A 56,576-nucleotide genomic window follows, 5' to 3' on the forward strand; every position below is an offset into this window, starting at 1 on the left:
CCGTCATCGCCTTCCTGCGCGAGTACGAGGACGACCTGGTCCTGTGCGTGCACAACTTCTCCCGCTTCGCACAGCCCACGGAACTCGATCTGCGGGTCTACGACGGACGGCACCCCGTGGAGCTGATCGGTGGCGTGCGGTTCCCGGCCATCGGTGAACTGCCCTACCTGCTGACCCTGGCGGGGCACGGCTTCTACTGGTTCCGGCTCACCCGAGTCGCATCCCGCATCGGCCGCCGCTGAGCACCCGGCGCCGAGGAAAGGACGCGTCACCATGCCGAAGACCATCACGCTCCGGCCGAGAACCGCGGCCGGCACCGACCGGCCCCTCGCCTCGCTGGGCGGGCTGCTGCGCGACTGGCTGCCGAATCAGCGCTGGTTCGCGGGCAAGGACCGGCCCGTCACCGATCTGTCGGTGCTGTCCGTGACCGAGCTGTTCCCGGGGTGTCTGCACCTGCTGGTCCACGCCTCGCACGCGCCGGTGCCCACCCCTGGCGGCACTCCCCCGCCCGGCGACTGCTACCAGCTGCTGCTCGGTGTGCGCGAACATCTCGTCCCGCGTCTGGAGCGGGCGTTCATCGGGCGCGCCGAGGAGGGTCCGCTGGCCGGTCTGGCGGTCTACGACGCGCTGCAGGAACCGCGCTCCGCCCATCTGCTCCTGGAGCGGCTGCGGCAGCCCGGCACGGCAGGACCGCTCCGCTTCGAGGCGGACCCGGCCGTCAGCCTGCCCGGCGGGCTCCCGCCCCGGCTGCTGGACGCCGAGCAGTCCAACTCGTCGATCATCTACGGTGACGCGTACATCCTGAAGGTCTTCCGCCGTATCCAGCCGGGCGTCAACCCGGACCTGGAGGTGCCGGGCGCGCTGGCCGCGCAGGGGTGCGCCCGGGTGCCGGCGCCGGTCGCCTGGTTCACCACGAGCGCCCCGCGCCCGGCCACCCTGGGTGTTCTGCAGCCGTTCCTGCCCGACGCCACCGACGGCTGGACGCTCGCGCTGCGGGCGCTCGCCGCGGGCGACGACTTCACCGCCGAGGCCCGGGAGCTGGGCCGGGCCATGGCCGAGGTGCACCTGGCGCTGGCCGAGGCGTTCCCCTCGGCGGGACCGGGCGAGAACGGGCGCACCGCTCAGGCGATGTGCGCGCGGCTGGAGGCCGCCACGCATGCCGTGCCCGCGCTGCGGCCCTTCGTCCCCGGCCTTCGGGCCGCGTTCGCCGCGCTGGAGACCTGCGACACCGGGCCACCGGCCCAGCGCATCCACGGCGACCTGCACCTCGGGCAGGTGCTGCAGGCAGGACGCGACTGGTTCGTCATCGACTTCGAGGGCGAACCGTCCCGGCCGCTCGCCGAGCGGCGGTCCGCGCAGTCCCCGGTGCGGGACGTGGCCGGGATGCTGCGCTCCTTCGACTACGCGGCCCGGCAGCGCCGCCCCTGGCGGCCGGAGTGGGCCCGCCGGTGCCGGGAGGCGTTCTGCGCGGGCTATGCGGCCCGCGCCGGGTGGGATCCCCGCAAGAAGCACGCGCTGCTGCGCGCGCACGAAACGGACAGGGCGGTGTACGAGGTGCTGTACGAAGCGAGACACCGCCCGGACTGGCTTCCGGTGCCGATGGCCGCGATCAAGCGGCTCGCCGTGTGGGGAGGCTGACGTCATGGCACTGCGCGACACCGCACGTCCCGAGTCCGCGGGACCCGTACCGCCGACGGCCGTCCCGCTCGACCCGGGCGACCGTGACCGCCTGCTGGGCGGCGCCCACCACGATCCGCACGCCCTGCTGGGCGCCCACCCGGTGCCGGGCGGCACCCTGTTCCGGGCGCTGCGCCCGAACGCCCGGGCGGTCGGCGTGGTGGTGGACGGCAAGCTCGACGCCCTGGCGTCGGAGGGCGGCGGCCTCTTCGCCGCCGTGCTGCCGTACCCGCAGATCCCTGCGTACACGCTGCTGGTGGCCTACGACGACGCCGAGCAGGAGGTCGAGGACCCGTACCGCTTCCTGCCCGCTCTCGGCGAGCTGGACCTGCATCTCATCCGCGAGGGCCGGCACGAGCAGCTGTGGCAGGCGCTCGGCGCCGAGCCCATGACCCATCAGGGCGTGCCGGGCACCCGCTTCACCGTGTGGGCGCCCAACGCCCAAGGGGTCCGCGTCGCCGGTGACTTCACGTACTGGGACGGCACGCAGTACCCGATGCGGTCGCTCGGCGCGTCCGGTGTGTGGGAGCTGTTCCTGCCCGGGATCGGCGAGGGTGCCCGGTACAAGTTCGAGATCACCTCCCGCCACGGCGGCCGCTTTCTGAAGGCGGACCCGATGGCCCGCCGTACGGAGGTCCCGCCCGCGACCGCGTCCGTCGTCGCGGCCTCGCGCTACGAGTGGGGCGACACGGAGTGGATGGCGCACCGCGGCGACACCGCCGTGCACGAGGCGCCGTTCTCCGTGTACGAGGTCCACCTGCCCTCCTGGCGGCCCGGCCTGACCTACCGGCAGCTGGCCGAGGAGCTTCCGGCGTACGTGCAGGAGATGGGCTTCACGCATGTGGAGCTGATGCCGGTCGCCGGGCATCCCTTCAGCGGCTCCTGGGGCTACCAGGTCACCTCCTACTACGCGCCCACGCCCCGCCTCGGCTCCCCGGACGACTTCAAGTACCTGGTGGACGCGCTGCACCGGGCCGGCATCGGCGTGATCATGGACTGGGTTCCGGCCCACTTCCCCAAGGACGACTGGGCACTGGCCCGCTTCGACGGGGACCCGCTGTACGAACCCGGGGACGACCGGCGGGCCGAGCATCCGGACTGGGGCACCTACGAGTTCGACTTCGGGCGCATCGAGGTGCGCAACTTCCTCGTCGCCAACGCCGTCTACTGGTGCCAGGAGTTCCACATCGACGGTCTGCGCGTGGACGCCGTCGCCTCGATGCTCTACCTCGACTACTCGCGCGACTCCGGGCAGTGGACGCCGAACGTCTTCGGCGGCCGGGAGGACCTGGACGCGGTGGCCTTCCTGCAGGAGATGAACGCCACCGTCTACCGGCGCTGCCCGGGCGTGGTGACCATCGCCGAGGAGTCCACCGCCTGGGACGGGGTGACCCGGCCGACGGACAGCGGCGGGCTCGGCTTCGGGCTGAAGTGGAACATGGGCTGGATGCACGACTCGCTGGAGTACATCCAGCACGAGCCGGTCCACCGCAGGTACCACCACCACGAGATGACCTTCTCGATGGTGTACGCGTACAGCGAGAACTACGTCCTGCCCATCTCCCACGACGAGGTCGTGCACGGCAAGCAGGCCCTGGTGTCCAAGATGCCGGGCGACTGGTGGCAGCGGCGGGCGAACCACCGGGCCTACCTCGGCTTCATGTGGGCCCACCCGGGCAAGCAGCTCCTCTTCATGGGGCAGGAGTTCGCCCAGGGAGCCGAGTGGTCCGAGGCGCACGGACCCGAGTGGTGGCTGCTGGACGCGGACTACTGCTCGGCCGGCGACCACCGGGGTGTACAGGACCTGGTCCGGGATCTGAACACGCTGTACCGGGGCGCTCCGGCGCTGTGGCAGCGGGACACCGATCCGGGCGGTTTCCAGTGGGTGCTGTGTGACGCGGCGGACGACAACGTGTTCGCGTTTCTGCGGTTCGGCACCGACGGCTCCCCCCTGCTGGCGGTCTCGAACTTCTCCCCCGTCGTCCGTGAGGGCTACCGCCTCTGGGTACCCGAGGAGATTCCCGCCTGGCAGGAGGCGCTGAACACGGACGATGCGCGCTACGGCGGCAGCGGTGCCGGCGTCGGAGCTCCGGGCGTACTGGAGCCCGAGGCCGGTTTCCTGCGGATCACGCTGCCGCCGCTCGCGACTGTCTGGTTGACGCCCGTGCGCTGAAGCCGCAGGTGTCGGCTGCCCTCTCGGAGGGGCAGTCAGGGTCGTACAGACCTACGACTGCTCCTCGTCATATGAACAGAAGGGCGGCCCACGTGCGCACTGTCGGAGTGGAGGAGGAACTGCTTCTGGTCGACCCGGACAGCGGGGAGCCGCGGGCCCAGCAGGCCGCCGTCCTCGCCCGGGCCGTCCAGGACGATCCCGGACAGGACCTGTTCCAGAAGGAGCTGTTCGGGGAGATGCTGGAGTTCGCCACGCATCCGCAGGCGGACATGGCGGACCTCGGCGCCGAGATCGTGCACTGCCGCAAGGAGGCGGCCCGGCTCGCCGGAGAGATCGGCTGCGCGGTCGCCGCGCTCGCCACCTCCCCGCTGCCGGTCACCCCCTCGATCACCGGCGGGCAAGAGCGCTACCGGTGGATGGCCGGACAGTACGCGATCACCACCCAGGAGCAACTGGTGTGCGGCTGCCACGCCCATGTGTCGGTGGAGTCCGACGAGGAGGGCGTCGCCGTCCTCGACCGGATCCGGCCGTGGCTTCCGGTGCTCAGCGCGCTGAGCGCCAACTCACCGTTCTGGCAGGGCCGGGACACCGGCTACGTCAGCTACCGCAGCCGGGTGTGGCGGCGCTGGCCGTCGGCGGGGCCGACCGAGCTGTTCGGTTCGGCCGAGCAGTACCACCACCGGGTGAAGGACATGGTGGCCACCGGGGTCATACGCGACGCGGGGATGGCGTACTTCGACGCACGCCTGTCGGCGACCTACCCGACGGTGGAGATCCGGGCGGCCGACGTGTGCCTGCGCGCGGACACCACCGTCCTCGTCGCGACGCTGGCCCGGGCGCTGGTGGAGACGGCCGCGCGCGACTGGCGGGCCGGCCTGCCGCCGGCCGGCCACAGCGTGAGCCTGCTCAGGCTGGCCGCCTGGCAGGCCGCCCGCTCCGGCCTGGACGAGGACCTGCTCGACCCCGTGACCATGCGGCCCCGGCCCGCCACGGAGGTGCTCTGCTCACTGCTGGAGCACACCGGGACCGCCCTCGCCGAGAGCGGTGACGCCGGCTGTGTGGAGCAGGCGGTGGCACGGCTGCTGCGCCGGGGCACCGGCGCCCGTGAGCAGCGGCAGCTCATGGAGCGGACCGGCAGTCTGCAGCGTGTCGTCACCGAATGTGTGCGCCGCACCCAGGACTGACGGGCCGTCCGGCCGCACGGACGTGCGGAATCCCGGTACGGCGAGCCTTCTGGACACGCACAGATCATCAGCCGATCACGACTTGCCTGTTCCTGGCACCAAAGCCGGTTCCCTGGGCTAGATTCGAGCACCGCCGGGCACAGTGCCGACCGGCGGAGTCACCCTCCGTACACTCCGGGAGCAGCGCATGCGCGACGTCGCCCTCGCTCCACCAGCCCTGCCGCCGCTGACCGGCGGGCTGGCCGACAGCATCTTCGAGACCGCGGACCGCGCTCCGGCCCTGCCCGTCCTCGCGCGCCGCACGGATGCGGCGCCGGGCCGGTGGGAGGAGGTGACGGCGGTCGAACTGCGGGACGAAGTGGTCGACGTGGCCAAGGGCCTGATCGCCGCGGGGATCTCCCCGGGCCACCGGGTGGCCGTGATGGCCCGGACCCGCTACGAGTGGACGGTGTTCGCCCACGCGCTGTGGACGGTCGGCGCGGAGGTCGTCCCGGTCCATCCGTCGTCGTCGCGGGACCAGGTGGAGTGGATCCTGCGGGACGCCGACTGCGTCGCCGTGGTGGTGGAGGACGAACAGGGTGTCATGACCGTGGGCACGGTGTGTGCGGGGCTGCCGCGGCTCAAGCACGTCTGGCAGCTGGACGCGGGTGCGCCGGCCCTGCTGGCCGAGCAGGGTGCGGTCGTCCCGCTGACCACGGTGGAGTCGCTGCGCCGGATCGTGCTGCCGGACTCGACGGCGGTCATCGCCTACACCTCGGGCACCTCGGGCCGCCCGCTGGGCTGCGCACTGAGCCACCGGGGCCTGGCGTACCCGTGCGACATCCTGCTCGCCGGCTGGAGACACGCCGCGGCGCCCCCGGGTGAGCAGCCGTCCGTGCTGGCCTGCCTGCCCTTCTCGCACGTGTACGGGATCATGATCCAGGTGCTGTGCCTGCGTGGCGGGGTGCTGATGGCCCACGAGCCGGAGATGACGCAGGCGGCCCTGTCCTCGGCGCTGCGCACGTTCCGCCCGACCTACCTGTACGGCGTGCCGTCGGTGTTCGAGAAGCTGTACAAGACGTTCCTGCGGACCGCCCGGGAGGCGGGCCGGGGCGCCCTGTTCGAGCGGGCGGCGCTGACCGCGCGGGAGTTCGCCGAGGCCGAGGAGCGCAGGCGGCTGGGCCTCGGGCCGGGTCCCGGGTTCGATCTGCGGCTGCAGCACGCCCTGTACGAGCGGACGGTGTACCGCAGGCTGCGGGCCGCGCTCGGCGGGCGCGTCGTACGGGGCACCTCGGGCGGCTCCTCGCTCAGCCGGGAGCTGTCCCTGTTCTACGAGGGCATCGGTCTGTACATCAACGACGGCTACGGGCTGACCGAGGCCTCCGGCGGGATCACCGTGCAGCCGCTGGGGAGGGAGAAGTCGGGGACCGTGGGCCGGCCGCTGCCGGGCACCGAGGTCCAGGTGGCCGACGACGGGGAGATCCTGCTGCGCGGCCCCTCGGTGTTCCAGGGCTACATCGGCGACGAGGCCCGTACGCGGGCCGTGCTGCGCGGCGGCTGGCTGGCCACCGGGGACGTCGGGCGGCTGGACTCCGAGGGCTATCTGACCATCACGGGCCGCAAGAAGGACGTGATCGTCACCAGCAGCGGCAAGAGCGTGGCACCGGCCCCGCTGGAGCAGCGGCTGCGCATGCATCCGCTGGTGCACCAGGCGGTGGTCGTGGGCGACGACCGGCCCTGCGTCGGTGCGCTGATCACGCTGGACCCGGAGTTCCTCGCGCACTGGCGGGCCGCCCTGGCGTTGCAGGGCGAGTCGCCGGGCCGGGAGGCGCGCGAGGAGAACGCGCTCAGGGACGAGATGGCGCGGGCCGTCGCCACGGCCAACAGCGCGGTGTCCCGCGCGGAGTCGATCAGGGTCTACCGTGTCCTGAACGCGCCGTTCGCTCCGGACAACGGTCTGCTGACGCCGTCCCTGAAGCTGCGCCGGGACGCCATAGCCCGGCACTACGCCGCCGAGATCGACGCCATGTACGAAGCCCGTACCCGTGCGGTGCGGCGACCGGGCTCGCAGGAGCCGGCCGACTGGGACGAGCCGGACGATGTCTTCCGCTAGGAGGCGCGGGTACGGATACCCGGCCCGGCTTGGGGAACCCGCAGCAGTGGAGTGATCAGCAACGACGACCACCCTGGTCGGAAGGGGCCGAGCCGGCCCCGGCCGGGCGGGGCCGGGGAATGCGAGATGGTGACGGAGCCGCGTTGGGACGACACACCGCCCTCGGAGGAGAAGCACGAGCTTTCGTTCTCCTTCCCGGGTGAGCTGCGCAACGTGACGGGTGCGCGGCTCGCGGCGGAGGAATTCCTCTGCGCCCTGGCCGAGGACACGCCGCCCGGCGCGCCGGAGTACTGGGACGACATCCTGCTGGTCGTCACGGAGCTGGCCGCCAACGCCATCCAGTACGCTCCCGGGCCCTTCGGCCTGCGGCTGCGCCGCACCTTCGACGGGGTGCACGTGACGATGCACGACACCAGTACGACGCGCCCCGAGCCACGGCCCTTCGACCCGAGTGCGGGCGGCGGCGGCATCGGCTGGCATCTCGTGCACACGCTGTGCAGTCAGGTGAGCGTCGTCGTGGACGACCGGGGCAAGGACATCCACGTGTTCCTGCCCTGGTGACCGGAGCCGGACGGATCGGGGCGAGTGCCGGTCACCGCGGCCGCCGCGGGGGCATGCTGGTCCCCACGCATTCGTCTGCCTGCCGCACCCAGCTGGCGGAACGGCTCGGGGCACGGTGGGATCGTTGTGGCCGCAGCGATCCGGGGCATACGAACGGCGTCCAGTCGCAACCGCCTGGAGCCGCAGAAAGGGATGGACACCGTGACACGACCCAGGATCCTGGTGGTAGGCGCGGGCTTCGCCGGAGTCGAGTGCGTCCGCCGCCTGGAGCGGAAGCTCGCCCCCGACGAGGCCGACGTCACCCTGGTGACGCCGTACGCCTACCAGCTCTATCTCCCGCTGCTGCCCCAGGTCGCCTCCGGGGTGCTGACGCCGCAGTCGATCGCCGTCTCGCTGCGCCGCAGCAAGAAGTACCGCACCCGGATCATTCCGGGCGGTGCGATCGGCGTGGACCTGAAGTCCAAGGTCTGCGTCATCCGCACCATCACCGACAAGGTCGTCGACGAGCGGTACGACTACATCGTGCTGGCGCCGGGCAGCGTGACCCGCACCTTCGACATCCCGGGGCTCACCGAGAACGCCTTCGGGATGAAGACGCTCGCCGAGGCCGCCTACGTCCGCGACCACGTCATCTCGCAGCTGGACCTCGCCGACGCCAGCGACAACCCGGCCGAGCGGGCCGCGCGGCTGCAGTTCGTGGTCGTCGGCGGCGGATATGCGGGCACCGAGACCGCGGCCTGTCTGCAGCGGCTCACGCACGCGGCCGTGCAGCGCTATCCACGCCTCGACCCGGGCCTGATCAAGTGGCATCTGATCGACATCGCGCCGAAGCTCATGCCGGAGCTGGGCGACAAGCTCGGCCGCAGTGCGCAGGAGATCCTGCGCCGGCGCGGCATCGACGTCTCCCTGGGCGTGTCGATCGACAAGGCGGGCCCCGAGGAGGTCACCTTCACCGACGGCCGGGTGGTGCCGACCCACACCCTGATCTGGACGGCCGGCGTGGTGGCGAGCCCACTGATCGCCACGCTCGGCGCGGAGACGGTCCGCGGCCGGCTCGCGGTCACCACCGAGATGACCCTGCCGGGTCACGACGGGGTGTTCGCGCTCGGCGACTCGGCCGCGGTGCCCGACAAGGCCAAGAAGGAGGAGGGCGCGGTCTGCCCGCCCACGGCCCAGCACGCGATGCGCCAGGGCAGGAAGGTGGCGGACAACGTCATCGCGACGCTGCGCAACCAGCCGCTGCAGCCGTACGTGCACCCCGATCTCGGCCTGGTCGTCGACCTCGGCGGCAAGGACGCGGTCTCCAAGCCGGTGGGCATCGAACTGCGCGGCGTGGCCGCCCAGGCGGTGGCCCGCGGCTATCACTGGTCGGCGCTGCGCACCAATGTCGCCAAGACCCGGGTGATGACCAACTGGCTGCTGAACGCGGTCGCGGGCGACGATTTCGTCCGTACCGGCTTCCAGGCGCGCAAGCCAGCCCGGCTGAAGGACTTCGAGTTCACGGACTCCTACATGACGCCGGAGCAGGTGCGCGCCCGCGTGGAGGGCAGGTCCGCCGAGCATCCCTGACGTGACGTGGATCACTGGGGACCGTCGATCACTTTCCAGCCGGCCGGCGGTCTTCTCCGGTGGACTGCACGCCGTACGAAGGGGGCACACCGGCATGACCGAGAAGACCGTGAAGGGACCCGCGAGCTACTTCCCCTCGATCGAGAAGCAGTACGGCCGCCCGGTCGCCGACTGGCTGGAGCTGATCCGTTCCTCGCCGCTGACCAGGCACATGGAACTGGTGGCCTGGCTCAAGTCCGAGCACGGCCTGGGCCATGGGCACGCCAACGCGCTCGTCGCGCACACACTGGCCGAGGGCAGGTAGTCCCGGCCGTCGTGCCATGCTGGGTCGGAGATCAAGTTCTGGCACGGGAGAGAGCGCGGCGGCGTGAGGGCAGTGGTTCGGTCGGGGTGGGCACGGATGTGGGACCGGCTTGCGGCGTCGGATCCAGGGCTGCTCAGGCTCACCGCGGGGCTGCGCACGGTGACGGCCATCGCCCTCGCCCTGGCCGTGCTGTCCCTGCTGCGGGTTCCGGTACCGCAGCTGGTGGCGGGCGCCATGGCGGCCATGGTCTCGACCTTCGCCATCCAGGAGAAGCAGCGCTCCCAGCAGGCCGTGACCCTCGCGCTCGGCCTGCCGCTCGCGCTCGCCGCGGTGTCACTGGGCGCGTTGCTGAACCAGCGGGTCGTGGCGGGCGACCTGTTCTTCGTCGCCCTCATCTTCTGTGCCGTCTACGGACGCCGGTTCGGCGACCGGGGCACCGCGCTGGGCCTGATCGGCTTCCAGATCTACTTCCTCTCGCTGTTCGTGCACGCGACCCCGTCCACGCTGCCCGCCCTGTACGGCGTGATCACCGCGGCGTTCGCCTGCAGCGCCGCCGCCCGCTTCGTCCTGCTGCCGCAGACCCCGGCGGGCACCCTGGACCGGCTGCGCAGGGCCTTCCGCGCCCGGCTCGGTCAGCTGATCGACGCCCAGACGGAGCTGCTGGACGCGGGTCCCGAGCAGGTCGAGAAGGTCCTGGAGCACCTGCGCACCGGCACCGCGCGGCTGCACGAGACGGCGCTGATGATCCAGGGCCGGCTGGAGGACGGCCCCTTGGACGAGGCGACGGCGCGGCTGCTGCAGCGCCGGATCGCCGACGCCGAGATCGCCGCCGAGCGGCTCGGGCTGCTGCTGCTCACCGCGCGCAGCGCCGAGCGGACGGACACCCTCACCCTGCACCTGCCCGGTGCTCCCCTGCCGCCGGGCGGCGAACTGCCGTTCCAGGACGAGGCGTCGGCCGCCCTGCGCCGGGACCTCGGGGCACTGCGGCTGCTCGTGCTACGGCCGGTCGGCGAGGCCTCGGGGACCGCACTGGCGCACCTGCGCAACCGGCTGCTCGGGTACCGGGAGGAGGACGAGCTGCCGAAGGCCTCCCCGGCCGTGCAGGACGTCTTCCGGGGCCTGGGCGAGACCGCACGTGCCGTACTCGGGCTGCGTATCGCCCTGGACGAACCGCAGGACGAGTCCGACGACACCCCGGCGACGGCCCGCTCCCGCGAGGAGCTGGACGCCGAGGACGCGGCCATCGAGAGCAGCGAGGAGGACGAGCCCGAGGAGCCGGCGCCGACCGGGCTCAGGCGGCCCACCACGCGGGCCGCCCTACAGGTGGCGGTCGGCTCGTCGCTCGCCATCGTGGGCGGTGAACTGCTGTCCAGCCAGCGCTGGTACTGGGCGGTGCTGACCTGCTGGATCGTGTTCATCAACACCGCCTCGACCGGCGAGATCCTGGTGAAGGGCTATCGGCGGCTGCTCGGCACGGTCCTGGGTGTGGTCGCCGGCATCGGGCTCGCCGGGCTGGTCGGACAGCACACGTGGACGGCGTTCGGGCTGGTTCTGCTGTTCGTGTTCGCGATGTTCTACACCGCGCCGCTGTCCTACACGCTGATGTCGTTCTTCGTGACGGCGATGCTGGGGCTGCTGTACACGCTGCTCAACACCTACAGCACGTCGGTGCTGGTGCTGCGCGTGGCGGAGACGGCTCTGGGCGCGGCCTGCGGAGTGATCGCGGCCGCCGTGGTGCTGCCGATCCGCACCGACCGGCGCACCAACGAGCTGCTCGTCGACGTCCTGGACGAGCTGGCGGAGGTCGCCCGGGGCGCCATGGAGCAGCTGAGCGGCGCGCCGCCGACCGACCTGGTGGACAAGGCGCGCGCGCTCGACCAAGCACTTGCCGATCTGCGCGCCGCCACCCAGCCGCTCACCCACCCGATCAGCCCGCTGCGCGCCCGCCGGGACACGGCCCGGTACGTCGTGGCACTGCTGGAGACCTGTGCCTATCACGCGCGGTCGCTGGCGGCCACGGCCGAACTGCTGCCGACGCACCCGTCGATCGCGGCGGACCCCCGGCTGCGCGGTGCGGGGCGGCGGATCGTGCACAACATCGAGGCGATCGCCGCGCACGTCGCGGACCCCGGATCGCCGCGGACGATCGAGACGGGCGCCAGCATCGCGTCGATGCTGGCGCCCGGCACCATGCGAACCCCGCGCTACGGACGTGTGACCGACCGGGTGCTGCGGCATCTGCAGCGCCTGGACGAGTCGGTGTCGGGTCTGGCCCGCCCGCTCGGCATCACATGGGAGCCGTCGGCGAAGTGACGGTTCGGCGGGGCTGCGGACGGCCCAGTGCCTCGTCGCGTACGCGGGCGCAGCTGCGGTTGATGAGCCGGGAGACGTGCATCTGGGAGATGCCGAGCCGGTCGGCGATGCGGCTTTGCGTCATGTCCTCGAAGAAGCGCATGTAGAGGATGGCCCGCTCCCGTTCGGGCAGCCGGCGCAGGCTCTCCTTGGCCGCCTCGCGGTCGACGACGACGTCGTACGAGGAGTCCGTGGCGCCGAGGGTGTCGGCGAGGCTGAAGCCGTCGTCGCCGGTGGCCGACTCGGCGTCCAGCGAGAGGGTGCTGAAGCTCTCCAGCGCCTCCATGCCCGCGGCGACCTCCTCCTCGGTGAGACCGGTGCGGGCGGCGATGTCGGCGGCGGTGGGTTCGGCGGCGCCGGGGTGCTGGGTCAGTTCGCGTCGGGCCACGCGTACGCGGTTGCGCAGCTCCTGGACCCGGCGGGGCACCCGCAGTGCCCACATCCGGTCCCGGAAGTGCCGCTTGACCTCGCCGGTGATGGTCGGCACGGCGTAGCTCTCGAAGGCCCCCCGTGCCGGGTCGAACCGGTCGACGGCCTTGACCAGCCCGAGCGCGGCAACCTGGCGCAGGTCCTCCACGGACTCCCCGCGGTCGCGGAAGCGGCCGGCGATCCGGTGGGCCATGGGCAGCCAGGCGGTGACCAGTTCGTCGCGCACGGCGTCCCGCTCGGGGCCGTCCGCCAGTTCCGCCAGCCGGGCGAAGAGGGTTGCGGTGTCGGGTGCGTCGTCATGGGTCCGCCGCAGGGACGCGGCGGGGGCGGTGTCGTGCGTGCCGGGACGGCTTGTCGACATGTCGGTCAGCATGCGGAATCGCTCCTGAACGAGGGTGTCGGGGCAAGGGCCGGAACCGCGGTTCCGGCCCTTGCCCGAACGGTGGTGTCAGGGTTCGCCGCGGGTGAGTCGCCGGCCCCGCCAGGAGAGGGCCCGCGGCAGCCGTACTGTTCCCGCTGGGCACGCGCCTCCGGTCCGAAGCACGAATGTCCGTCTGCCCCTGAGCCCGGGCGGCAAACGCCGTTTCCGGAATTTCGGCTCCGCCTCGGCGCACCGGCTCGGCGGCCGTGCCGCCGGGAGGGCCGGAAACGGCGAACACCCTTCAGGACGGCGGGCCATGACCGGGCGTGGACCGGGTACCCGAACCGTATGAGCGATGTGGTGGACGCGGACGAGTTGCTGCGGCGCATCCGGCGGGCCAGGGACCACGCCGCCGAGCAGGAGCGGGCCTGGCGGGAGCGGGCGCGGAGTCTGACGGCGGCCGATACGGACGCGGCGCGGGAGGCGTCGGTCCGGGCGGGGGCCTACGAGGCGGTGCTGAGAGTGCTGCAGGAGATCGTCGATCCGGGCGGAGCACCCATGGACGACACCGGAGTGAAACAGGTCACCTGACCTGATCACGGTTGCGGCCGGCGATGCCAGATGGTTTATCGTTCATACATACGTGGTGACGGAGTCGACCGGATCCGTCCTCCTTCACCCCTGATACGGCCCTGGCTGGCCTCCCCCGTCCAGCCAGGGCTTTTTTCTGCCTCCGGACAGGCCCTACGGCACCGATCCGCGTCCTTCGAGGTGCCCGGGGCGGCGGCAGCGGCTGAAATGGGCTTGGGGAAAACACCCGAACCGCTGCCGGCGAGGAGTCCCGCGCCATGACCAAAGCGATAAAACTGCTGACCGCCCTCCCACAGGCACAGCGGGAGCGGCTGATGGAGCTGGCCAAGGAGACCTCCTTCGCGGAGGACACCCGGATCTTCGAGGCGGGCGGCATCGCCGACCGCTTCTGGGTGATCCGCTCCGGCGCGGTCCACCTGGACACCCAGGTCACCCCACGGCAGCGGGTCACCGTGGCCACGCTCGGCGCGGGCGACATGCTCGGCTGGTCGTGGCTGTTCCCGCCGTACGAGTGGGACTTCGGCGCGACGGCCTTCAGCAACGTACGGGCCTACGAATTCGACGGGCCGTCGGTGCTCGCGCTCTGCGTGGAGGACCCGCTGCTCGGGCTGTCGCTGGTGCGGACGGTCGCCGAGATCCTCGCCAGCCGCCTGGAGACCACCCGCGGCAAGCTGATGGACCAGTACGCCATCCGGCGGCACAGCGGCCCCCTCTAGGCCATCCGGCTCCGAGGCGTCAGATCCGGTAGCGGCGCAGCGCCGGGACCGCGGCGGCCAGGGCCAGCATCACCACGACGACCAGGGCACCGCCGCCCGCCACGGCGGCCCGGGGGCCGAACGCCGAGCCGGCCGTGCCGTGCAGCACGTCGGCCAGGCGCGGACCGCCCGCGACGACCACGGTGAACACGCCCTGCATCCGGCCGCGCATCTCGTCGGTCGCGGCGGAGAGCAGGATGGCCCCGCGGAACACCATGGAGACCATGTCGGCGACTCCGGCGGCGGCGAGGAAGACCAGGGACACCCAGAGGTTGCCGCTCAGCCCGAACCCGGCGATGGCCACGCCCCAGCCGACCACCGCGCCGATGACCATCCAGCCGTGCCGCCGGGCCCGGGAGAAGACACCGGAGAACAGTCCGCCGAGCACCGCGCCGACCGGGATGCCGGCGAACAGCACGCCGAGCGCGAGGCCTTCGCCGTAGGAGCCGTACGTCTCTGCGGCCAGCTGCGGGAACAGCGCGCGGGGCATGCCGAGGACCATGGCGACGATGTCGGCGAGGAAGGACAGCAGCAGCACCTTGTGCCCGGATATGTAGCGGAAACCGGCCACCACCTCGCGCATCCCGGCCCGGCGGGCGGGCCCTGCGCCCAGCGGCGGCAGCGCGGGCAGCCGGAACACCGCCCACACGGTGACGCACAGGGCCAGCGCGTCGATCAGGTACAGCTCGGGCAGCCCGATCACCGGGATCAGCACACCGGCCAGCAGCGGGCCCGCGACCAGGCCGGTCTGCATCACGGTCGAGCCGAGCGCGTTGGCCGCGGGCAGCTCCTCGGCCGGGACGAGCCGGGCGATGGAGGCGGTGCGGGCCGGGGAGTTGAGGCCGAAGAACGCCTGCTGCAGCGCGAGCAGCACCACCAGGACCAGCACCGAGTCCAGGCCGGTGACGGCCTGCGCCCAGAACAGCAGCGAGGTCACGGCGATCCCGATGTTGGTGACCAGCAGCAGCTTGCGCCGGTCCACCGTGTCGGCGACCGCCCCGCCCCAGAGCGCGAACACCACCATGGGCACCAGACCGGCGAGGCTCGCGTAGCCGACCCAGGCCGAGGAGTGGGTGATGTCGTAGATCTGCTTGGGTACGGCGACGGCGGTGAGCTGGCTGCCCACGGCGGTGACGATGGTCGACGACCACAGCCGCCGGTAGGCGGGGATGCGCAGGGGCCGGGTGTCCATCGCCCAGCGGCGCCAGCCGTGCCGGGGCGGGGCCGCCACGTCCGTCGCGCAGCCGGGTTCGGTGGTGCTGCTCTCGCTCGTGTCCACGGGTGTCCTGTTGCCGATAGAGGTTGCTCGTTACATCTTTTCGATTCGAGAGCCTAACTATCTCAGCGACCCCTGCGCATGCCGAACGAGTTTGCTCACGATCCGGCCACGAGCACCCCTCCCAGCGCCAGCATGGTGACGGCGACCAGACCGTCCAGGACCCGCCAGGCGGCGGGACGGGCGAGGAAGCGCCCCAGCAGCCGGGCGCCGAGGCCGAGGGCGGCGAACCAGCACAGGCTGGCGAGGGCGGCGCCCAGCCCGAAGGTCCAGCGCAGCGGCCCGCGGTCGGCGGCCAGCGAACCGAGCAGGAACACGGTGTCCAGGTAGACGTGCGGATTGAGCCAGGTCATCGCGAGGCACGTCAGCACCGCCCGCCGCCGCGAGCCCGCCGCCTCGCCCTCCGCGTGCAGGCCGGCGCCGGGCCTGAGCACCCGCCGGGCGGCGAGGGCGCCGTAGCACAGCAGGAAGGCGCCGCCGGCGAGCCCGACCGCCCGCACCGCACCCGGCCAGGCCATCACCACGGCGCCGACCCCGCCGACGCCCAGCGCGATGAGCACCGCGTCGGACAGGGCGCAGATGCCGACCACGGCGAGGACGGCGTCGCGGCGCACCCCCTGACGCAGGACGAAGGCGTTCTGGGCACCGATGGCGACGATCAGGGAGAGTCCGGTGCCGAATCCGGCGGCCGCGGCGGTCAGGGCGTGATTCATGCCCTCGACGTTAGGAGAGCGATCACCGTAGGTACAGCTAAAGATTCTTACGTATCCTTAGAAATCGTGATGACGGAACTTCCCCTGGAGCAGGTGCGGACGCTGCTCGCCGTGGTGGACGAGGGCACCTTCGACGCGGCGGCTGCGGCCCTGCACGTGACGCCGTCCGCGGTCAGCCAGCGGGTCAAGGCGCTGGAGCAGCGCACGGGCCGGGTGCTGCTCCAGCGCACCAAGCCGGTGCGCCCGACGGACTCGGGTGCGGTGCTGGTGCGGTTCGCCCGGCAGCTGGCCCGGCTGGAGCGGGACGCGCGCGGCGAACTGGGGCTGAGCGGGTCCGGCGAGCCCACCCGGGTGTCGGTCGCGGTGAACGCGGACACCCTGGCGACCTGGTTCCTGGGGGCGCTGACCCGCGTACCGGGGCTCTGCTTCGAACTGCACCGGGAGGACGAGCACCACACGGCGGCGCTGCTGCGCGAGGGCCTGGTGATGGCGGCCGTCACCTCCTCCCCCGACCCGGTGCCGGGCTGCTCCGTCCGGGTGCTCGGCCGGATGCGCTACCTGCCGGTGGCCGCACCGGAGTTCGCTGAGCGGTACCTGGCCGGACCGCTGCCCCAGGTGCTGCCCGAGGCCCCGGTCGTGGTCTTCGACCGCAAGGACGACTTCCAGGACCGCTTCGTACGACGGCTGGGCCGCGGGGCCGCGAGCCCCCTCAGGCACTACGTGCCCACCTCCGAGGGCTTCGCCGACGCGGTCGCCGCCGGCCTCGGCTGGGGCATGGTCCCGGAGGCCCAGGCCGAACCGCTGATGCGCGACGGTCGCCTCGTTCTGCTCGCGCCGGAGGAACGGTCGGACGTCACGCTGTACTGGCAGCAGTGGAAACTCGACTCCCCCGCGCTGGCGAGTCTGGCGGAAGCGGTGTCGGCCACGGCGGCCGAGACGCTGCGCCAGTGAGGCGTTCCGGCGCCGGGCCTCCAGCCGCCCTCGCCCCTCCCCCGCCTCCCGACCTCCTGTCGCCTTCCCCCCGTCTCCCGGCCTCCAGCCGCCTTCATCCCTCCCCCGCCGCCAGCCTCCCCGCCGCGCTGTCGAGGAGCATCTCCAGAGCCGTGGGATAGGCGCTGGTGACCATGCGGCCGGCCAGCAGCGGGGCCGCCTCGGCGATCCGGGGGTGGCTGGCGCGGGGCAGGCGGGCGTAGGTCGAGTGCCACTTGTCCTCGTCGGCCCGCTGGGAGGCGGAGGGCAGGGCCAGGGACGCGGAGTCGAGGGCGGCGAAGGCCAGCGTCTGGTCGATGAAGGCGTGGTAGACGCGGACCGTCTCCCGCAGCGAGAACCCGGCCGTGCGCAGCACGTCCAGGACCGCCTCGTCGGCGGCCAGCTCCTGGGAGCGGCCCGTGACCCGGTTGGCGGTCAGCAGCGCCGCCTGCGGGTGGGCGACGTACGCGGCGTGGATGCGCAGCCCGATCGTCCTGAGGTCCGCCCGCCACCGTCCCGTCGGCTCCCAGCCCGTCAGCGCCTGTCCGATGAGCGCGTCCCCGATGGCCAGGGTCAGGTCGTCCATGCCACGGAAGTACCGGTACAGCGTGCTGGGATCGCAGTCCAGGGCGAGGCCCAGGCGGCGCGCGCTGAGCCCGGCGCTGCCGTGCTCGCGCAGCAGGCGCAGCGCGGCCTCCACGATCAGCCGCTCCGACAGCACGGTGCCGCTCCGGGTCGGGCGGCGCCTGCGGCGCTTCTCCTCGGGCACCACGGGCTTGGGCACGGCGGCTCCTCTCCGTCGCAGGGCTTATGCCAACACCATTGACCTTATGCCATGCCCCGGCGTTGGATTCCGGCCAAGGCGCGCCTGCCCAAGTCCTCGTCCCGTTCGCTTCAGGCAGGGAGTATTTCCGTCATGCGTGTACTGCTCGTGGGTGCCGGTGGTGTCGGCACCGCCGTCACCCGGATCGCCGCCCGGCGTCCGTTCTTCGACCTGATGGTGGTCGCCGACTACGACCCCGCCCGGGCCGAGTCGGCCGTCGCCGCGCTCGGCGAGGCCGGGACCCGGTTCCGCGCCGAGCGCGTCGACGCGGGCGACGAGGCCGGCGTGGCCCGGCTGCTCGCCCGCCACGACTGCGACGTCCTGCTCAACGCCACCGACCCCCGCTTCGTCATGCCCCTGTTCCGGGCGGCACGCGCGGCGGGTGCAACATACGTGGACATGGCGATGTCGCTGTCCCGGCCGCACCCCGAGCGGCCTCACGAGGAGTGCGGCACCAAGCTGGGCGACGAGCAGTTCGCGCTGGCCGACGAGTGGGCGAAGGCGGGTGCGCTGGCCCTGGTGGGCATGGGCGTCGAGCCGGGTCTGTCGGACGTGTTCGCGCGGTACGCGGCCGACGAACTCTTCGACACCATCGAGGAGATCGGCATCCGCGACGGTGCGAACCTCACCGTCGACGGCTACGACTTCGCGCCGTCCTTCAGCATCTGGACCACCATCGAGGAGTGCCTGAACCCGCCGGTCGTGTACGAGGAGGGGCGCGGCTGGTTCACCACGGCTCCGTTCAGCGAGCCCGAGGTGTTCGACTTCCCCGAGGGCATCGGCCCGGTGGAGTGCGTGAACGTCGAGCACGAGGAGGTGCTGCTGGTGCCGCGCTGGGTCGGCGCACGGCGCGTCACCTTCAAGTACGGCCTGGGTGAGGAGTTCATCGAGACGCTGAAGACGCTGCACCGGCTGGGACTTGACCGCACCGCGCCGGTGACCGTGGCCGGCCCGGACGGGCCCGTCGCGGTCTCACCGCGGGACGTGGTCGCCGCGTGCCTGCCGGATCCGGCCACGCTGGGCGAACGGATGCACGGCAAGACGTGCGCGGGCACCTGGGTGCGCGGCACCAGGGACGGGGCGCCGCGGGAGGTGTACCTGTACCACGTGGTCGACAACCAGTGGTCGATGGCCGAGTACGGCTGTCAGGCAGTGGTGTGGCAGACGGCGGTCAACCCGGTCGTCGCGCTCGAACTCCTCGCCACCGGTGCCTGGTCGGGCACGGGCGTCCTGGGACCGGAGGCCTTCCCCGCCCGTGCCTACCTCGATCTGCTGACCGCGTACGGCTCCCCGTGGGGCCTGCGCGAGCAGTGACCGGAAGCCGGTGTTTGGCGGTCGGCTCGACGGTGACCCGAACTCGCGTTACACAGGTGCAAGGGCGCGGACGACATCGATCGCAGGTGACTTCCATGGGCAACTGGCGACAGCAGGCCGCGTGCCGCCACACGGACCCCGACCTCTTCTTCCCGATCGGCACCACCGGGCCCGCGACGGTCCAGACGGAGCGGGCCAAGGCCGTGTGCGAGCGCTGCCGGGTCCGGGAGCAGTGTCTTCAGTGGGCGCTGGGAACAGGGCAGCCGGTCGGGATCTGGGGCGGCACGACGGAGACGGAACGGCGCGCACTGCGCCGGCGTCCGGGGGTGCGGCAGCGCCCCTGATCCCGCACCCGGCTGTGCGGCAGCACGCCTGATCCCGCAGCCGGGTGTTCGGCAGCGGCCCCGGTCCCGCACCGGCACCGCCCTCATGCCTCCGCCGGCGGCGCCACCGCGGCCAACCGCAGGGTGAACACCGCGCCTTGGCCGGGCTCGCTCGCCGCTTCGGCGGTGCCGCCGTGGGCCGCGACCAGGTGGCGGACGATCGGCAGGCCGAGACCGCTGCCGCCGGTGCGGCGGCTGCGGGACTTCTCGGCGCGCCAGAACCGGTCGAAGACATGGGGCAGGTCCTCGGGCGCGATGCCCGTGCCGGTGTCGGCGACGGTGAGCACGACGTCCTCGCCGTCCCGGTGGGCGGTCAGTGTGACCGTGCCGTCGGCGGGCGTGTGGCGCAGCGCGTTGGAGACCAGGTTCCCGAGGGCCTGCCGCATCCGTACCGGGTCGGCCTGCAGCCAGGCCGTGTCGTCGGCCTCGGTGTGCAGGGCGACCCCGGCGGCGTCGGCGGCCACCCGGTGGGCGGCGGCGACCTGGCCGAGCAGGTCGCCCACCGGGACCGGCTCGCGGTGCAGGCGCAGGGTGCCCGCGTCGGCCGCGGCGAGGTCCTGCAGGTCGTCGATGATCCGCTGGAGCACCAGCGACTCCTCGTGCAGGGAGGCGAGCAGGGCGGCATCGGGGGCGACGACGCCGTCGCGCACGACCTCCAGCCAGCCGCGGATGTTGGTGAGCGGGCTGCGCAGTTCATGGGCGATGTCGCTGACCATCGCCTTGCGCTGGGCCTCCAGGCGCGCGCGGCGTTCGGTCAGGTCGTTGAACGCCTCGGCGAGGATGCCGGTCTCGTCCCGGGTGGTCACCGGCACCCGCACATGCAGTTCGGGCGGTTGCTGTGCGGCCGCGGTCAGTGCGCGCAGGGGCCGGACCAGCCGGACCGCGACGAGGGCGGTCACGGCGACGGTGACGGCGAGGACCAGTCCGGCCGCGCCGACCACCTTGGCCTTGTTGGCCGGGGACATGTCGAAGCGGGAGGGGTTCTGGTCCCCGATGCCGAGGAACAGCTCGGCGACCGGGGCGACATAGGGCTCCAGCTGGGTGCGGCGGGCGTTCAGCACACAGCGCTGCTCGGCCTGTGTGGCGGCCTTGATGTTGCGCGTCTTGACGTACTTGGCGATCAGGTAGCCGGCGCCCAGGGGGTCCTTCCCGCTGGGGTCGAAGGTGAGGTACAGCGGCCCGGGGAGTTCTATGCCCGCCTGTTTCAGGCAGGGGCGGGCCAGCTCCGCGAGACCGGTCAGGGCCCGCTCCTCGGTCGCGGTGGGGACGTCCAGCTGTCCGTCCGCGCAGCTCTGCTCGGCGTACGAGGTGTCGGCGCCCTCCGGACTGCTGAGCACCGGGCGCCCGCTCGGGGTCCGCACGACGGCGGCGTCGATGCCGAAACGCTCGTAGCACTGTCTGCGCTTGGCGGCGAGCGCGTCCAGCCGGTCCCGCTCCTTGGCGGTGACCCGGTACGGGCCCACCACCCGCGGGTCGATGCCGCTGAGCTGGGCCCCGGTCTCGGTGTAGGTGTCGGCGCGCAGGGGGTCGACGGTGGCGGCGGGCCGGGGTGGCAGCGGGGTGCCGTGCGGTGCGGAATCGGCGACCAGGGAGCGGTCGGCGCTGGTGAGGGCGATCCGCCGGCCGGTCTCGCGGGCCAGGTCACGGACGGTGCGCTGGACGTCCACCCAGTCGGGGTGGGTGGCCGCGTACCCGCTGAGCCGGGCCAGGATGCTGTTGTCGGCGGCCAGGTCCTGGCCCTGCTCCTCCTTCAGGGCGCTGGTGGTGGTGGTCACCGCGAGCCAGGCGGTGGCCGCGACCGAGCAGACCGCGATGAGCGCCGAGACCGACAGCAGCCGGACGAGCAGCCGTTTGCGCAGCGGTATCCGGCGCTTCACGGCCGTGCGCCGCTCAGCTTGTAGCCGACGCCGAACACGGTCACCAGACGGACCGGCCGCCGCGGATCGGCCTCGATCTTGCGGCGCAGGTTCATGATGTGCACGTCGACGGCCCGTTCGGTGGAGGCCCGGTCGAAGCCGCGGGTGCACTGGAGCAGCTGCCGCCGGGAGAAGACGCGGTCCGGCTCCGCGGCCATGGCGAGCAGGATCTGGAACTCGGCCGGTGTGCAGTCGACGGGCACCCCGTCGCAGCGCACCTCGTGCCGTACGGGATCGACGCTGATCCCCGCGGCCCGTACGGCGGGATCGTCGTCCCGGACGCTTCCGGCACGTCCGCTGCGCCTGAGGACCGTGCGGATCCGGGCCATCAGCTCGCGCGGGCTGTACGGCTTGGTCATGTAGTCGTCGGCGCCCAGTTCCAGGCCGAGCAGCACATCGTCCTCGGCGGCGCGGGCGGTGAGCATGACCACGGGGACGTCGGGGTCCTCGGCGTCCCTGCGCAGCACCCGGCACACGCCGAAGCCGTCGATCACCGGGAGCATCAGGTCGAGCACGACGAGGTCGGGTCTCAGCCGCCGGGCCGCGTCGAGCGCGGCGGCACCGTCGTGCACCACCGTGGCGATGTGTCCCTCGGCCAGCAGGGAGCGGCGGATGAGTTCGGCCTGCTTCTCGTCGTCCTCGGCGACCAGTACATGTGCGCACACAGGTTCGGATCCTAGGCCGCTCAGCGGGCGAGCCGGTCGGCGTACCCCATGGCGACGACCGGGTGCCGGTCCGGGTCGAGGGTGCGCAGGAGTTCCTTCATGTGGGCCTTGGCGACGCTGACACAGGCATGGGTGGGGCCCCCGTGGTCGACGTGCAGCCAGACTCCGCCGCCCCGCTTCGGGCCGAGGGGGCGGGCCCGGTCCAGGGGCGAGGTACCGGGCTCGCGGTTGTAGTCGATGGCGATGACGTAGTCGAAGGATCCGGCGAGCCGTTCGCCCTCGAAGCCGGTGCCGGGCGAGACGAACCCCGCCGAGTGGTGGTACGGAAGCCTGCTCCCCGGGTCTGGCAGCAGGCCGCCGGCGTCGCTGAGGGTGTAGACGCCGAGCGGGGAGCGCAGGTCTCCGGCCGTGTGGTGATCGCTCCAGCCGTGCAGTGCGTTGTGGGCGGTCCATGCGGCGCCCGGCTGCCGGCCGGTGGCGGTGCGCTCGTGCAGAACGACCGTGCAGTGCGGCGAGTTCCTGCCGCGTCCGGTGACGACGACGGCCTGCCGGCAGCGGGCCGGTATCGCGGCGGCCGTCCGCGGGCCGAGGCCGGGTATGCCCTCCGGGGTCGTCTCCGCGCCCGTCGCCGGTGCGGGGGTGGCGGTCGGCGCCGGACGGGCGGCGGGGATGCGGCGCTCGGTCGCCTCGGCTCCGCCGCCGCAACCGGTGAGCAGCAGCGGGGAGGCGAGGAGAGCGACGGCGGTTCTGCGATGGATCACGGGTCGACCATGGCCGACACTTGTTTGGAACTCGTCAGGTCAGGAGGTCTTCGGCTTGCCCTTGGTGTAGAGCCAGGTGTGGAACAGCCCGTTCAGGTCCTTGCCGGACTCGTGCTGTGCGAGCTGCACGAACTGGGCCGTCGTGCCGTGCCCGCCGCGGTGCCCGGTGGCCCAGGCGCGCAGGATCCGGAAGAAGTCCCGGTCCCCGACGGCCTTGCGCAGTTCGTGCAGTGCCATGGCGCCGCGGGCGTAGACGGGCGTGCCGAAGATGTTCTTGCCGCTGCCCGGGTCGCCGGGCGGGTAGGCCCACAGACCGTTGTCCGCCGGGCGGGCGTAGAGGGCGTCGAAGGTCTTCTGGGCGCTGTCCCCGCCGTGCTGCTCGCTGTAGAGCCACTCGGTGTAGGTCGCGAAGCCCTCGTTGAGCCAGATGTCCTTCCAGGCGGTCAGCGTGACGGAGTCTCCGAACCACTGGTGGGCGCTCTCGTGGACCAGGGTGCTCACGTCGGGCGCCGAGTCGTAGACGGGCCGGGTCTGGGTCTCCAGGGCGTAACCGACGTCCGGGGCGTGGTCGACGATGGCGCCGGCGGCGCGGAACGGGTACGGCCCGAACAGCTTGCTCTCCCAGGCGAGGACCGAGGGCAGCTTCTTCAGCACCGGTGCGGAGGCGTGCACCTCCCGGGGGTCGACGGCGTTGTAGACCTGGATGCCGTCGGGGGTGGTGTACCGCTCCACCTTGAAGGTGCCGACGGTGGCGGTGGCCAGGTAGGCGGCCATGGGCTGGGCCTCGTGCCAGCGGAAGGTGGTGAGTCCGTGCGCGGTGTGCTGCCCGCGCAGGACGCCGTTGGCGACGGCGGTGCGGCCCTTCGGGACGGTGATGGTGAAGTCGTACGACGACTTGTCCTTGGGGTGGCTGTTCGCCGGGAACCAGGTCATGGCGCCCTGCGGCTCGCCCGCGACGAACGCCCCGTCGTCGGTGGGTATCCAGCCGTCGGCGGAGCCGTCCGGGTCGGTGACCGGTCCGGGGGTGCCGTGGTAGGCGACCGTGATGCGGAAGTTCTGGTCCTTGCGCAGTGCGTGGCGCGGGGAGACGACGAGTTCCTGGCCGCTGCGGCGGAAGCCGGCGGCGGTGCGGTCGACGGTGACACCGGTGACCTTCAGGCCCTTGAGGTCGAGGTCGAAGCGGGTGAGCCGCTCGGTGGCACGGGCGGTGAGGACCGCTGTGCCGTCCAGGTGCCGGGAGGCGGTGTCGTAACGGAGCGTCAGGCCGTAATGGCTCACGTGGTAGCCGCCGTTGCCGCTGAGCGGGAAGTAGGGGTCGCCGGCCCCGGCCGCGCCGGTCGTGCCGGCCGCTGCCGGTCCGGCGGCCCCGAGCAGCGCCGCGACGGCGACAGGGACGGTGGCGAGGACCGCCTCACGGCGCAGGACTGCGGTGCGTCGTCCTGCGGCCTGTCTGCGGGAGGGTGTCACATGCGCTCCTCTGGAAGGGTGCGAATGATCGATTCGCCCCCAGACTAGGCGCGCGGGCACGACGGCTTCTCCCTCATTCTGGTCAAGTAACACCGCGTCGGCACCTGGCGGAACGGGCGCGCCGCAGTAGGCTCGCGGGACCGTCCGCGACCCGAGAGGTGCCCCCACCGTGAGCGTGCGCGTCCGTCGGATCTACGATCCGCCCGAGTCCGGGGACGGCCTGCGGGTGCTGGTCGACCGGCTGTGGCCACGGGGTCTCGCCAAGGACGCGGCGCAGGTCGACGAGTGGCCCAAGGGGCTCACCCCGTCGACGGAGCTGCGCCGCTGGTTCCACGGCGGCGAGGGCTCGTACGAGGAGTTCCGGCGCCGCTACGAGGCGGAGCTGGCCGCTCCCGAGGCCGCCGAACTGCTCGACGGCCTCAGAACGTCGGCCCGCACCGGCCCGCTCACGCTGCTCACGGCGTCCAAGCAGCCCGAGCGGAGCCATGCCTCGGTGCTGGCGGAGTTGCTGAACGGCTGAGTTCAGCCGGTCTGGCGCGCCGCCGCCCGGCCCGCCGCGCGGCCCGAGAAGAGGCAGCCGCCGAGGAAGGTGCCCTCCAGGGCGTTGTAGCCGTGGACGCCGCCGCCCCCGAAGCCGGCCACCTCGCCGGCCGCGTAGAGGCCTCCGACGGGCGTGCCGTCGGCGCCGAGGGCACGGGAGTCGAGGTCGGTCTGGATGCCGCCCAGGGTCTTGCGGGTCAGGACGTGCATACGGACGCCGATCAGGGGGCCCGCGGCCGGGTCGAGGATGCGGTGCGGGGCGGCGACCCGGCCGAGCCGGTCGCCGATGTAGCGGCGGGCGTTGCGGATGCCCTGGACCTGGGAGTCCTTGCTGTACGGGTTGGCGATCTGGAGGTCGCGGGCCTCGATCTGGCGGCGCACCTCGGCGGCGTCCAGCAGCGGCTTGTCCGTGAGGCCGTTCATCTTCTCGACCAGCTGCTCCAGGCTGTGCGCGGTGACGAAGTCCGCGCCGTTGTCGAGGAAGGCCTGCACGGGGGCGGGGGCGCCCTTGCCGAGCAGCCGGTCGCGCAGCACCGCCTTGCGGTCCTTGGCGGTGATGTCGGGGTTCTGCTCGGAGCCGGAGAGTGCGAACTCCTTCTCGATGATCTTCCGGGTGAGGACGAACCAGGAGTGGTCGTAACCGGCGATGTCCTCGGTGGTGCGCAGGTACTTGAGGGTGCCCAGGGTGTCGTAGCCGGGCAGGCAGGGGTCGGGCAGGCGGCGGCCGAGGGCGTCGAACCAGATGGAGGACGGGCCCGGCAGGATGCGGATGCCGTGTCCGGGCCAGACGGGGTTCCAGTTCTGCAGGCCCTCGGTGTAGTGCCACATCCGGTCCCGGTTGACCAGGCGGACGCCCGCCTCGGCGCTGATGTCGAGCATCCGTCCGTCGACGTACGCGGGGACGCCGGTGACCATCTCGGCGGGGGGCGTGCCGAGCCGCTCCGGCCAGTAGCGGCGGACGATGTCGTGGTCGGCGCCGATGCCGCCGGTGGTGACGATCACGGCCTGGGCGGTGAGTTCGAAGTCGCCGGCCCGGTCGCGGCTGGAGGCCACACCGCGGGGCGAGTCGTCGTCGGCGAGGACCGTGCCGCGCACCCCGCGCGCCGTCCCCTCCTCGATGACCAGCTCGTCCACGCGGTGGCGGTGGTAGAAGGTGAGCAGCCCGTCCCGGGCGGCCTGCCGGGCGTACCGGACGAAGGGTTCGACCACGCCGGTGCCAGTGCCCCAGGCGATGTGGAACCGGGGTACGGAGTTGCCGTGCCCGTCCGCCCGCAGGTCGCCGCGCTCGGCCCAGCCGACGGTCGGCAGCAGGCTGATGCCGTGTCCCTCCAGCCAGGACCGCTTCTCACCGGCGGCGAACTCGACGTAGGCACGGGCCCAGCGCACCGCCCAGGAGTCCTCGTCCTCCAGCCGGTCGAACCGGGCGCTGCCCCGCCAGTCGTTCCAGGCGAGGTCGAAGGAGTCCTTGATGCCGAGGCGCCGCTGCTCGGGCGAGTCGACGAGGAAGAGCCCGCCGAAGGACCAGAAGGCCTGGCCGCCGAGGTTGGCGGCGTTCTCCTGGTCGACCAGGGCGACCCGCCGGCCCCGGCTGGTGAGTTCGTGCGCCGCGACCAGGCCGGCGAGGCCCGCTCCGACGACGATGACGTCCGCGTCCGTGGCGGCCATGGCGTCTGTGTCCTTCCCTCTACGACTCATACGGGGGTGCCGCTGCCGTCGGTCAGCAGGGCGGTGAGCAGTTGCTTGAGCCAGGCGCGGGCGGCGGCGCCGTCCTTGTCCAGCAGCAGCTGGGTGGTGACGCCGTCGTAGGCCGCCACCACCGCGCGGGCGGCGCCGTCCACGTCACCGAGGACGGCGGGCAGTTCGGTGTGGCCCCTCGCCCGGAAGAGCCGGTCGGCGATGGCCTCCCGGAGCCGGGTGCGGTGGTCGAGGAGAGCCTGGGCGACGGCCGGGTCGCGGGCCGCGTGCACCAGGAAGTCGGTCTTGACCAGCAGCCAGTCCACGTCGAGCAGCAGGACCTCGGTGACCCGGTCCACGGAGGCGGGCACGTCGAGGTCGGGGCCGTCCTGGGCGAGCGCGTCGGCCACCTGGGAGGCGATGAGGTCGGCGCGCTCCCGGTACAGGGCGAAGAACAGCTCGTCCAGGGTGGCGAAGTTGGAGTAGAAGGCGCCCCGGCTGTACCCGGCGGCCTCGCAGACCTCCTCGATGGAGACCCGTCCGAAGCCCTTGGCGGCAAAGACCGCGAAGGCGGCGTCGAGCAGGTTGGCCCGTGTCCGGGCCCGCCGCCTGGTGACCCGCCGGGCCGCGTCCTGTGCCGTCATCGCCGAGACCTCCGCCGTTCGATACGGCAATGTATCCGATACATCGATGTATCGAAAGAGGTGCGCACCCCCCTTCGACAATGGGAACGTATTTTCGATTAAGGGGTAGGCTGGGCCCATGGCCACGCACCTCCAGGGCTCCCTGTTCGACCAGACCGACGAGCTGCGGCTCGGCTCTCTCGACGGGCTGCGCCGGACCGAGCTGGGCTCGGGCGCCTGGATCGACGTACTGCCCGGCTGGCTGAGCGGGGCCGACACCCTGTTCGAACAGCTGGCGGCCGGCGTCCCGTGGCGGGCCGAGCGCCGCGCGATGTACGACAACGTGGTGGCCGTACCGCGCCTGCTCGCCTTCTACGCGGCCCACGACCCGCTGCCGCACCCCGTCCTCGGCGAGGCCCGCACGGACCTGTCCGCGCACTACGACGGGGAACTGCGCGAGCCGTTCACCACCGCCGGGCTGTGCTTCTACCGCGACGGCCGGGACAGCGTCGCCTGGCACGGCGACCGGATCGGGCGAGGGGCCCGCGAGGACACGATGGTGGCGATCCTCTCCGTGGGCGCACCCCGGGACCTGCTGCTGCGGCCGGCGGGAGGCGGCGGCACGACGGTCCGGCGACCGCTCGGCCACGGCGACCTCATCGTGATGGGCGGCTCCTGCCAGCGCACCTGGGAGCACTGCGTGCCCAAGACCGCCCGCGCGACTGGACCGCGGATCAGCATCCAGTTCCGGCCGCAGGGCGTGCGGTGAACGACCCGTCCCGGAGCCTCCGGTTCCGGCCGCACGGCGTGCAGTGGACGGGCCGTTCCAAATGACCGTGTGCACGGGATCCCGGCAGCGCCGCACGGGGCCTTAGGGTGCGCCCATGGCCTTGCAGATCAGTGCCACGAACCCGGAGCACCCCGCGCTCCTGCTCGCACTGCCCTGGGACGTGCCCCTGGAGGAGTGGCCCGAGGAGTACCTCGTGCCGCTCCCCCGGGGCATCTCCCGGCACGTCGTGCGCTACGCGCGCGCCGGTGCCGAGGTGATCGCCGTCAAGGAGCTGGCCGAGCGGCCCGCACTGCGCGAGTACGGACTGCTGCGCGACCTGGACCGGCTGGGCATCCCCGCCGTCGACCCGCTCGCGGTGGTCACCGGCCGCACCGACCGCACCGGCGCCCCGCTGGAGCCGGTGCTGATCACCCGCCATCTGCGCGGCTCGCTGCCGTACCGGTCGATGTTCGAGACCACCATGCGCCCGGCGACCATGCACCGCCTGATGGACGCGCTCGCGGTGCTGCTGGTACGGCTGCACCTGGCCGGCTTCGCGTGGGGGGACTGCTCGCTGTCCAACACGCTGTTCCGGCGGGACGCGGGCGCCTACGCCGCCTATCTGGTGGACGCCGAGACCGGCGACCTGCATCCCCGGCTCAGCCCCGGGCAGCGGGAGTACGACCTCGACCTGGCCCGGGTGAACATCAGCGGCGAGCTGCTGGACCTGGAGGCGTCGGGCGCCCTGCACCCGTCCGTGGACCCCGTCGAGTTCGGCCACGAGATCTGCACCCGCTACGACGGCCTGTGGCAGGAGCTGACCCGCACCTCGGTGTACCCGGCGGGCAAGTACCACTACATGGAACGCCGGATACGCCGTCTCAACGACCTCGGCTTCGACGTGGCCGAGATGCAGATCGAGCACTCCGCGGGCGGAGACACCGTCACCTTCGTGCCCAAGGTCGTCGACGCCGGCCACCACCAGCGCCAGCTGCTGCGGCTGACCGGCCTCGACACCGAGGAGAACCAGGCACGGCGGCTGCTGAACGACCTGGAGAGCTGGATGGCCACCCAGGACGACCACGCCCCGGGCGATCCGCTCGGCGCGCGCCCCGAGGTGCTCGCCCACCGCTGGGTGCGCGAGGTGTTCCGGCCCACCGTGCGCGCGGTCCCGCCGGAGCTGCGCGGCTCGACGGACCCGGCCGAGATCTACCACGAACTGCTGGAACACCGCTGGTACCTGTCCGAGCGGGCCCAGCACGACATCGGCCTGGACACCGCCGTCGCCGACTACGTCGAGAACGTCCTGGCCGGAGCCCGCCCGTCCGTGGAGCCGACGGCACCCGCCGGGTAGTCACTCGTGCGGGACGACCGCCACCGGGCACCCGGCGTGGTGCAGCACCCCGTGCGCGACCGAGCCGATGCGGGCGCCTACGGCACTGCGGCGCGCCCGCCGGCCGACGACCACCAGCTGGGCCCGTGCGGCCGCGGACAGCAGTACCTGCCCCGCGCTGCCCATCTCGACGTGCTCGGTCACGGGCACCTGCGGGAAGCGCTCCCGCCACGGCCGGACCGCCTCCGCCAGGGCCGTCCTCTCGTACGGCTCCAGCCCGCCGGCGTCGTCCAGGAGCTTCAGCGAACCGGGGCTGTAGGCGAAGACGGGCGGCAGGGACCAGGCCCGTACGACGCGGACGACGGCGCCGCGGGCGGCCGCCGTCTCGAAGGCGAAACGCAGCACCTCCGCGCTGTCCTCGGGCCCGCCGTGCTGGCCGACGACGACGTCCCGGCCGGCCGCCTCCGCCGCCGGCTGATCGCCGCTGCGCACCAGCACCACGGGCCGGGCCGTCCCGGCGATCACCTGCTGTCCGACGGAACCCAGCAGAAACCCGACCAGCGCACCGTGCCCGCGCGAGCCGAGCACCAGCATCTCGGCCTGCGCGGCCGCGTCGGCCAGCACCTCGGCGGGCGGGCCCTCCAGCACGTCCACGCTCACGGCCGGCTCCGGACGGCCCCCCGACACCGTGCGCACGGCCTCCGCCACCCCGTCCGACGCCCAGCCCCGCTGGGTGTCCCGGTCGGCGGTGGCGAGCGACTCGGCGTAGTGCCACGCGTGCACCACGCGCAGCGACAGCCCCCTGCGTACGGCCTCCCGCCGGGCCCAGGCCAGCGCGGCCAGGCTCTCCTCGGTACCGTCCACCCCTGCCGTGATCGGGTGTGCCATCACCGGCCTCCTCGTCGTCCGCGTCCCCGTCGTCCGCGTCCCCGTCGTCCGCATCTTCGTCGTTGCCCGTCCCCGTCGCGCGCATCTTCGTCGTTGCCCGTCCCCGTCGCGCGCATCTTCGTCGTTACGCGGCCCCGTCGCGCGCATCTTCGTCGTTACGCGGCCCCGTCGCCCGCACCTTCGTCGTCACGCGGCCCCGTCGCCCGCACCTTCGTCCGTCGCCCGCATCTTCGTCGTTCCGCGGCCCCGTCGGGCCGGTGCCGGCCGTCGGGCGCCCTCGTGCTCGGGCGGGATCATGTACCCGCCGCATACCGGAGCGAACCCCGGCGATCGAACATACGATGGGCGGGAGCCGGTGCGGTGGGCCCAGCGACGCCGTTCCGTGGATCCGACCGCTCGGGGTGGGAGAGGTATGGCACAGGCCGCCGATACGGCGCGGACCGTCATCCTGACTGTGGACGACGACCCGGGAGTGTCCCGTGCCGTAGCCCGCGATCTGCGGCGGCGCTACGGCGAGTCGTACCGGATCGTGCGCGCGGAGTCCGGGGAGTCCGCACTCGGGGCGCTGCGCGAACTGAAGCTGCGCGGCGATCTGGTGGCCGTCATCCTGGCCGACTACCGGATGCCGCAGATGAACGGCATCGAGTTCCTGGAGCAGGCCCTGGACGTCTATCCGGGGGCGCGGCGCGTACTGCTCACCGCGTACGCGGACACCAACGCCGCCATCGACGCGATCAACGTCGTCGACCTCGATCACTATCTGCTCAAGCCGTGGGACCCGCCGGAGGAGAAGCTCTATCCGGTGCTGGACGACCTCCTGGAGGCGTGGCGCCACAGCGACTACAAGTGCGTGCCCAGCACCAAGGTGGTCGGGCACCGGTGGTCGGCGCGCTCCTCCGAGGTGCGCGAGTTCCTGGCCCGCAACCAGGTGCCCTACCGCTGGTACTCGGTGGAGGAGCCGGAGGGGCAGCGGCTGCTGGCCGCGGCCGAGCAGGACGGGCAGCGGCTGCCGCTCGTGATCACCCCGGACGGTGCGGTACTGGTCGAACCGGAGGCGCCGGAGCTGGCCGCGCGGGTGGGTCTGGCGACGACGCCGACGGCCGACTTCTACGACCTCGTCGTGATCGGCGGCGGTCCCGCCGGGCTCGGCGCTGCCGTGTACGGCGCCTCGGAGGGCCTCAGGACCGTCCTCGTGGAGCGGTCCGCGACCGGCGGGCAGGCCGGGCAGAGCTCCCGGATCGAGAACTACCTGGGCTTCCCCGACGGCGTCTCCGGTGGCCAGCTGGCCGAGCGGGCACGGCGCCAGGCGGCCAGGTTCGGCGCCGAGATCCTGACCGCGCGTGAGGTGACGGGACTCGAGGTCAACGGGGCGGCGCGCATCGTACGGTTCGCGGACGGCACGGTGATCGCGGCGCACAGCGTCATCCTGGCGACGGGTGTGCAGTACCGGCAGCTGGAGGCGCAGGGCTGCACCGACCTCACCGGCTGCGGGGTGTTCTACGGCTCCGCGCTGACCGAGGCGGCCGGCTGCCAGGGACACGACGTGTACATCGTCGGCGGCGCCAACTCGGCGGGCCAGGCGGCGATGTACCTGTCCAGGTTCGCCAAGTCGGTGACGCTGCTGGTGCGCGGCGCCGACCTGGCGGCGTCGATGTCGCACTATCTGATCCAGCAGATCAACGAGGCCCCGAACATCTCGGTGCGCAGTCGCACCGTGGTCGACGCCGCGCACGGCTCCGACCGCCTGGAGCACCTGACACTACGTCATACGGCGACGGGCGACTGCGAACAGGTCGACGCCCAGTGGATGTTCGTGTTCATCGGCGCGGCCCCGCTCACCGACTGGCTGGGCGACACCGTGCTGCGCGACGAGCGCGGCTTCATCCTGGCCGGTCCCGACCTGACCGCCGACGGGCGGCCGCCGGCCGGCTGGGAGCTGGACCGGCCGCCGTACCACCTGGAGACCAGCATTCCCGGCGTGTTCGTGGCGGGCGACGCACGCGCCGAGTCCGCCAAGCGCGTCGCGTCCGCCGTCGGAGAGGGAGCCATGGCCGTCATGCTCGTCCACCGGTATCTGGAGCAGTCATGAGCGGGCAGTCGCTGCCGTGCAGCCCCAGGGAGATCGGCTCCCTGTTCCTCTTCGAGAAGCTGGCACCCGAACAGCTCGGCCGGCTGTGCAGCGAGGGCCGGGTGGAGCTGTTCCAGCCCGGTCCGGTGTACACCGAGGGCGACCCGGCCACCTGCTTCTACTCGATGATCGAGGGCACGGTGGTGCTCTCGCGGCGCGTCGGCGGGGACGACGTGGAGGTCATCCGCAGCTCGCAGCGCGGGGTGTACTCGGGCGCCATGCAGGCGTACCTCGGGGACCGGGTGCGGCAGGTGTACAACAACTCGATGCGGGTGACGGAGCCGACACGGTTCTTCGTACTGCCGGCAGACACCTTCGCGGCCGTGATGAGCGAGTGGTTCCCGATGGCCGTGCACCTGCTGGAGGGCCTCTTCTTCGGCTCGAAGAGCACCCAGGCAGCCGTCGGGCAGCGGGAGCGGCTGCTGGCGCTCGGTTCGCTGTCCGCCGGGCTCACACATGAGCTGAACAACCCGGCGGCGGCAGCGGTGCGGGCCACGTCGACCCTGCGGGAGCGGGTCGCGAAGATGCGGCACAAGCTCGCCGTGATCGCCGAAGGCCCGTTCTCCCGGGACCAGTTGTCGAGCCTGATCGAGATCCAGGAGCGCACCGCCGAGCGGGTCGCGAAGGCTCCGGCGCTCAGCCCGCTGGAGGCCGCCGACCGGGAGGACACGCTCACGGACTGGCTGGAGGACCACGGCATCGACTACGGCTGGCAGCTGGCGCCCACCTTCGTGCAGGCGGGACTGGACATCGACTGGCTGGAACAGGTCGCGGCGGCCGTGGGCGAGGAGATCCTGCCCGGGGCGGTCGGCTGGCTCAACTACACCATCGAGACCGAGCTGCTGATGACCGAGATCGAGGACTCCACCACCCGGATCTCGCATCTCGTCGACGCGGCCAAGCAGTACTCGCAGCTGGACCGGGCGCCCTACCGGGTGGTGGACGTGCACGAACTCCTCGACAGCACACTGCTGATGCTCGCCGGAAAGTTCGGCCGACACATCAAGGTGGTCAAGGAGTACGACCGCGCGCTGCCGCAAGTCCCCGGTTATCCGGCGGAGCTGAACCAGGTGTGGACCAACCTCATCGACAACGCGGTGTCGGCCATGAACAGCGCGGGCGGGGAAGGCACGCTGACCGTACGGACCGCACTGGACCACGAGCGGGTGCTGGTCGAGTTCCGGGACACCGGGCCCGGGATCCCGCCGGAGATCAAGGACCGTATCTTCGATCCGTTCTTCACCACCAAGCCGGTCGGTGAGGGCACCGGTCTGGGCCTGGACATCTCGTGGCGGATCGTCGTGAACAAGCACCACGGCACCCTGCAGGTCGAATCCGCCCCCGGTGACACCCGTTTCCAGGTGCTGCTGCCGCTGACCGCGGAGTCGCCGGAGGAGGCGGCCGCCCTGACGCCCCCCGAGGAGGCAGCATGAGCGACGAGTCCGCGATCGACCCGACCGTTCCGCCGAGCGGCACCGGATGCGTGGAGTGCGACGAGGCCGGCGGCTGGTGGTTCCATCTGCGCCGCTGTGCGGCCTGCGGGCACATCGGCTGTTGCGACGACTCCCCCGCCCGGCACGCCACCGCCCACTACCGGGCCACCGGGCATCCGGTGATCCGCAGCTTCGAGCCGGGCGAGGAGTGGTTCTGGAACTACGACACGAACGATCTGTACGACCCCGGGCTCGAACTCGCTCCGCCGGTCAGCCATCCCGCCGACCAGCCGGCGCCGGGCCCGGCCGGGCGGGTGCCGGCGGACTGGGCCGACACGCTGCGCTGAGCGGCCGCGGAACACGCACCCGCGGCACGGCCGGACCGGCAGGTCGGCCTGCTCGGCTCGCCGCCGGGCCTGCCCGGAGCGCCCGGGGTACCCCGGTTACCCGGAGTGTCAGCGGGTGCAGTCGAGGCTGCCCAGGCCGACGGCGTCGGCCATGGCCTGCATCCCCTTGTCGTTGGGGTGCAGATGGTCGCCGTTGTCGAAGAAGGGCAGGATCCGCTCGGGGTCGTAGGGGCTGCGCAGGACGCGGTCGAAGTCGGCGACCGCGTCGAACTCCCCGCTGCTGCGGACGAACCGGTTGACCTCCTGCCGTACCGCCTCGGCGGCCGGGTCGTACTCGGACCAGCCCTTGAAGGGGCCGACGGTCGCGCCGACCACGCACTTGCCGGCCGCGTGCACCCGCTGGACGATCTCCCGGTATCCGGCGATCAGATCGGCGGCGGTGACGCCGGTGTGGGCCTTGAGGTCGTTCACCCCCTCGAAGAGGACGACGGTGCGCACGCCGGGCTGGGACAGGACGTCCCGGTCCAGCCGGTGCAGGGCGCTCTGCCCGGCGCCGTCCTCGAGGACCTTGTTGCCGGAGATCCCCTCGTCGGCCACGCCCTTGACGTGTGTGCGGGCGCTGTCCAGGCGCCTGGCGAGGTAGTCGGGCCAGCGCCGGTCGAGGTCGGCGGTGGACTGCCAGCCGTCGGTGATGGAGTCGCCGAGCGCCGCCACGGCGCCGGTGGCGGTGCCCGGAGGGCGGACCGAGACGGCGTCGAGGTACCACCAGGAGCCGGTGGTCTGCGCCCAGCCGTCCGCCGAGTCCTCGGCCGTGTGGTCGCCCTCGGCGAGGTACGACGTCTGCATCGCCATCCCGTGGCCGGTCGCCGGACCCGCCGCGTCCGGGGTGTGGAGGCTGACGACCAGGTTGACGGCGGCGTGGATCCGGCCGGGCAGCGGGTCGCTCCAGACGACGGCGCCCGCCGGGACGGTGACCGTGCGGGCTCCGCCGAAGGTCAGGAGCCGGTTGCTGCCCGGCCGGAGTGCGGCACCCCGGCTCTGCAGGCCGGCATGGACGTCGTCCAGGGTCAGCGGGCGGTCGCCGAAGGCATTGGACAGGCGCACGCGAAGGGCGCTGCCGGCGACGCTGGTGCGCACGACGAGCCGGTAGCCGCGGTCGGCCGCCCCCTCGCCCAGGCGGTCGGCGCTCGCCGCCCAGGTGACGACCCCGGAGGCCCGGGCGGTGGCCTCGGCAGGACGGGCGGCGGCCTGGGCGGGTGCCGGCCGGCAGGCGACGGCCGCGAGCAGGACGGCGGCGATCCGGCACAGGCGCCGGATGCGCATCCGGTGCACGGGGCGCAGCGGGCCGGTCACCGGACGAGGTCCTTGAGCGTGACGGACCCGCCGGGCTCCAGGCGGACCGTCCGGGACGTTCCCGCGTACCCCACGGAGGTCATGGTGCCGCCGATGCTGCGGATCCGCACCTCGGTGGGTTTCCCGTCCCGCCACCGCAGGTCGACGACGAACCCGCCGCGGGCCCCGGCACCGGTGAGCGCTCCGGAGGCGGCCCAGGCGTCCGGCAGGGCGGGCAGGAGCTCCAGGTGGCCGGGGCGGGAGTACAGCAGCATCTCCACCACGGCGGCCGGGGTGCCGAAGTTGGCGTCGATCTGGAAGATGCCCCGGCCCTGCTCGGCCTGGTAGATGTCGAAGAGGTTGGGGGCGGTGCCGTTGCTGCCCAGGGTCGACGGGCGGAGGTTGTCGACAACCAGCCGGTAGGCCTTGCCGGCGTCCTTCAGCCGGGCCCAGCACAGGGCGCGCCAGGCGTTGGCCCAGCCGAAGCTGTCCGTCCCGCGGGCGGTCAGCAGGGCTGTGGCACCGGCGACGATGCCGGCGGGGGTGGAGCCGTCGGGCCGGATGCGGTCGCCGGGGAAGAGGCCGATGAGCGGGGACAGATGCCGGTGGGTGGTCTCGCCGAGGTTGTCGGGGGACATCCATTCCTCCAGCCAGCCCGTCTTCGGGCTGACCACGGGGAGGTAGAGGCGCTCCCGCAGCGCGCCGACGGTACGGGCGTAGTCGGCGTCCAGATCCAGCTCGGCCGCGGCGGTCCGGTAGTTGCCGAAGAGCGCCCGGACGAGTTCCTGGGCGTAGGTGATGCCCTTGGCGTCGAGCGGGCCCTGTTCCGGTGACCAGTCGCTGTCGGCGATGAGGACCTCCCGGCCGGTGTCGGGCAGGGTGTGGGTGAGCAGCCGTGCCTCCCAGAACTCGCAGGCGCCCTTGAGGAGCGGGTAGATCTTCTCCAGATGGGCTCGCGAGGCCGTGAACTCGTAGTGCTCCCACAGGGAGTTGCACAGCCAGGCGTTGCCCGCGGGATGCCACCACCAGCCCCCTCCACCATAGGGGTTGGTGGAGATGGCGATCGTCCAGCCGGCGTTCTTGCCGCTGGAGTTGCGGTAGCGGTTGCGGGGGTCGTTGAAGAGTCTCCTGGTCAGGTCGGTCCAGCAGGGCAGCTGGGCCACGCAGTAGTCGGTGAGCGCGTCGAAGCAGGGCGAAAGGCCCGCCCGGTCGGCCATCCAGTAGTTCATCTGGAGGTTGATGTCGGTGTGGTAGTCGCCCATCCAGTCCGGGTCGTTCCCGTCGAGCCACAGTCCCTGCAGGCCGAGCGGGAGGCTTCCGCGTGAGCCGGAGATCATCAGATAGCGGCCGAACTGCAGGTAGGCGGCCTCCAGTTCGGGGTCCGGCAAGTCGTCCTGGGCACGGGCCTTGAGCCGCTCCCAGGTGTCCAGGGCGCGCTGTCGGGCGGACGAGGTGCCGAGCCGGATGTCGAAGCGTCCGTAGAGCGCCCGGTGGTCGGCGGCGTGCGTGCGCAGCAGGGTGTCCGCGGTGTGGCGGGCGGCGGCGCGGACCTTGGTGCGGGCGAGCGCCTCGGGGTCGAGGGAGGGGTTGCGGTAGTGGGCGGTGGCGTCGGGCGCGTAGTCGGTGCCGCCGCTGACGACCACGGTCAGGTCCGTGCACCCGGAGAAGGTGACGCGGGCGCCGTCGACCCGGACAGTGCCGCCGCTGCCGTACGCGGTGACGGCGGCACCGTAGCGCAGTCCGTTGGCGAGACGACCCGCGAAGGACGTGGCGCTCGGCGTCTTCTCGCCGTGTGTGCCGTCGAGGGTCAGGGTGCCGGTGTGGTGGCCGCCGCCCTTCTGCGTGAAGTGCAGTACCAGGACGTCGTCGGGGCGGCTCGCGAACAGCTGCCTCTGGTACGTCACTCCGGAGCGGACGTACGACGTCGTCACCACGCCATGGGCGAGGTCGAGGGTGCGGCGGTAGCCGGAGACGGCGCCGAGGTCGTGGCCGGGAAGGTCGACGGTGAGCCGGGCGAGCAGGGTGAAGGAGCCGAAGTCGGCGCGGCCGTAGGGGAACTGGCCGTCGGGGTCGAGGGTGTCGTTGAGACCGCCGGTCCACATCGTGGCGTCGGTGACGAGCAGGAGCTCGCGGCCGGGGTCGTTGGTGGCGAGGGCGCCGAGGCGGCCGTTGCCGACGGGGAGACCCTGCTGGATCAGCGAGTGCTCGTCCGCGGGTGCCTGCCACCACAGCTGGTGGCGGGGATCGGGCGTGGGGGTCGCGGTGGGCCGCTGCGGGGCGGCGGTGGCGGTGAAGGCGGGCAGCGGGGCGAGGGCTCCGGTGAGGGCGGCGAGGGCGAGGAAGCCGCGTCTGCTGGGGGGATGTTCCATGACGGTCTCCGAATCACGGGCGGGGCGTGGAGGGAACGTCGATCCGGTCGATGTCCGGCGCGTAGTCCGAACCGCTGTCGAAGGTGACGGTGTTGGTGCCCGCCTTCAGGGTCACGGGCACACTCACCGTCTCCACGCTTCCCCAGTCGCCGGTGGAGGGGAACCTGTGGCGGGCGCCGCTCCCGGAGTTGGCGGAGATGGTCACCGGGCGGGCGTCGCCGCTGATGTAGGCGACCTTGATCAGGTAGGTGCCGGGCCTGTCGACGACGATGTCGTTGAAGCGGAGCTTGCCGCCGAGGTAGAGGTTGCCGGCCTTCTTGCCGCCGGAGCAGGCGGAGCAGTCGGCGACGGAGGCGTTGCCGCTGAGGGTGTTTCCGGCCGCCTCGGCCTCGTGACCGGTGGTGCGCAGGGTGCTGCCGTGCGGGGTGACGGTGAACAGGCGGGAGCCGTGCGCGGGGAGGGCCTCGGTGATCCCGTTCCGGTGGGAGCCGAGGTTCTCGTGGTTCCACAGGTCGCGGACGGCGGCTGTGCCGGTGAAGCCGAGTGACGACCAGTCGGCGGTGACGGCGGCGGGGGCGTCGGCGAGGTTGAACAGGGCGACGGTGCGGGTACCGTCGGGGTTCTCGGCGGCCCACACCTGCTGCGGGTCGGAGGGGGTGACCGGCCGACCGGGCGGGGTGGCTGCCTGGTCCACGGCGATGACCTCTCGGTCGGTGAGGAGCCGGACACCGTAGCCGTCGAGCCTGGTCAGGTCGTCGCCCGTGTAGAGCGGGGACTTGGCGATGGCCCACAGGGTGGCGTAGGTCTGCCGTTCGGCCTTGGTCAGACCGTCCATGGCACCGTTGCCGATGTCGAGGGAGTCCAGGTCGTTCCAGCCGCCGGGGCCGGCGTGCCTGGTCCAGCCGGGGGTGTCGTCGAAGCGGTCGTCGACGGAGTTCTCCCAGCTCACCAGGGTGTTGCAGTAGCACTCGACGTCGGTGTCGATGCGCCAGCCGTTGGAGTACTTCTTCCAGTCGGCGGCGTGCCCGATGTCGAGGGACCAGGAGATCTCCAGGTGGACGGGCCGGCCCGTGGCGGCTGTCGCCTTCTGCCAGGCGGCGACGTCGGCAACGTTGTCGTAGTTGTCGCCGGTCTTGAAGGAGCCGGGGCCCACGCCGTCGAGCTTGAGGAGGTCGTAGCCCCAGCCGGCCAGCGCCTGGGCCTGGGAGTCGACGTACTTCTGGGTGCAGGGCCTGGCGAAGTCCAGTTTGTAGGCGCTGTCCCAGCCGTTGGTGGTGCGCAGGTCGCCGTAGACGATGTCGGCGGTGGTGCAGCCGTCGGCGTGCCACAGGGGCACCCTTCCGTCGCCGTAGGCCTCCTTCTCCAGGCCGACGGGCAGATAGATGCCGGCCTTGAGTCCCTTGGCGTGGATGTGGTCGGCGACCGCCTTCATGCCGTGCGGGAAGCGGCCGGGGTCCGCCTGCTGGCGTGCGTACGCGTCGAACTCCGGCTTCCAGCTCTTGTCCCGCCACCAGCCGGAGTCGATGTCGACATGGTCGTAGCCGTACTTCTTCAGCCTGGCGGCGAGGGCGTCGGTCTGCTTCAGGACGTTCGCCTCGGTGAGGTAGCTGTAGTCGCCGTCCGGGTTGAGGCCGGGGTACTTGGAGGACTGCATGCTCCAACTGGACCAGCCCATATAGGGCTTGGCGTCCGGGGCCGTCGAGTCCTCGGCCTGCGCTACGGCCGCGGCCCGGGCCTGCGGGACGGCCGCGACGTCGGTGTGCGGGGCCGTCGCGGCCCGGGTATCCGGGGCGGCCGCGGTGTGCGGGGCGGTCGCGGCTTCGGTGCGCGGGGCCGTCGCGGCTTCGGTGTGCGAGGCGGTCGCGGCGAGGCCTGCGGTGAGGGCCAGGACGACGGCGCATCCGAGCCCGCGTGCGGGCAGGACGGAAGACGAGGGTGACCGCATGGGCCGTACCTCCTGGGTGGGTTCGGGGCGGGGCGGCTCAGCCCTGTCCGCTGCTGGGGGTCGAGGTGATGAAGGACTGGATCGCGGCGGCCGCGGCACCGCGCGCCCACTCCTCGAAGGGGAGCGGGCGGGTCTGTACGTCGCACTGCGCGGCCGAGCCGAAGGCGGCCGCGGTGAACGCCTCGCGGATGTGCTCGGCGAAGAGGTCGTAGGCGGCCAGGCCCTCGCCGGAGATGATCACGCGTTCGGGTCCGAGCAGGTTGGCCACGGTGGCGATGCCCCGGCCGATGGCCTCGCCCGCCCGGGCGTAGACCTCGCGGGCCCCGGGAACGCCCTGGTGGGCGAGGGCCACCGCCGCGGCGCTGTCGGCGATGCGACGGCCCGTCACCTCGGCGACACGGGCGACGATCGCGGCGTCCGCGGCGATGGCCTCCACACAGCCGCGGTTGCCGCAGTGGCAGGGCGGTCCCGCCGGATCGATGACGACGTGGCCGATCTCGCCCGCCACTCCGTGGGCGCCGGCGACCACCTGTCCGTGGACCACGAGTCCGCAGCCGATGCCCGCGCCGACGGTCACCACGGCGAAGTCGCTGAGGCCAGCCCCGGCGCCGAACCACTGCTCGGCGACGGTCAGCGCCCGTACGTCGTTGTCCACGGTGACCGGCAACCCGCCTGCCAAGGTGGCGAGTTCGGCCAGTGGCACGTTCCGCCACTCCAGGAAGGGCGAGTAGCGCACCACGCCCTCCGCGCGGTCGACGTCGCCGGAGACGGCGATGCCGAGCCCGAGGACCGGGGCGCCCGACTCCGCGGCATGAGCGCGGAGTTCTCCGACGAGGTCCGCGACCGCGGCCAGCGCCTTGCGGGCCGCCCGGTCCGGCAGCGGGACGCGCCGGGCGAGGCGGATCCGGCAGCACAGGTCCGTCAGTACGGCGATGAGTTCGTCGCCCGTCACCTTGACGCCGATGAACAGTGCCCGTTCGCCGTTGACCCGGACCAGGGTGGCGGGACGGCCGAGGGCCGGACGGGCCTCGTCGTCCGCGCCCTCCACCAGATAGCCGGCCGCCAGCAGGGGGCGGACGGCCTTGGTGACGGCGGCCGGGGAGAGCCCCGCCCGGCGGCCCGCGTCCAGGCGGGTCAGGGGGCCGTGGGAGAGGACCGTCGTGAAGACCTGCGCGGCGGCCGGCGTATGGGCCGGGAACGCCTCGGCGGCGGGCATCGAGCGCATGGCCGGGAACCTAGGGCCATTATTTTCCGCTGTCAATAAAAGAAACAGGGGTTGTTGCGGGGGCAGTTGCCGACCAGCGCACCTCCCCTTGGCCGGCTCCCCGGGACCGGCTTCTTCCCGGACCGGGCTCCTCCTCGACCGTCGACCGGCTTCTTCCTGGACCGGGCTCCTCCTCGAACGGCTCCCCGTGGACCGGCGTGCCCCGGACATGCGGATGCCCCGCGCGGGGCGGGGCATCCGGTGGTGCTGGTGTGCGTTGCCGTACGGCCGTCCGTCAGTGACGGGCGGCCGGCGTGTTGGCGGCGGTGACGTCGACCGCGGCCCACGCCTTGTCCACCGTCTTGTACTCGGTGCTGTTGGCGCCGTACAGGTCCTTGGCCGCCTTCAGCGTCGCGACACGCGCGTCGTGGAAGTCGGTCGTGGAGACCATGTAGCGGGTCAGCGCACGGTAGAAGATGGCGGTGGCCTTGGTACGGCCGATGCCCTTGACCGCGATGCGGTTGTAGGTCGGCGAGTCGTACTTGACGCCGTTGATCGTCTTCTTGCCGCTGCCCTCCGCGAGGAGGTAGTAGGCGTGCGAGGAGACGCCGGAACCGGCGTGCACCTCGGTGTAGTAGACGTCCGGCTTCCAGTAGTCGACCGTGCCCTCGAGCTTGTCGAGCGAGGGGTGGTCGAGGCGGCGCAGGAACTTCTGGGCCAGGCCCAGCTTCTCGCCGATCAGGTAGTCCGGCGTGTCCTTCGCGTTCTTGGCGTAGAACTCGACGTTGGAGCCGAAGATGTCCGCCAGCGACTCGTTCAGTGCGCCGGGCTCGCCGTACTGGTTGCCGTCGTTGTCGACGAAGGTCGGCTGCAGCTTGGCGGTCGCGTCGACCACGCCGTGGGTCAGCTCGTGACCGGTGACGTCGAGGACGACGAGCGGCTTCTTGAACATGTCGCCGTCGCCGTCGCCGTACAGCATGCAGTTGCAGGTCGGGTCCCAGAAGGCGTTGGCGACCTTCTTGCCCCAGTGGACCATGCCCTGGGCGGCCTTGCTGTTGCCGGCGATGCCCTTGCGCCCGAAGGTGCTCTTGTAGAAGTCCAGCGTCTTCGTGATGCCGTACTGGGCGTCCGCGGCGGCGCTGGCACGGCTGGTGGTCTTGCCGTTGCCCCACACGTTGGTCGTGCTGGTCAGCTTCGAGCCCGCGCTGAACTTCTCCGTGTACGAGCCCTTGGCGTCCCGGGTCTCGGTGCCGTACCGGCTCGGGTCCTTGAGCTGGTAGTGGCCGCGCGAGGTCGCCGTGGTGGTCAGGCCGACGCTGCCCACGAAGAGGGTCTTGCCGGTGCCCTTGGCGGTCGCCGGGTAGTGCGTCGCGCCGGAGACACCCGAGCCGAGCAGGCCGGCGGCGTCGCCCGAGGCGATGCCGGTGGCCGGGTCGGCGGTCTCGCCGCGCTTGTGCAGCGCGTCGATCAGCTTCGGCGACAGAAACTCGTCCGCGTCGGGCGTGTTGCTGCGCACCTTGCCGGTGAGGGCGTCGATGACCACGGTGCTGGAGGCGCCGTTGTCGGTCACCGTCACCTGGTAGGCGAGGGCGGCGGCGCCGCCGCGGGCGTCCACCACCAGCTCGGCGCCGCCCGCGTCGCCCTTGGCGACCTGGGCGGCCTTCGCCGCGGCCTGGTCCGCGGTCAGCTTGGCCTTGGTGGTGGCCGGCTTGACGGCGTGGGCGGCCGCGCTGGTGGCACCCGTGTAGGCCAGCTGCCGGTTCAGGTGGACGACCAGGTCGCCGCCGAGCACCGGCATTCCGTTGTGCGTGCGGACGAAACGGACGTGGCGCGCACCCTCGGGGTCGACCATCACGTCCTGGGCTTGCAGTTCGTCGCCCTGCGACACGCCCGTCGCCGCGGTGTGGGCGAACGCCGCGGTGCGCGCCGCCTCCACCACCACCGTGGCAGTCGTGGCGGCGGACGCGGCGGACCGCTCCACCCCCGTGGAGGGGCCGGCGAAGGCCGTACCGGCCAGGCCCGTGGCAGCCGTCGTCACCGCGACGGCAACGGCAATGCTGCGTATGTGCGGTCTACGCACTGATCTCCTTCGCAAGAAGGCAGTCGGGATCACCAACCGCCTTGAGACATGACGTCCTTGAACGCCATGGGGGCGGGTCGGGCCCCAGGGCGTTAACCCTTACGGATGAGTCATGCGCACGTAAAGACGGAATGATCCATTTCGCGGCCTTCTATGGCAATCCTTTGCAAATGGGCGCCACAGGGTGATCGCGGAATGACCAACTGTGTGTCGACTGTGGAGACGTTGCCTCAATCGCCTAGGTTCCCAGGCCGGAATGTGACCGAAATCGCATCAGAAACCCTGTGGATGGGAGTGGGAGCCGGATGGTCTCAGCAACGGTGGTCAGGGCCGGCGTACTCGGGGCGGTCGCGCTGTCGCTGCTCGCGGTCCCGGCGCGGGCCGCGACCGCGGCAGCCGGCGCCCCCGCACCCGCGGCGCTTCCGGCACCCGACATCGCGGGCCTGGACGAGGTGCTGCGCACGGTGGTGGCGCGGGGCGCGCCCGGTGCGCTGGCCCGCGTCGACGACGACGGCACGACGTACCGGGTGACCCGGGGAGTCGCCGACCGCGGCACGCGGCAGGACATCAGCACGGAGGACCGCTTCCGCATCGGCAGCGTCACGAAGTCCTTCTCGGCCGTGGTCCTGCTGCAGCTGGCCGACGAGCACCGGCTGGACCTGGACGCCCCGGTCAACCGGTATCTGCCCGGGCTGCTGCCGGACGACCGCATCACGGTCCGGCACGTGCTAAGCCACCGCAGCGGTCTGTACGACTACACCGACGACATGTTCGCCCAGAGCGTGTCCGGCTTCGAGGCGGTGCGGAACAAGGTCTTCACCTACCGGCAGCTCGTCGAGCTCTCCCTGAAGAAGCCCCCCACCAACGCGCCCGGCGCCGCGTACTCCTACTCCAATACCAACTTCGTCGTGGCCGGCCTGCTCATCGAACAGCTCACGGGGCACTCCGTGAGGACCGAGTACGAGAACCGCATCCTGCGTCCGCTCAAGCTGCGCGACACCTTCTACGTCCACCCCGACACCGGGATCCCGGGCCGGTACGCGCGCGGCTACCTCACCCCGGACACGCCAGGCACCCAGGACACACCGGGTATCTCGGACACGTCCGGTGCGGAGCTCGTCGACGCGACCGAACAGACCGTGTCCTGGGCGCAGAGCGCCGGCGCGATCATCTCCAGTGCCGGGGACCTGAACACCTTCTACTCCGCGCTGCTCGGCGGAAAGCTGCTGTCCGCGGAACGGCTCGGGGAGATGGAGCGGTTCACCCGGGTCGACGGGACGACGTGGTACGGGCTCGGGCTGCGCCGACGTGATCTGTCCTGCGGTATCTCGGTGTACGGCCACACGGGAGCGGTGCAGGGCTACTACACGTACGCGTTCGCCACGAAGGACGGGAAGCGGGCGGTCACCGCTGTCGCGAACGTCTCCAACAACGGGGAGGTGCTCGGTGCGCTGGCGGGAGTGCTGGAGTCGGCGTTCTGCGGCAAGGAGAGCAAGGGGCTGCCCGGGGCGGCGGGTGGGGTGCGGGGTGCGGGTGTGAGAGTGCAAGGGGGGCCGTCGTCGGGTGCGGGTGTGGAGGAGTAGGGGGCGCCGTTGTCGGGCGCGGGTGTGGAGGAGTAGGGGGTGCCCTTGTCGGGAGCGGTGCGAGGGAGTACGGAGCGCCGTTGTCGGGTGCGGATGCGGGTGCGAGGGAGTGAGGGAGTGAGGGAGTAAAGAGCGCCGTTGTCGGGTGCGGGTGCGTGGGGGCCGGTCGCGCAGTTCCCCGCGCCCCTGAGTGGGGTGGCCGGGCCTTCGTTCAGAAGTCGTGGAAATCGGACCCGCCCCGGGGTGGGACAGTCGGGCCTTCATTGAGAGGTCGCGGAACTCTGGTCCGCGTCCACGGGTGGGGCAGCCGGGCCCTCCTTCAGGAGTCGCCGAGTCCGGGGCCCGTATCGCCGGGTGGGGCAGCTGGGCCTTCGTTCGGAAGGTGCGGAACTCGGACGGGATCGCCGCGCGTTCCTGTGGTGTGATGGATGAGCTGGCTTCCGGGGGGGGAACACGGCCCTGCCGGACGGTGCGCTGCGGCTGCGGGTCGGCAGCGAGCCCTGGGACCGGGCCGCCGCCGCGGGCTCCCGCCGGTCCACGATCGGCGAGAACATCGCCTGCGGACAGCGCTCCCCCGCCGAGGTGGTGGACGGCTGGATGAACAGCCCGGGCCATCGCGCCAACATCCTCAAACGGGAGTTCACCCACATCGGTGTCGGCTTCGCCGGCGGGGGCCGGGCGGGCACGTACTGGACCCAGCTGTTCGGTGGCTGAACCGATACGTTCCGTGATCTTGGCGGAATCACACGCTCCGGGACACCATGCCCGGCATGAAGGGTGATCTTTTCTCCAGTGAGCACATGGTGCAGCCGGCCGTCGAGCCGGGCATGACCATCGAGAACGCCAAGTGCATCAGGTACACGGTGAACGGCGAGATGCACGCCCGCCAGGGCGCGATGGTCGCCTACCGCGGCAACCTCCAGTTCGAGCGCAAGGGCCAGGGCGTCGGCGGCATGCTCAAGCGCGCGGTCACCGGCGAGGGGCTGCCCTTGATGGCGGTGCGCGGGCAGGGTGAGGTCTGGTTCGCGCACGAGGCGCAGAACTGCTTCGTGCTCGAGGTGGAGCCGGGCGACCAGTTCACCGTCAACGGCCGCAACGTGCTGTGTTTCGACCCCTCGTTGTCGTACGAGATCAAGACGGTGAAGGGCTCGGGCATCGCCGGTGGCGGCCTGTTCAACAGCGTGTTCAGCGGGCACGGCCGGCTCGGCCTGGTCTGCGAGGGCAACCCGCTGGTCATCCCGGTCTCGGCGCAGCACCCGGTGTACGTCGACACGGACGCGGTGGTCGGCTGGAGCGCTCATCTGCAGACCTCGCTGCACCGCTCGCAGTCCCTCGGCTCGATGCTGCGCGGCGGTTCCGGGGAAGCCGTGCAGCTGATGCTCCAGGGCGAGGGGTACGTCGTGGTGCGTCCGAGCGAGGAGACCCCGCAGAAGGCCCAGCAGCACTGACTCCCCGTGAGGTGATCTACGCCTCACAGGCAACCCCCTCCGCCGTCCCGGCGTCTTGACCGACAACAGACCAAGAGCCCTGGCCCTGTGGGCCAGGGCAAGTTTTCGACGCACTATACACACCATGTATACACATCGTTTATAGAAGGGCATGCATGTACGGCAAGGCTTTCGCCCCGGAGTACCAGGGCGCCCTGACCACCCTGTCCGTGAACTCCTCTCTGGTCGACGTGCTGGCCGAGGGCACCGAACGGCTGCGTGAGGCCGAACGGTCCGGGCGGCCCGAGGAGGCGGCGCGCTGCGGTCTCGCCGTGGCCGAGGCCCACCGGCGGCTCGGTCAGGTGCGGGACGCCGACCGGGCCTGGAAGGCGAGCTACCGGTCCGCCCGGGCGGCCGGGGACACCGCCGCGATGGCCTGGGCGCTGTGGAGCGGCGGCACCCTGGCCCGCCAGCGCGGGGCGTTCCCGCTGGCCTGGCGGCTGCTCGGGCTCGCGGCCGAACTCGGCGAGCAGGGCGGCGACATCGTGGTACGCGGCTACTCACTGGCGGGCCTTGCCGAGACCGGGCGCATCCAGGGCGACTACGAGGCGGTCGGCCGGCTGCACGAGCAGCTGCTGGCCGAGGCCCGCCGGCGCGGGGAGGCGCGGCACACGGTGTGGGCCCTGGAGGGCATCGCCCAGATGCACCGCAACACCGGGGACTACGACGGGGCGTACGCCCTGTTCGAGGAGGCGGCGGAGATAGCCGAGCGGGCCGAGGACCGGCGCGGCCACGCCTGGGCGCTGCGCGGACTCGCCGACGTGATCTCGGTCCGCGACAAGAACACCGAGCAGGCGCTGGAGCTGCTGGCGCGTGCCGAGGCCGGCTGCCGCGCGATGAACCTGTCCAGCGCGCTCGCCTACAACCACAAGATGCGCGGCAACGTCTTCTACCGGGCCGGGCGTTACCAGGAGGCCAGGGAGCTGTACGAGCTGGCCCTCGACGAGTTCCGCGCGATGAGTGAGCCGCGTGGCGAGGCGCTGTCCCGCCTCGGTCTGGCCAAGGCGCTGGCGCAGCTGGGCCGCGACCGCGCCGACACGGCCGCCGAACTCGCCGACCTGGCACAGGTGCTGGACCGCAGCGGGCTGCGGCACGCGCGGGAGATGGTGGCCCGGGCGCAGGAGGAGTTCGGCCTGGCCGCGGAGGTGGCACGGTGAGCGCGCTCTCCGTCGCGGTCGAGGCGCCGCCGTCGGCTCCCGACATCCTCGACCACTGCCGGGAGATGGTGCGGCCCGCGCTGGCCGAGGCGGTCGGCCGGCTGCATCCCTGGGTGGCCGAGATGGCCGCGTACTCCTTCGGCTGGTGCGAGGTCGGCGGGGCACCCGCCGCAGCGCCGGGCGGCAAGGGCGTACGGCAGGCACTGGCGGTGCTCGGTGCTCGGGCGGCGGGTACCGACGGGCGGGCCGGGGTCCCGGCGGCGGTCGCGGTGGAGCTGGTGCACGCCTTCTCGCTGCTGCACGACGACATCATGGACGGCGACGCGACCCGGCGCCGCCGCCCCGCGGTGTGGAAGGCCTACGGCACCGGTCCGGCGGTGCTGGCCGGGGACGCCCTGTTCGCGCTCGCGATGGAGACCCTCGCCGCCGCGCCGGGCGGTCCCGGTGCCGTACGCCTGCTGTCCGCGGCGCTGGCCGATCTGGTGCGCGGGCAGGCGGACGACCTGCTGTTCGCCGCGCGGCCCTTCGACGGGCCGGAGCGGGTGACGCCCGAGGAGTACCGGGCGATGGCCGAGCACAAGACCGGCGCGCTGCTGGGCTGCGCCGCCGCCCTGGGGGCCGCCCTCGGCGGCGCCCCCGAGCCGGCCGTCGCCGCGCTGGACCGCGCCGGCCGTCATCTGGGCGTCGCCTTCCAGCTGGTGGACGACGTCCTGGGCATCTGGGGCGACCCGGCCGTCACCGGCAAACCCGTCGGCGGTGATCTGCGGGAGCGCAAGAAGACCTTCCCGGTCCTGGCCGCGCTCGGTTCCCCCGCGGCCGGGCGGCTCGCCTCGCTGCTGGCCTCCCCCGCGCACACCGAGGAGGCCGCCGCGCTGGTCGAGGAGGCCGGCGGGCGGGCGGCCGCGCTGGCGGAGGCCCGTGCGCACACGGCCGCCGCCCGGGCCCTGCTCGCGGAACTCCCCCTGGCCTCCGGGGCCGCCGGCGAGCTGCGCGCCCTGCTGGACTTCCTGGTGGGCCGCGATCTCTGAACGGCCGGAGCACCGCGCCGCGAAACCGTGTTGACCCGGGGCGGCCCCGCGGGTGACGGTGCGGGCGGCGCGGTCCCCAGCCCCGCGCCGGGAGGATGGGCCACCGTGATCGGCATCTCGGACATCGAAGCCGCCGCACAGCGCATCGCCGGACATGTCCTGCGGACGCCGACCGTGCCGAGCCCGGGTCTCACGGAGCTGCTCGGTGTCCCGGTCACCGCGAAGCTCGAACTGCTGCAGCGCACCGGCTCGTTCAAGGCGCGCGGGGCGACGGCCAGGCTCCTGTCGCTCGGCGAGGCCGAGCGGGCGGCAGGCGTGGTGGCGGTCAGCGGCGGCAACCACGGGATCGCCCTCGCCGTGATGGCGGCGGCCCTCGAGGTGAAGGCGACCGTGGTCATGCCGCGTACCGCTCCGGCCCGCTCCATCGAGCTGGCCGCGCAGGCCGGGGCGTCGGTGCGGCTGGCCGAGGGGATGGACAGCGCCTTCGAGCTGGTGCTCCGGCTGCGGGACGAGGGGCTGACGCTGGTCCACCCGTTCGACGATCCGGTGGTGGTCGCCGGCCAGGGCACCGTGGGGCTGGAGCTCGCCGAGGACGCGCAGGAGCTGACGGACGTGCTCGTCAGTGTCGGCGGCGGGGGTCTGATCGCCGGGGTGGCGGCCGCGCTGCGCGCCCGGCGCCCGCAGGTGCGGGTGTGGGGCGTGGAGACGGAGGGCGCCGAGGCCATGTCCGCCGCGCTGAAGGCGGGCGGTCCGCTGCCGGTTCCGGTGTCCTCGCTGGTCACCACCCTGAGCGCGCCGTCGGTGTCGCGGCTGACGTACGACCATGCCGCGGCGCTGGTCGAGGAGGTCCTGGTGGTGTCGGACAGGGACGCGGTGCAGGGCTGCCTGGACCTCGCCGACCGCGCCAAGGTGTGGACGGAGCCGGCCGCGGGCTGTCTGCTGCCGGCGGCCCGGCAGGTGGTGGCGCGGGTCGGCGGCGGCGCCCGGCTGGGGCTCGTGGTCTGCGGGGGCAATGCCACGCCCGCGGATCTCATCGGATGGGCCGACCGGTTCGGGCTGCTCTGAACACCCATGCACGGTCGGGCATTTACCGTCGGTTACCCTCAGGTCAAAGCTCGATCGTGGACCGCCTTCGCAAGCCCGCAACCCCTTTCGGAGAATTGAATAAAAGGCAGAAAGGGGCCGGAGTTGAGGATTCTTTGAACACACACCCGCGCACCCCGCGTACCTCTGGGAAAGGACGGTTCAGGGGCTTCAGCGAGGGATGACCATGGTCAAGGCGCACGTCTCCGCACACGAGTTGGTCGCAGGCCGCTACCGGCTCCTGGAGGTCTTCGCCCGGGAGACCAACCGTCTGTGGTGGTACGCCGAGGACGTGACGGCGAACCAGCCCCGCCTGGTGGCGCAGATCGTCCTGCCGGAGCCCTGCGACGAGGACACCGTGCGCCGCGCCACGGCCCGTGTCGTGCGGACCTCCGAGATCATGCGGCTGCTGCGCCCGGGCCAGGTCGCCACCGTCGTCGACGCCGTCGTGCAGGCGGGCACCCTGTGGACCGTCACGGAGTGGATCGACGGCACCCCGCTCGGTGAACTCCTCGGCCGGGAAGGCCCGTTCAACCCCGTGCGGGCGGCCGGGATCGGCCTCGAACTCCTCGACGTCCTGCAGGCCGCGCACGACGAGGGCATCACCCACGGCGAGCTGAGCCCCGGCCAGGTCTTCGTGCGCGAGGGCGGCTCGGTCGTGGTCGCCGGGTTCGGGCTGGCGGGCGCGACCCTGGTCCCGAGGCTCACGGCGCCGTCGTACGCCTCGCCCGAGCAGGCCCGTGACGAGCGCATCGGTCCGGCCGCGGATCTGTGGGCACTGGGCGCGATCCTCTACACGGCGGTCGAGGGGCGCCCGCCGTTCCGTGACCGTGGCCGCCCCGACGCCACACTGAAGGCCGTGGACCGGCTGCCCCTGCGCACCCCGCTGCGCACCGGCCCGCTCACCCAGTCCGTGCAGGGCCTGCTGCGCAAGGACTCCCGGGAGCGGCTGACCCGGCCGGTGGTCCGCGAGGCCCTGACCCGGGCCCTCAGCGAGGACACCGACCGGAACTGGTCCCCGGCCCCCGCGCCCCGCCTGCGCGGCGCCTATGCGGCCGTGGCGCTCGGCGGCCCGGGACGGGGCCGACGGCTCATGGCCGCCGGGACCGTACTCGCCGTCCTCACGGTCACGGCCGCCGTGCTGGCCGCCACCCACCGGCTGCCGGGCATCTCCACCGCCGCCGCACCGTCCCGGCCGAGCGCCACCGCCCCGCCGGCCGACCGCACGGAGCACAACACCCCCGCCCCCAGGCACACCACCCCCGGGCCGAGCACCGGCCCGAGCGACAGCCCGGCGCCCAGCCGCAGCCCCGGCACGCCCCCCGCCCTGCCCGCCGGGTACCACCGCTACACCGCCCCGGAGGGCTTCTCCGTCGCCCTGCCGGACGGCTGGACGCGGCGCGCCACAGCACGCGGGGACGACCACGCCTACCGCGTCACCTTCGGCACGCGCGACGACTCCCCCACCCTCGCCGTCACCTACAGCGAGCGTGTCGGACCGGACCCGGTCGCGGTCTGGCGTGACGACGTGGAACCGCACCTGGAACAGCTCCCCGGCTACCAACGGGTCGGCACCATCAGGGCCACCGTCTACCAGGGGCACAAGGCCGCCGACCTGGAGTGGCTGTCCGGGACCGGCGGAGCACAAGTGCACACCCTCGGGCGCGGGTTCCTCCTCGGCGGTCACCACGGCTTCTCCCTGCGCTTCGCCACCCCGGCCGGGGCCTGGGACGACGCCGCCGACCGGCTCGCTCTGAAGACCTTCCTGGCCACCTTCCGCGCGCCGCAGGCATGACCCCGCCGAACCGGCCGTCCCCCGCGGGCGCGCCGGGTCTGTCAAAACACTGCCAATAGGTCCATATAGGCTTCCTGTCCGGACTCGCGCACCGAGTGCGGTCCCGTAGAGCCTGCCTCCAGGAGAGTCATCCGTGACCCTTGCCATCGACCCGTCCGAGACGTCCGCCCCGGCCGCGGCGCCCCTGTCCGACCTCGTGGCGCGCGATGCGCGCGAGTTCGGCGTCTACGCGCGCACCGGAGGCTGGGCCTTCGCGCTGATGGTGGCGCGCAGCGTGCGGCCGGGCGGACAGGCCGCCGGTGAGACGCCGAAGGTGTCGGCCAAGGAGTTCGCGGAGCTGGCCGGCTGCTCCCCCGAGCGGGTCATGCGCTACTACAGGGCGTGGGACCGCGCGGCCGACGACGGTCTCGTCCCGCACTTCGAGGCGCTGCAGCCGGGCCAGGAGGTCGAACTCCCCGACGCCGACGTGTGGCTGAGCTACTACGCCTCCCGCAACAGCGCCACCTCCGAGCGCGGCACCGCCATCGCCGAGGCCGCCGAGGCCGAGGGCATCCGCCCCACCAAGGCCCTGGAGGTCGCCGAGAACCCGACCGCGCTGCGCGCCGCGATCCTCGCCGACCCCTCCACCGCCCGGGCGGCCCGCTCCGCCCTGCTGGACCGGCTCAGGGAGGACCCGGACCTGCAGGCCGAGCTGGCGCGGGACGTCGTACGCACCGACGACCTGAAGAAGGCCGTGGCCACCGAGAGCAGGGCGGCCGACCGGATCGGCTATGTGCGGCAGATCGCCGAGTCCGGACAGATCAGGACCCCGGCCGGGCAGACCCTGGACGCACCCGCCGAGCTGCGCGAGGAGGCCGAACGGCATCTGTCGCTGATCGACGAGCTGGACGACGGCGAGGACACCGGCGAGTGGGCCACCGAGGCCTACGACACCATGAAGACCCTCGTCGTCGAGACGGTCGAGGCCGACCCCGAACTCCGTGTCCAGGAGCGGCGGACGAAGTTCTACAGCAGTCTGCAGAAGGCGACCAAGGTGTTCGAGGAACTGACCTTCGACGACGCCCAGGACTTCTACGAGGACGACATGGTCCAGCGCCTGGAGGAACTCCAGCAGGCCATCGGTACCTGCCTGACCGCCCTGCGCGGAGCCCGCGGCACCGGTTCGCAGGGCTGAGCCAACCGCGGGCGCAACGGCGGAGGCCCGCGGCGCACGCTGCTGCGCCCCCCTCCCGGCGGCTTGCGCACCCCCGGGAAGGCGCGGCGGCGCGGGGTCAGGGCAGCAGAACGGCCTTGCCCCGGTGGCGGCGGTTCTCCAGGTCGGCGTGCGCGGTGGCGGCCTGCTCCAGCGGGTAGGACCGCCAGACGGGCAGGGTGAGCATGCCGGCGGCGGCCGACCGGACCAGCTGCGGCAGGGATTCCTCGGCCTCGCCCGCGCCGCCGGAGCTGAAGCGGACGCCGTGCTGCGCGGCGGACATGTCGGCGATGGTGATGACGTGTGCGCTGTCGCCGGTCAGGGCGACGGAGTCGGCGAGGACGCCGGCACCGGAGGCGTCGAGGACGAAGTCGACTCCCTGGGGCGCCGCGGTCTTCACCCGCGCCGCCCAGCCGTCGCCGTAGCGGACGGCGGTGGCCCCGAGCGCGGTGACGCGCTCGATGTCCTGGTCACCGGCCGTTCCTACGACGGTGATGCCCCGGGCGGCGGCCAGCTGCACCGCGATGGTGCCCACGCCGCCCCCGGCCCCGTGGACGAGCAGTGTCTGCCCCTCACGCACGCCCAGCTCCCCGAGGACACGGAACGCCGTCCGGCCGACCGTCACCAGCGATGCGGCGGCCTCCCACGACAGCGCCGAGGGCTTGGTGACCGGCCGCTCCAGCAGCGCGTACTCGCTGTAGCCGCCGCCGACGGTGGCGCCCAGGACCTCGTCACCGACGGCCGCGTCGGCTCCCTCGCCGACGGCGTCGACGACACCGGCCGCGTCCAGTCCGGGGATCACGGGGAAGCGGGCCGGGGAGGCTGCGGCCATCAGGCCGGAGCGGATCTTCATGTCGAGGGGATTCACGGAGGCGGCTCGCACCCGGATCCGGACCTGGCCCGGTCCGGGCTCCGGCGGGGTGACCTCCGACAGCCGGAGCACCTCGGGCGCGCCGTACTCGGAGAAGGTGATCGCTTTGGACATCGGAAACTCCCAGCTAGGGCCCGCGACGACGGGGTCGCCGCTCAGGCGGTGAGGGTGGGATGGCCGGTGTGGCCACGGTGGTCGCCGCCGTGGAAGGCGGACCGGTCCGGGGCGCCGAACGCGGAGCACTGGAGCACCGGAGCACTAGGAGCCGCGAGGCACGGCAGGCTGGTCCTCCGGCCGGCTGGTGTGCCGGTGGCGCGCCCACAGGGGCAGCCCGTACCAGCACAGCAGGTACCAGACCACGACCGGCACGGCCAGCCAGGGCACGAAGCCGGCGTGCGCCGCCACCCGGAGGATCAGCACCAGGGACGAGGCCATGGTCGCGAGCAGCAGGGCCAGGCCGATGAACGTCATCCGGGCGGCCAGCCGCACCGCCTGCGGCTTGACCCGGCGGCCTGCGACCAGGCGGTGCAGGGAGACCGGACCGATGAGGGCGCCGGTCGCGGCGGCGCCGAGGACGACGGTCACGACGTAGATGACGTGGTCGGTGTCGGGCAGCCGCGCGTACTTCGGCTGGAACACGACGGTCAGCAGGAAGCCGAACAGGATCTGCACGCCCGTCTGGGCCACCCGGACCTCCTGGATGAGCTCGCCCCACATCCGGTCGGCCCGCTCCTCCTCGCTCTCGTCACGCCCCCTGCGCCGTGCCTCCTGCGTCATGCGGTGCGGGTAACCGGATGGACGTCCGTTCAAACGGACGGTCACCCGGCCGCTACCAGCGGTGCTCCACCTGCTCCCGGATCCGGCGCTCGTACAGGTCACGGATCGCGGTGAACGTCTGCGCGGGCAGCGGCGGGAGTTTGGCGGCGGCCGCGTTGGCGCGGGCCTGCTCCGGGGTGCGGGCGCCGGGGATCACCGTGGTCACACCGGGCTGCTCGACGATCCAGCGCAGGGCCACCTGCGCCGGGGTCCAGCCCTCGGGGGCGAGCGCGGCGAACTCGGCGGCCGCCTCGACGCCGGTGGCGTAGTCGACGCCGGAGAACGTCTCGCCCTGGTCGAAGGCCTCGCCTTGCCGGTTGTAGGTGCGGTGGTCGTTGTCCGCGAAGACCGTGTCCTTGGTGTACTTGCCCGACAGCAGGCCGGAGGCGAGCGGCACGCGCGCGATGATGCCGACGCCCGCCTCCCGCGCCGCCGGGAGCACCTCGTACAGGGGCTTCATGCGGAACGGGTTGAGGATGATCTGCACGCTCGCCACGTTCGGCCGGGCGATCGCGGCCAGTGCCTCGGCACAGGTCTCCACGCTCACTCCGTAGGCCGCGGCGCGCTCCTCCGCCACCAGGGTGTCGAGGGCGTCGAACACCTCGCCGGAGGAGTAGACGGGCGTGGGCGGGCAGTGCAGTTGCACCAGGTCCAGGCGGTCGACGCCGAGGTTGCGGCGGGACCGGTCGTTCCAGGCGCGGAAGTTGTCCAGGACGTAGTTCTCGGGGATCTGCTCGACCCGGCGGCCCATCTTGGTGGCGACCAGCACGTGCAGGTCGGGCCGGCCGCCCAGGAAGGCGGCGATGGCCGACTCGCTGCGCCCGTCGCCGTACACGTCGGCCGTGTCGAAGAAGGTGACCCCCGACTCCGCCGCCGCCTCCAGGACGGACCGGGCCTCCTTGTCGTCCACGTCGCCCCAGTCGGCGCCCAGCTGCCACGTGCCGAGCCCGACGACCGATGCCCGCTGACCCGATCTGCCGATTGTGCGTTCGTCCATGGCGTCAGTGTGGCATCCGGCCCCGGCCCCTGCGGAGCACCTCGCTCGGGCGGCCCGTCGGCGTGTGCTCCACCCGCGCGGGTGGCAGGTACCGGCGCGCGCGGGGCATCGCCGAGCGGCGCCCCGCGCGCACCCGTGATCGGTTGCGCGGCGGGCAACTGTCCTTCGTCCGGCGGTGGTTCGACTCCCGTCCGCGACGGGGCCTGACCTACCGGACGGCGGCGGGGCGTGAAGCGCCGGACGGCGGCGACGGGGCGTGCTGCGCCGGATGCGGGTGCGCGGGCCTGCCCGCACGGCTGTTCCTCGACCGCCTGCTGCGCCGATCAGGCGTCGAAGTAGTGCCCCTCGTCGAGGTCCGCGAGGAGACCCGTCTCCCGAGGCTCCCAGCCGAGGAGCTTGCGGGTCGAGGCGCTCGACGTGGGATTGTCGACCCCGGCGAACCCGCCGAGGAAGCCGAAGTGCTCGACGGCCTTCTCGGGCGGCACACCGACGACGGGTACGCCGAGGTGGCGGCCGATGACCGTGGCGATCTCCCGGAACGGCACGCCCTCCTCGTCGTTCCCGTGCAGCCGCGTGCCGGCCGGGGCCGACTCCAGGGCCAGCCGGAACAGTCGGGCCGCGTCGAACCGGTGGACACCCGGCCACCGGTTGGCGCCGTCGCCGACGTAGGCCGACGCGCCCTGCTCCCGGGCGATCCGGATCAGACGCGGTACGAAGCCGTGGTCGCCGCGGCCGTGCACCGAGGGGGCGAGCCGGACCAGCGAGGTGCGCACCCCGCGCGCGGCCAGGGCGATCGTCGTCTGCTCGGACGAGGTCCGGTGCGTTCCCGCGACGGGCCCGTCCTCCTCGGTGACGAGGCGGCCCGACGGGGCCATCGCCGTGCCCGAGGTGACCACGAAGGGCCGGTCCGATCCCGCCAGGGCGGCGCCCATCGCCTGGACGGCACGCAGATCGGTGGCGCCCGCGGCGCCGAAATCGATGAAGTCGTGGATGAAGGCCAGATGGACGACGCCGTCGGCCTCGGCGGCCGCGCGGGCCAGCCCCTCGGGGTCCTCCAGGCTGCCGCGCCGCACCTCGGCTCCGGCCGCCTTCAGCGCCGCCGCGCCCTCGTCCGAGCGGGCGAGGCCGACGACCTCGTGCCCGGCGGCGATGAGTTCGGGAACCACGGCGGAACCGATGAATCCGGTGGCTCCGGTCACAAAAACACGCATGTGGATGTGCTCCTTGAATACTGGGCTGGAGTGAGTTCACTGGGCGGGGGTGACCTCATCGTTGGTCCGCGGCCGGGTCCGCGTCCAAAGCCTGTTTCGCATGGCGCAATACGGAACAGGCATCACTCCAGGTCAGATCGGCCAGCAGCGGCCCGGTGAGGCTCGCTCGGCAGTACGGTTGGGGCATGTCCGACTCTGCCGCCGACGCGGACCTCGACCTGCGGCTGGTGCGGTACTTCACCGTCGTCGCCGAGCACCGGCACTTCGGCCGCGCCGCCACCGCCCTGCACATCACCCAGCCGTCCCTCAGCCGTCAAGTGCGGCGCCTCGAACAGCAGCTGGGGGCCCAGCTGCTC

General features: G+C 72.5%; 48 protein-coding genes and 1 pseudogene (1 of these 49 running past the window's edge). 29 read left to right on the plus strand and 20 right to left on the minus strand.

The annotated features are described in order from the left end of the window. From ACZ7P3_RS33995 to ACZ7P3_RS34035, 9 genes are all read left to right on the plus strand, one after another. The coding region (locus ACZ7P3_RS33995) for an alpha-glucosidase C-terminal domain-containing protein (protein WP_472087577.1) at positions 1 to 242 on the plus strand (242 nt) is incomplete at its 5' end. A gap of 31 nt (positions 243 to 273) precedes the next feature. Next, positions 274 to 1,638 (plus strand): maltokinase N-terminal cap-like domain-containing protein, encoded by a 1,365-nt coding sequence (locus tag ACZ7P3_RS34000; RefSeq protein WP_472087579.1) that lies wholly within the window; start codon positions 274 to 276, stop codon positions 1,636 to 1,638. Positions 1,639 to 1,642: 4 nt separating this feature from the next. Continuing rightward, on the plus strand, positions 1,643 to 3,850 hold the full coding sequence (glgB, locus tag ACZ7P3_RS34005; RefSeq protein ID WP_472087581.1) for a 1,4-alpha-glucan branching enzyme: 2,208 nt from the start codon (positions 1,643 to 1,645) through the stop codon (positions 3,848 to 3,850). A gap of 92 nt (positions 3,851 to 3,942) precedes the next feature. Further along, the gene (locus tag ACZ7P3_RS34010; RefSeq protein WP_472087583.1) at positions 3,943 to 5,034 is read left to right on the plus strand and encodes a glutamate--cysteine ligase 2; all 1,092 of its coding nucleotides are present in this window, start codon (positions 3,943 to 3,945) and stop codon (positions 5,032 to 5,034) included. Positions 5,035 to 5,221: 187 nt separating this feature from the next. Continuing rightward, positions 5,222 to 7,126: an AMP-dependent synthetase/ligase gene (locus tag ACZ7P3_RS34015; protein ID WP_472087585.1), complete on the plus strand. Its 1,905-nt coding sequence runs from the start codon at positions 5,222 to 5,224 to the stop codon at positions 7,124 to 7,126. A 126-nt stretch (positions 7,127 to 7,252) separates the two neighbouring features. Next, positions 7,253 to 7,687, plus strand: coding sequence for an ATP-binding protein (locus ACZ7P3_RS34020; protein ID WP_472087586.1), 435 nt, complete (start codon positions 7,253 to 7,255; stop codon positions 7,685 to 7,687). A gap of 192 nt (positions 7,688 to 7,879) precedes the next feature. Next, on the plus strand, positions 7,880 to 9,256 hold the full coding sequence (locus tag ACZ7P3_RS34025; protein ID WP_472087588.1) for an NAD(P)/FAD-dependent oxidoreductase: 1,377 nt from the start codon (positions 7,880 to 7,882) through the stop codon (positions 9,254 to 9,256). 94 nt (positions 9,257 to 9,350) lie between these two features. Further along, positions 9,351 to 9,560: a DUF4287 domain-containing protein gene (locus ACZ7P3_RS34030; RefSeq protein ID WP_472087590.1), complete on the plus strand. Its 210-nt coding sequence runs from the start codon at positions 9,351 to 9,353 to the stop codon at positions 9,558 to 9,560. Positions 9,561 to 9,656: 96 nt separating this feature from the next. Next, positions 9,657 to 11,873, plus strand: a complete 2,217-nt coding sequence (locus tag ACZ7P3_RS34035) for an FUSC family protein (protein ID WP_472087592.1) — start codon at positions 9,657 to 9,659, stop codon at positions 11,871 to 11,873. Here the strand turns inward: ACZ7P3_RS34035 and ACZ7P3_RS34040 are convergent. Then, positions 11,848 to 12,714 (minus strand): SigB/SigF/SigG family RNA polymerase sigma factor, encoded by an 867-nt coding sequence (locus tag ACZ7P3_RS34040; protein WP_472087594.1) that lies wholly within the window; start codon positions 12,712 to 12,714, stop codon positions 11,848 to 11,850. The two genes, ACZ7P3_RS34035 and ACZ7P3_RS34040, sit on opposite strands and share 26 nt — an antisense overlap. A 336-nt stretch (positions 12,715 to 13,050) precedes the next feature. Between ACZ7P3_RS34040 and ACZ7P3_RS34045 the strand changes: the two genes are divergently transcribed. Further along, positions 13,051 to 13,293 carry a hypothetical protein gene (locus ACZ7P3_RS34045; protein WP_472087595.1) on the plus strand — a complete coding sequence of 81 codons (243 nt, stop codon included), beginning with the start codon at positions 13,051 to 13,053 and terminating at the stop codon, positions 13,291 to 13,293. 257 nt (positions 13,294 to 13,550) lie between these two features. Continuing rightward, entirely contained in the window at positions 13,551 to 14,009 is a 459-nt protein-coding gene (locus tag ACZ7P3_RS34050) for a cyclic nucleotide-binding domain-containing protein (RefSeq protein WP_472087596.1), read from the plus strand. A gap of 19 nt (positions 14,010 to 14,028) precedes the next feature. Here ACZ7P3_RS34050 and ACZ7P3_RS34055 read toward each other — a convergent pair whose 3' ends face one another. Together ACZ7P3_RS34055 and ACZ7P3_RS34060 are read right to left on the minus strand one after the other, a co-directional pair. Continuing rightward, the gene (locus tag ACZ7P3_RS34055) at positions 14,029 to 15,327 is read right to left on the minus strand and encodes an MFS transporter (RefSeq protein ID WP_472087598.1); all 1,299 of its coding nucleotides are present in this window, start codon (positions 15,325 to 15,327) and stop codon (positions 14,029 to 14,031) included. A gap of 95 nt (positions 15,328 to 15,422) precedes the next feature. Beyond that, complete coding sequence (locus ACZ7P3_RS34060) at positions 15,423 to 16,037, minus strand: LysE/ArgO family amino acid transporter (RefSeq protein ID WP_472087600.1); 615 nt, start codon at positions 16,035 to 16,037, stop codon at positions 15,423 to 15,425. Positions 16,038 to 16,103: 66 nt separating this feature from the next. On the opposite strand from ACZ7P3_RS34060, the gene ACZ7P3_RS34065 reads away from it, so the two are divergent. Beyond that, positions 16,104 to 16,988: a LysR family transcriptional regulator ArgP gene (locus ACZ7P3_RS34065; protein ID WP_472087602.1), complete on the plus strand. Its 885-nt coding sequence runs from the start codon at positions 16,104 to 16,106 to the stop codon at positions 16,986 to 16,988. A 94-nt stretch (positions 16,989 to 17,082) separates the two neighbouring features. Here ACZ7P3_RS34065 and ACZ7P3_RS34070 read toward each other — a convergent pair whose 3' ends face one another. Then, entirely contained in the window at positions 17,083 to 17,790 is a 708-nt protein-coding gene (locus ACZ7P3_RS34070; RefSeq protein WP_472087604.1) for a TetR/AcrR family transcriptional regulator, read from the minus strand. A gap of 132 nt (positions 17,791 to 17,922) precedes the next feature. Here ACZ7P3_RS34070 and ACZ7P3_RS34075 point away from each other — a divergent pair, with 132 nt between their 5' ends. Together ACZ7P3_RS34075 and ACZ7P3_RS34080 are read left to right on the plus strand one after the other, a co-directional pair. Then, positions 17,923 to 19,143 (plus strand): saccharopine dehydrogenase family protein, encoded by a 1,221-nt coding sequence (locus ACZ7P3_RS34075; protein WP_472087606.1) that lies wholly within the window; start codon positions 17,923 to 17,925, stop codon positions 19,141 to 19,143. Between the two features lie 95 nt (positions 19,144 to 19,238). Next, positions 19,239 to 19,487, plus strand: a complete 249-nt coding sequence (locus ACZ7P3_RS34080) for a WhiB family transcriptional regulator (protein WP_472087607.1) — start codon at positions 19,239 to 19,241, stop codon at positions 19,485 to 19,487. Positions 19,488 to 19,570: 83 nt separating this feature from the next. Here the strand turns inward: ACZ7P3_RS34080 and ACZ7P3_RS34085 are convergent, their stop codons facing one another. From ACZ7P3_RS34085 to ACZ7P3_RS34100, 4 genes are read right to left on the minus strand one after another with little or no spacing between them, the layout of a single operon-like run. Beyond that, complete coding sequence (locus ACZ7P3_RS34085; protein ID WP_472087608.1) at positions 19,571 to 21,403, minus strand: sensor histidine kinase; 1,833 nt, start codon at positions 21,401 to 21,403, stop codon at positions 19,571 to 19,573. Beyond that, entirely contained in the window at positions 21,400 to 22,107 is a 708-nt protein-coding gene (locus ACZ7P3_RS34090; RefSeq protein WP_472087610.1) for a response regulator transcription factor, read from the minus strand. The genes ACZ7P3_RS34085 and ACZ7P3_RS34090 overlap by 4 nt, the downstream gene beginning before the upstream one ends. Positions 22,108 to 22,127: 20 nt before the next feature. Then, positions 22,128 to 22,868: a L,D-transpeptidase family protein gene (locus ACZ7P3_RS34095; RefSeq protein WP_472087612.1), complete on the minus strand. Its 741-nt coding sequence runs from the start codon at positions 22,866 to 22,868 to the stop codon at positions 22,128 to 22,130. 39 nt (positions 22,869 to 22,907) lie between these two features. After that, complete coding sequence (locus ACZ7P3_RS34100; RefSeq protein WP_472087614.1) at positions 22,908 to 24,335, minus strand: M1 family metallopeptidase; 1,428 nt, start codon at positions 24,333 to 24,335, stop codon at positions 22,908 to 22,910. 169 nt (positions 24,336 to 24,504) lie between these two features. On the opposite strand from ACZ7P3_RS34100, the gene ACZ7P3_RS34105 reads away from it, so the two are divergent. Then, on the plus strand, positions 24,505 to 24,855 hold the full coding sequence (locus ACZ7P3_RS34105; RefSeq protein WP_472087615.1) for a DUF488 domain-containing protein: 351 nt from the start codon (positions 24,505 to 24,507) through the stop codon (positions 24,853 to 24,855). Positions 24,856 to 24,857: 2 nt separating this feature from the next. On the opposite strand, the gene ACZ7P3_RS34110 is transcribed toward ACZ7P3_RS34105, so the two are convergent. After that, on the minus strand, positions 24,858 to 26,540 hold the full coding sequence (locus ACZ7P3_RS34110; RefSeq protein ID WP_472087616.1) for an FAD-binding dehydrogenase: 1,683 nt from the start codon (positions 26,538 to 26,540) through the stop codon (positions 24,858 to 24,860). A gap of 26 nt (positions 26,541 to 26,566) precedes the next feature. Continuing rightward, positions 26,567 to 27,193 (minus strand): TetR/AcrR family transcriptional regulator, encoded by a 627-nt coding sequence (locus ACZ7P3_RS34115; RefSeq protein ID WP_472087617.1) that lies wholly within the window; start codon positions 27,191 to 27,193, stop codon positions 26,567 to 26,569. 118 nt (positions 27,194 to 27,311) lie between these two features. On the opposite strand from ACZ7P3_RS34115, the gene ACZ7P3_RS34120 reads away from it, so the two are divergent. Both ACZ7P3_RS34120 and ACZ7P3_RS34125 read left to right on the plus strand, forming a co-directional pair. Continuing rightward, positions 27,312 to 27,941, plus strand: coding sequence for an alpha-ketoglutarate-dependent dioxygenase AlkB (locus ACZ7P3_RS34120; protein ID WP_472087619.1), 630 nt, complete (start codon positions 27,312 to 27,314; stop codon positions 27,939 to 27,941). Positions 27,942 to 28,056: 115 nt separating this feature from the next. Further along, entirely contained in the window at positions 28,057 to 29,295 is a 1,239-nt protein-coding gene (locus ACZ7P3_RS34125) for a DUF4032 domain-containing protein (protein WP_472087621.1), read from the plus strand. Here ACZ7P3_RS34125 and ACZ7P3_RS34130 read toward each other — a convergent pair whose 3' ends face one another. Continuing rightward, positions 29,296 to 30,162, minus strand: a complete 867-nt coding sequence (locus ACZ7P3_RS34130) for a universal stress protein (RefSeq protein ID WP_472087623.1) — start codon at positions 30,160 to 30,162, stop codon at positions 29,296 to 29,298. A 412-nt stretch (positions 30,163 to 30,574) separates the two neighbouring features. On the opposite strand from ACZ7P3_RS34130, the gene ACZ7P3_RS34135 reads away from it, so the two are divergent. From ACZ7P3_RS34135 to ACZ7P3_RS34145, 3 genes are read left to right on the plus strand one after another with little or no spacing between them, the layout of a single operon-like run. Next, positions 30,575 to 32,251 carry an NAD(P)/FAD-dependent oxidoreductase gene (locus tag ACZ7P3_RS34135; protein WP_472087625.1) on the plus strand — a complete coding sequence of 559 codons (1,677 nt, stop codon included), beginning with the start codon at positions 30,575 to 30,577 and terminating at the stop codon, positions 32,249 to 32,251. Further along, positions 32,248 to 33,723, plus strand: a complete 1,476-nt coding sequence (locus ACZ7P3_RS34140) for an ATP-binding protein (protein ID WP_472087627.1) — start codon at positions 32,248 to 32,250, stop codon at positions 33,721 to 33,723. The genes ACZ7P3_RS34135 and ACZ7P3_RS34140 overlap by 4 nt, the downstream gene beginning before the upstream one ends. Continuing rightward, positions 33,720 to 34,070: a UBP-type zinc finger domain-containing protein gene (locus ACZ7P3_RS34145; RefSeq protein WP_472087629.1), complete on the plus strand. Its 351-nt coding sequence runs from the start codon at positions 33,720 to 33,722 to the stop codon at positions 34,068 to 34,070. The genes ACZ7P3_RS34140 and ACZ7P3_RS34145 overlap by 4 nt, the downstream gene beginning before the upstream one ends. A gap of 108 nt (positions 34,071 to 34,178) precedes the next feature. Here ACZ7P3_RS34145 and ACZ7P3_RS34150 read toward each other — a convergent pair whose 3' ends face one another. The 5 genes from ACZ7P3_RS34150 to ACZ7P3_RS34170 all read right to left on the minus strand — a co-directional run bounded on the left by ACZ7P3_RS34150 (position 34,179) and on the right by ACZ7P3_RS34170 (position 43,000). Then, the gene (locus tag ACZ7P3_RS34150; RefSeq protein ID WP_472087864.1) at positions 34,179 to 35,393 is read right to left on the minus strand and encodes an SGNH/GDSL hydrolase family protein; all 1,215 of its coding nucleotides are present in this window, start codon (positions 35,391 to 35,393) and stop codon (positions 34,179 to 34,181) included. 26 nt (positions 35,394 to 35,419) lie between these two features. Continuing rightward, entirely contained in the window at positions 35,420 to 37,771 is a 2,352-nt protein-coding gene (locus ACZ7P3_RS34155; protein WP_472087631.1) for a glycosyl hydrolase family 95 catalytic domain-containing protein, read from the minus strand. A 13-nt stretch (positions 37,772 to 37,784) separates the two neighbouring features. Beyond that, the gene (locus ACZ7P3_RS34160; RefSeq protein ID WP_472087633.1) at positions 37,785 to 39,716 is read right to left on the minus strand and encodes an alpha-galactosidase D; all 1,932 of its coding nucleotides are present in this window, start codon (positions 39,714 to 39,716) and stop codon (positions 37,785 to 37,787) included. Positions 39,717 to 39,753: 37 nt separating this feature from the next. Beyond that, positions 39,754 to 40,941 (minus strand): ROK family protein, encoded by a 1,188-nt coding sequence (locus ACZ7P3_RS34165; RefSeq protein ID WP_472087635.1) that lies wholly within the window; start codon positions 40,939 to 40,941, stop codon positions 39,754 to 39,756. Between the two features lie 274 nt (positions 40,942 to 41,215). Beyond that, positions 41,216 to 43,000 (minus strand): M4 family metallopeptidase, encoded by a 1,785-nt coding sequence (locus tag ACZ7P3_RS34170; protein ID WP_472087637.1) that lies wholly within the window; start codon positions 42,998 to 43,000, stop codon positions 41,216 to 41,218. Between the two features lie 305 nt (positions 43,001 to 43,305). Here ACZ7P3_RS34170 and ACZ7P3_RS34175 point away from each other — a divergent pair, with 305 nt between their 5' ends. The 8 genes and pseudogenes from ACZ7P3_RS34175 (at position 43,306) to ACZ7P3_RS34210 (ending at position 52,307) form a co-directional block, all read left to right on the plus strand. Next, complete coding sequence (locus ACZ7P3_RS34175) at positions 43,306 to 44,583, plus strand: serine hydrolase domain-containing protein (RefSeq protein ID WP_472087639.1); 1,278 nt, start codon at positions 43,306 to 43,308, stop codon at positions 44,581 to 44,583. Positions 44,584 to 45,072: 489 nt separating this feature from the next. Beyond that, positions 45,073 to 45,297 (plus strand): annotated as a pseudogene (locus tag ACZ7P3_RS34180) (CAP domain-containing protein); the annotation flags it as partial. 56 nt (positions 45,298 to 45,353) lie between these two features. Next, positions 45,354 to 46,031, plus strand: a complete 678-nt coding sequence (locus ACZ7P3_RS34185; protein ID WP_472087640.1) for an AIM24 family protein — start codon at positions 45,354 to 45,356, stop codon at positions 46,029 to 46,031. Positions 46,032 to 46,186: 155 nt separating this feature from the next. Continuing rightward, positions 46,187 to 47,227 carry a tetratricopeptide repeat protein gene (locus tag ACZ7P3_RS34190; protein WP_472087641.1) on the plus strand — a complete coding sequence of 347 codons (1,041 nt, stop codon included), beginning with the start codon at positions 46,187 to 46,189 and terminating at the stop codon, positions 47,225 to 47,227. Positions 47,228 to 47,292: 65 nt separating this feature from the next. Further along, on the plus strand, positions 47,293 to 48,255 hold the full coding sequence (locus ACZ7P3_RS34195) for a polyprenyl synthetase family protein (RefSeq protein ID WP_472087866.1): 963 nt from the start codon (positions 47,293 to 47,295) through the stop codon (positions 48,253 to 48,255). A 105-nt stretch (positions 48,256 to 48,360) separates the two neighbouring features. After that, the gene (locus ACZ7P3_RS34200; RefSeq protein ID WP_472087642.1) at positions 48,361 to 49,320 is read left to right on the plus strand and encodes a threonine/serine dehydratase; all 960 of its coding nucleotides are present in this window, start codon (positions 48,361 to 48,363) and stop codon (positions 49,318 to 49,320) included. Positions 49,321 to 49,519: 199 nt separating this feature from the next. Beyond that, positions 49,520 to 51,133 (plus strand): serine/threonine protein kinase, encoded by a 1,614-nt coding sequence (locus ACZ7P3_RS34205; protein WP_472087644.1) that lies wholly within the window; start codon positions 49,520 to 49,522, stop codon positions 51,131 to 51,133. A gap of 133 nt (positions 51,134 to 51,266) precedes the next feature. Then, a complete protein-coding gene (locus ACZ7P3_RS34210; protein WP_472087645.1) occupies positions 51,267 to 52,307 on the plus strand; it encodes a hypothetical protein in 1,041 nt (346 codons plus the stop codon). A 97-nt stretch (positions 52,308 to 52,404) separates the two neighbouring features. On the opposite strand, the gene ACZ7P3_RS34215 is transcribed toward ACZ7P3_RS34210, so the two are convergent. The 4 genes from ACZ7P3_RS34215 to ACZ7P3_RS34230 form a co-directional block, all read right to left on the minus strand. Further along, a complete protein-coding gene (locus ACZ7P3_RS34215; RefSeq protein ID WP_472087647.1) occupies positions 52,405 to 53,310 on the minus strand; it encodes an NADP-dependent oxidoreductase in 906 nt (301 codons plus the stop codon). Positions 53,311 to 53,454: 144 nt separating this feature from the next. Further along, on the minus strand, positions 53,455 to 53,973 hold the full coding sequence (locus ACZ7P3_RS34220) for a DUF6328 family protein (RefSeq protein WP_472087649.1): 519 nt from the start codon (positions 53,971 to 53,973) through the stop codon (positions 53,455 to 53,457). 52 nt (positions 53,974 to 54,025) lie between these two features. Further along, positions 54,026 to 55,009, minus strand: coding sequence for an aldo/keto reductase (locus ACZ7P3_RS34225; protein ID WP_472087651.1), 984 nt, complete (start codon positions 55,007 to 55,009; stop codon positions 54,026 to 54,028). A 323-nt stretch (positions 55,010 to 55,332) separates the two neighbouring features. Beyond that, positions 55,333 to 56,220: an SDR family oxidoreductase gene (locus tag ACZ7P3_RS34230; protein ID WP_472087652.1), complete on the minus strand. Its 888-nt coding sequence runs from the start codon at positions 56,218 to 56,220 to the stop codon at positions 55,333 to 55,335. Between the two features lie 185 nt (positions 56,221 to 56,405). On the opposite strand from ACZ7P3_RS34230, the gene ACZ7P3_RS34235 reads away from it, so the two are divergent. Beyond that, positions 56,406 to 56,576 carry the start of a LysR family transcriptional regulator gene (locus ACZ7P3_RS34235; RefSeq protein ID WP_472087654.1) on the plus strand. The gene runs 729 nt beyond the window's last position, so 171 of the gene's 900 nt are visible here — the first part of the coding sequence; it begins with the start codon at positions 56,406 to 56,408; the stop codon falls past the right edge of the window.

The organism is Streptomyces sp. NPDC107581 (assembly GCF_055657175.1).

What these genes read in the sequence shown, in the direction of transcription:
- ACZ7P3_RS34000 (WP_472087579.1), top strand. Translation starts at nt 274, where the DNA reads ATGCCGAAGACCATCACGCTCCGGCCGAGAACCGCGGCCGGCACCGAC.
- glgB (WP_472087581.1), top strand. Translation starts at nt 1,643, where the DNA reads ATGGCACTGCGCGACACCGCACGTCCCGAGTCCGCGGGACCCGTACCG.
- ACZ7P3_RS34015 (WP_472087585.1), top strand. Translation starts at nt 5,222, where the DNA reads ATGCGCGACGTCGCCCTCGCTCCACCAGCCCTGCCGCCGCTGACCGGC.
- ACZ7P3_RS34020 (WP_472087586.1), top strand. Translation starts at nt 7,253, where the DNA reads ATGGTGACGGAGCCGCGTTGGGACGACACACCGCCCTCGGAGGAGAAG.
- ACZ7P3_RS34025 (WP_472087588.1), top strand. Translation starts at nt 7,880, where the DNA reads ATGGACACCGTGACACGACCCAGGATCCTGGTGGTAGGCGCGGGCTTC.
- ACZ7P3_RS34030 (WP_472087590.1), top strand. Translation starts at nt 9,351, where the DNA reads ATGACCGAGAAGACCGTGAAGGGACCCGCGAGCTACTTCCCCTCGATC.
- ACZ7P3_RS34035 (WP_472087592.1), top strand. Translation starts at nt 9,657, where the DNA reads ATGTGGGACCGGCTTGCGGCGTCGGATCCAGGGCTGCTCAGGCTCACC.
- ACZ7P3_RS34040 (WP_472087594.1), bottom strand. Translation starts at nt 12,714, where the DNA reads ATGCTGACCGACATGTCGACAAGCCGTCCCGGCACGCACGACACCGCC.
- ACZ7P3_RS34045 (WP_472087595.1), top strand. Translation starts at nt 13,051, where the DNA reads ATGAGCGATGTGGTGGACGCGGACGAGTTGCTGCGGCGCATCCGGCGG.
- ACZ7P3_RS34050 (WP_472087596.1), top strand. Translation starts at nt 13,551, where the DNA reads ATGACCAAAGCGATAAAACTGCTGACCGCCCTCCCACAGGCACAGCGG.
- ACZ7P3_RS34060 (WP_472087600.1), bottom strand. Translation starts at nt 16,037, where the DNA reads ATGAATCACGCCCTGACCGCCGCGGCCGCCGGATTCGGCACCGGACTC.
- ACZ7P3_RS34075 (WP_472087606.1), top strand. Translation starts at nt 17,923, where the DNA reads ATGCGTGTACTGCTCGTGGGTGCCGGTGGTGTCGGCACCGCCGTCACC.
- ACZ7P3_RS34080 (WP_472087607.1), top strand. Translation starts at nt 19,239, where the DNA reads ATGGGCAACTGGCGACAGCAGGCCGCGTGCCGCCACACGGACCCCGAC.
- ACZ7P3_RS34110 (WP_472087616.1), bottom strand. Translation starts at nt 26,540, where the DNA reads ATGGCCGCCACGGACGCGGACGTCATCGTCGTCGGAGCGGGCCTCGCC.
- ACZ7P3_RS34115 (WP_472087617.1), bottom strand. Translation starts at nt 27,193, where the DNA reads ATGACGGCACAGGACGCGGCCCGGCGGGTCACCAGGCGGCGGGCCCGG.
- ACZ7P3_RS34120 (WP_472087619.1), top strand. Translation starts at nt 27,312, where the DNA reads ATGGCCACGCACCTCCAGGGCTCCCTGTTCGACCAGACCGACGAGCTG.
- ACZ7P3_RS34125 (WP_472087621.1), top strand. Translation starts at nt 28,057, where the DNA reads ATGGCCTTGCAGATCAGTGCCACGAACCCGGAGCACCCCGCGCTCCTG.
- ACZ7P3_RS34130 (WP_472087623.1), bottom strand. Translation starts at nt 30,162, where the DNA reads ATGGCACACCCGATCACGGCAGGGGTGGACGGTACCGAGGAGAGCCTG.
- ACZ7P3_RS34135 (WP_472087625.1), top strand. Translation starts at nt 30,575, where the DNA reads ATGGCACAGGCCGCCGATACGGCGCGGACCGTCATCCTGACTGTGGAC.
- ACZ7P3_RS34140 (WP_472087627.1), top strand. Translation starts at nt 32,248, where the DNA reads ATGAGCGGGCAGTCGCTGCCGTGCAGCCCCAGGGAGATCGGCTCCCTG.
- ACZ7P3_RS34145 (WP_472087629.1), top strand. Translation starts at nt 33,720, where the DNA reads ATGAGCGACGAGTCCGCGATCGACCCGACCGTTCCGCCGAGCGGCACC.
- ACZ7P3_RS34150 (WP_472087864.1), bottom strand. Translation starts at nt 35,393, where the DNA reads ATGCGCATCCGGCGCCTGTGCCGGATCGCCGCCGTCCTGCTCGCGGCC.
- ACZ7P3_RS34155 (WP_472087631.1), bottom strand. Translation starts at nt 37,771, where the DNA reads ATGGAACATCCCCCCAGCAGACGCGGCTTCCTCGCCCTCGCCGCCCTC.
- ACZ7P3_RS34160 (WP_472087633.1), bottom strand. Translation starts at nt 39,716, where the DNA reads ATGCGGTCACCCTCGTCTTCCGTCCTGCCCGCACGCGGGCTCGGATGC.
- ACZ7P3_RS34165 (WP_472087635.1), bottom strand. Translation starts at nt 40,941, where the DNA reads ATGCGCTCGATGCCCGCCGCCGAGGCGTTCCCGGCCCATACGCCGGCC.
- ACZ7P3_RS34175 (WP_472087639.1), top strand. Translation starts at nt 43,306, where the DNA reads ATGGTCTCAGCAACGGTGGTCAGGGCCGGCGTACTCGGGGCGGTCGCG.
- ACZ7P3_RS34185 (WP_472087640.1), top strand. Translation starts at nt 45,354, where the DNA reads ATGAAGGGTGATCTTTTCTCCAGTGAGCACATGGTGCAGCCGGCCGTC.
- ACZ7P3_RS34190 (WP_472087641.1), top strand. Translation starts at nt 46,187, where the DNA reads ATGTACGGCAAGGCTTTCGCCCCGGAGTACCAGGGCGCCCTGACCACC.
- ACZ7P3_RS34195 (WP_472087866.1), top strand. Translation starts at nt 47,293, where the DNA reads ATGGTGCGGCCCGCGCTGGCCGAGGCGGTCGGCCGGCTGCATCCCTGG.
- ACZ7P3_RS34205 (WP_472087644.1), top strand. Translation starts at nt 49,520, where the DNA reads ATGACCATGGTCAAGGCGCACGTCTCCGCACACGAGTTGGTCGCAGGC.
- ACZ7P3_RS34215 (WP_472087647.1), bottom strand. Translation starts at nt 53,310, where the DNA reads ATGTCCAAAGCGATCACCTTCTCCGAGTACGGCGCGCCCGAGGTGCTC.
- ACZ7P3_RS34220 (WP_472087649.1), bottom strand. Translation starts at nt 53,973, where the DNA reads ATGACGCAGGAGGCACGGCGCAGGGGGCGTGACGAGAGCGAGGAGGAG.
- ACZ7P3_RS34225 (WP_472087651.1), bottom strand. Translation starts at nt 55,009, where the DNA reads ATGGACGAACGCACAATCGGCAGATCGGGTCAGCGGGCATCGGTCGTC.
- ACZ7P3_RS34230 (WP_472087652.1), bottom strand. Translation starts at nt 56,220, where the DNA reads ATGCGTGTTTTTGTGACCGGAGCCACCGGATTCATCGGTTCCGCCGTG.